49 protein-coding genes and 2 pseudogenes (2 of these 51 cut by a window edge) are annotated in these 56,821 nt (G+C 71.8%); 29 read left to right on the top strand and 22 right to left on the bottom strand.

The features are described 5' to 3' along the window. Both AC07DO_RS35370 and AC07DO_RS35365 read right to left on the bottom strand, forming a co-directional pair. A protein-coding gene (locus AC07DO_RS35370; RefSeq protein WP_479065792.1) for a DUF6801 domain-containing protein crosses the window boundary here: on the bottom strand, nucleotides 1–1,323 show its 5' portion. Its footprint begins 267 nt before the window's first position; the window shows 1,323 of its 1,590 coding nt (coding positions 1–1,323); the start codon lies at nucleotides 1,321–1,323; its stop codon lies off the left edge, out of view. 115 nt (nucleotides 1,324–1,438) lie between these two features. Then, complete coding sequence (locus AC07DO_RS35365; protein WP_479065790.1) at nucleotides 1,439–2,071, bottom strand: hypothetical protein; 633 nt, start codon at nucleotides 2,069–2,071, stop codon at nucleotides 1,439–1,441. Between the two features lie 680 nt (nucleotides 2,072–2,751). Between AC07DO_RS35365 and AC07DO_RS35360 the strand changes: the two genes are divergently transcribed. The 14 genes from AC07DO_RS35360 to AC07DO_RS35295 are packed head-to-tail and all read left to right on the top strand — an operon-like array spanning nucleotide 2,752 to nucleotide 16,399. Next, the gene (locus AC07DO_RS35360; RefSeq protein WP_479065788.1) at nucleotides 2,752–3,825 is read left to right on the top strand and encodes an ABC transporter ATP-binding protein; all 1,074 of its coding nucleotides are present in this window, start codon (nucleotides 2,752–2,754) and stop codon (nucleotides 3,823–3,825) included. Further along, entirely contained in the window at nucleotides 3,822–4,586 is a 765-nt protein-coding gene (locus tag AC07DO_RS35355) for an MlaE family ABC transporter permease (protein ID WP_355806873.1), read from the top strand. The genes AC07DO_RS35360 and AC07DO_RS35355 overlap by 4 nt, the downstream gene beginning before the upstream one ends. A 5-nt stretch (nucleotides 4,587–4,591) precedes the next feature. Next, nucleotides 4,592–5,398: an MlaE family ABC transporter permease gene (locus AC07DO_RS35350; protein WP_479065786.1), complete on the top strand. Its 807-nt coding sequence runs from the start codon at nucleotides 4,592–4,594 to the stop codon at nucleotides 5,396–5,398. Nucleotide 5,399: 1 nt separating this feature from the next. Beyond that, entirely contained in the window at nucleotides 5,400–6,653 is a 1,254-nt protein-coding gene (locus tag AC07DO_RS35345; protein WP_479065784.1) for an MCE family protein, read from the top strand. Beyond that, nucleotides 6,650–7,708, top strand: a complete 1,059-nt coding sequence (locus AC07DO_RS35340; RefSeq protein ID WP_479065782.1) for an MCE family protein — start codon at nucleotides 6,650–6,652, stop codon at nucleotides 7,706–7,708. The genes AC07DO_RS35345 and AC07DO_RS35340 overlap by 4 nt, the downstream gene beginning before the upstream one ends. After that, nucleotides 7,705–8,844: an MCE family protein gene (locus tag AC07DO_RS35335; protein ID WP_479065780.1), complete on the top strand. Its 1,140-nt coding sequence runs from the start codon at nucleotides 7,705–7,707 to the stop codon at nucleotides 8,842–8,844. The genes AC07DO_RS35340 and AC07DO_RS35335 overlap by 4 nt, the downstream gene beginning before the upstream one ends. Next, nucleotides 8,841–9,884, top strand: a complete 1,044-nt coding sequence (locus AC07DO_RS35330) for an MCE family protein (protein WP_479065778.1) — start codon at nucleotides 8,841–8,843, stop codon at nucleotides 9,882–9,884. Before AC07DO_RS35335 ends, AC07DO_RS35330 begins: the two co-directional genes overlap by 4 nt. Then, nucleotides 9,881–11,146, top strand: a complete 1,266-nt coding sequence (locus AC07DO_RS35325; protein ID WP_479065776.1) for an MCE family protein — start codon at nucleotides 9,881–9,883, stop codon at nucleotides 11,144–11,146. Before AC07DO_RS35330 ends, AC07DO_RS35325 begins: the two co-directional genes overlap by 4 nt. Beyond that, a complete protein-coding gene (locus AC07DO_RS35320) occupies nucleotides 11,143–12,438 on the top strand; it encodes an MCE family protein (protein ID WP_479065774.1) in 1,296 nt (431 codons plus the stop codon). Before AC07DO_RS35325 ends, AC07DO_RS35320 begins: the two co-directional genes overlap by 4 nt. Next, nucleotides 12,435–12,953, top strand: coding sequence for a hypothetical protein (locus AC07DO_RS35315; protein WP_479065772.1), 519 nt, complete (start codon nucleotides 12,435–12,437; stop codon nucleotides 12,951–12,953). Before AC07DO_RS35320 ends, AC07DO_RS35315 begins: the two co-directional genes overlap by 4 nt. Next, on the top strand, nucleotides 12,950–13,666 hold the full coding sequence (locus AC07DO_RS35310) for a hypothetical protein (RefSeq protein WP_479065770.1): 717 nt from the start codon (nucleotides 12,950–12,952) through the stop codon (nucleotides 13,664–13,666). The genes AC07DO_RS35315 and AC07DO_RS35310 overlap by 4 nt, the downstream gene beginning before the upstream one ends. A gap of 26 nt (nucleotides 13,667–13,692) precedes the next feature. Further along, the gene (locus AC07DO_RS35305) at nucleotides 13,693–14,241 is read left to right on the top strand and encodes a hypothetical protein (RefSeq protein WP_479065769.1); all 549 of its coding nucleotides are present in this window, start codon (nucleotides 13,693–13,695) and stop codon (nucleotides 14,239–14,241) included. A 26-nt stretch (nucleotides 14,242–14,267) separates the two neighbouring features. Beyond that, nucleotides 14,268–15,125 (top strand): hypothetical protein, encoded by an 858-nt coding sequence (locus tag AC07DO_RS35300; RefSeq protein ID WP_479065767.1) that lies wholly within the window; start codon nucleotides 14,268–14,270, stop codon nucleotides 15,123–15,125. 38 nt (nucleotides 15,126–15,163) lie between these two features. Further along, nucleotides 15,164–16,399, top strand: a complete 1,236-nt coding sequence (locus AC07DO_RS35295) for a lytic transglycosylase domain-containing protein (protein WP_479065765.1) — start codon at nucleotides 15,164–15,166, stop codon at nucleotides 16,397–16,399. A gap of 829 nt (nucleotides 16,400–17,228) precedes the next feature. On the opposite strand, the gene AC07DO_RS35290 is transcribed toward AC07DO_RS35295, so the two are convergent. From AC07DO_RS35290 to AC07DO_RS35255, 8 genes are all read right to left on the bottom strand, one after another. Continuing rightward, complete coding sequence (locus tag AC07DO_RS35290) at nucleotides 17,229–18,062, bottom strand: class II fructose-bisphosphate aldolase (protein ID WP_479065763.1); 834 nt, start codon at nucleotides 18,060–18,062, stop codon at nucleotides 17,229–17,231. Between the two features lie 116 nt (nucleotides 18,063–18,178). Next, nucleotides 18,179–19,057 carry an SIS domain-containing protein gene (locus AC07DO_RS35285; RefSeq protein WP_479065761.1) on the bottom strand — a complete coding sequence of 293 codons (879 nt, stop codon included), beginning with the start codon at nucleotides 19,055–19,057 and terminating at the stop codon, nucleotides 18,179–18,181. Nucleotides 19,058–19,132: 75 nt separating this feature from the next. Further along, nucleotides 19,133–20,446 carry an alpha-galactosidase gene (gene melA, locus AC07DO_RS35280; RefSeq protein WP_479065759.1) on the bottom strand — a complete coding sequence of 438 codons (1,314 nt, stop codon included), beginning with the start codon at nucleotides 20,444–20,446 and terminating at the stop codon, nucleotides 19,133–19,135. Further along, nucleotides 20,443–21,399, bottom strand: a complete 957-nt coding sequence (locus tag AC07DO_RS35275) for a carbohydrate kinase family protein (protein WP_479065757.1) — start codon at nucleotides 21,397–21,399, stop codon at nucleotides 20,443–20,445. The genes melA and AC07DO_RS35275 overlap by 4 nt, the downstream gene beginning before the upstream one ends. Nucleotides 21,400–21,433: 34 nt before the next feature. Then, nucleotides 21,434–22,321: a carbohydrate ABC transporter permease gene (locus tag AC07DO_RS35270; RefSeq protein WP_479065755.1), complete on the bottom strand. Its 888-nt coding sequence runs from the start codon at nucleotides 22,319–22,321 to the stop codon at nucleotides 21,434–21,436. Further along, on the bottom strand, nucleotides 22,318–23,268 hold the full coding sequence (locus AC07DO_RS35265; protein WP_479065753.1) for a carbohydrate ABC transporter permease: 951 nt from the start codon (nucleotides 23,266–23,268) through the stop codon (nucleotides 22,318–22,320). Before AC07DO_RS35265 ends, AC07DO_RS35270 begins: the two co-directional genes overlap by 4 nt. Before the next feature lie 9 nt (nucleotides 23,269–23,277). After that, on the bottom strand, nucleotides 23,278–24,606 hold the full coding sequence (locus tag AC07DO_RS35260; RefSeq protein ID WP_479065751.1) for an ABC transporter substrate-binding protein: 1,329 nt from the start codon (nucleotides 24,604–24,606) through the stop codon (nucleotides 23,278–23,280). A 172-nt stretch (nucleotides 24,607–24,778) separates the two neighbouring features. Next, complete coding sequence (locus tag AC07DO_RS35255; RefSeq protein WP_479065750.1) at nucleotides 24,779–25,567, bottom strand: endo alpha-1,4 polygalactosaminidase; 789 nt, start codon at nucleotides 25,565–25,567, stop codon at nucleotides 24,779–24,781. A 301-nt stretch (nucleotides 25,568–25,868) separates the two neighbouring features. Between AC07DO_RS35255 and AC07DO_RS35250 the strand changes: the two genes are divergently transcribed. Next, nucleotides 25,869–26,630: a DeoR/GlpR family DNA-binding transcription regulator gene (locus AC07DO_RS35250; protein WP_479065748.1), complete on the top strand. Its 762-nt coding sequence runs from the start codon at nucleotides 25,869–25,871 to the stop codon at nucleotides 26,628–26,630. Nucleotides 26,631–27,253: 623 nt separating this feature from the next. Here AC07DO_RS35250 and AC07DO_RS35245 read toward each other — a convergent pair. Next, complete coding sequence (locus AC07DO_RS35245; RefSeq protein WP_479065746.1) at nucleotides 27,254–28,048, bottom strand: hypothetical protein; 795 nt, start codon at nucleotides 28,046–28,048, stop codon at nucleotides 27,254–27,256. 427 nt (nucleotides 28,049–28,475) lie between these two features. Here AC07DO_RS35245 and AC07DO_RS35240 point away from each other — a divergent pair, with 427 nt between their 5' ends. From AC07DO_RS35240 to AC07DO_RS35230, 3 genes are read left to right on the top strand one after another with little or no spacing between them, the layout of a single operon-like run. Further along, nucleotides 28,476–28,694, top strand: coding sequence for a hypothetical protein (locus AC07DO_RS35240; RefSeq protein WP_479065744.1), 219 nt, complete (start codon nucleotides 28,476–28,478; stop codon nucleotides 28,692–28,694). A gap of 1 nt (nucleotide 28,695) precedes the next feature. Continuing rightward, a complete protein-coding gene (locus tag AC07DO_RS35235) occupies nucleotides 28,696–29,037 on the top strand; it encodes a GNAT family N-acetyltransferase (RefSeq protein ID WP_479065742.1) in 342 nt (113 codons plus the stop codon). 29 nt (nucleotides 29,038–29,066) lie between these two features. After that, complete coding sequence (locus AC07DO_RS35230) at nucleotides 29,067–31,967, top strand: AAA family ATPase (protein WP_479065740.1); 2,901 nt, start codon at nucleotides 29,067–29,069, stop codon at nucleotides 31,965–31,967. Here the strand turns inward: AC07DO_RS35230 and AC07DO_RS35225 are convergent. Further along, nucleotides 31,924–34,650 carry an ATP-binding protein gene (locus AC07DO_RS35225; RefSeq protein WP_479065738.1) on the bottom strand — a complete coding sequence of 909 codons (2,727 nt, stop codon included), beginning with the start codon at nucleotides 34,648–34,650 and terminating at the stop codon, nucleotides 31,924–31,926. The two genes, AC07DO_RS35230 and AC07DO_RS35225, sit on opposite strands and share 44 nt — an antisense overlap. A gap of 131 nt (nucleotides 34,651–34,781) precedes the next feature. On the opposite strand from AC07DO_RS35225, the gene AC07DO_RS35220 reads away from it, so the two are divergent. Beyond that, nucleotides 34,782–35,672: a helix-turn-helix domain-containing protein gene (locus AC07DO_RS35220; RefSeq protein ID WP_479065736.1), complete on the top strand. Its 891-nt coding sequence runs from the start codon at nucleotides 34,782–34,784 to the stop codon at nucleotides 35,670–35,672. Between the two features lie 8 nt (nucleotides 35,673–35,680). Here the strand turns inward: AC07DO_RS35220 and AC07DO_RS35215 are convergent, their stop codons facing one another. Then, nucleotides 35,681–36,664: a helix-turn-helix domain-containing protein gene (locus tag AC07DO_RS35215; protein ID WP_479065734.1), complete on the bottom strand. Its 984-nt coding sequence runs from the start codon at nucleotides 36,662–36,664 to the stop codon at nucleotides 35,681–35,683. 294 nt (nucleotides 36,665–36,958) lie between these two features. Here AC07DO_RS35215 and AC07DO_RS35210 point away from each other — a divergent pair, with 294 nt between their 5' ends. After that, nucleotides 36,959–37,957: an alpha/beta hydrolase gene (locus AC07DO_RS35210; protein WP_479065732.1), complete on the top strand. Its 999-nt coding sequence runs from the start codon at nucleotides 36,959–36,961 to the stop codon at nucleotides 37,955–37,957. A gap of 22 nt (nucleotides 37,958–37,979) precedes the next feature. On the opposite strand, the gene AC07DO_RS35205 is transcribed toward AC07DO_RS35210, so the two are convergent. Both AC07DO_RS35205 and AC07DO_RS35200 read right to left on the bottom strand, forming a co-directional pair. After that, nucleotides 37,980–38,957: an AraC-like ligand-binding domain-containing protein gene (locus tag AC07DO_RS35205; RefSeq protein ID WP_479065730.1), complete on the bottom strand. Its 978-nt coding sequence runs from the start codon at nucleotides 38,955–38,957 to the stop codon at nucleotides 37,980–37,982. A gap of 119 nt (nucleotides 38,958–39,076) precedes the next feature. Next, entirely contained in the window at nucleotides 39,077–39,460 is a 384-nt protein-coding gene (locus tag AC07DO_RS35200) for a nuclear transport factor 2 family protein (protein WP_479065728.1), read from the bottom strand. Nucleotides 39,461–39,577: 117 nt separating this feature from the next. Here AC07DO_RS35200 and AC07DO_RS35195 point away from each other — a divergent pair. Beyond that, nucleotides 39,578–39,686, top strand: a pseudogene (locus tag AC07DO_RS35195) (mycothiol transferase); the annotation flags it as partial. 33 nt (nucleotides 39,687–39,719) lie between these two features. On the opposite strand, the gene AC07DO_RS35190 reads toward AC07DO_RS35195, so the two are convergent. Continuing rightward, complete coding sequence (locus tag AC07DO_RS35190; protein ID WP_479065726.1) at nucleotides 39,720–40,418, bottom strand: TetR/AcrR family transcriptional regulator; 699 nt, start codon at nucleotides 40,416–40,418, stop codon at nucleotides 39,720–39,722. 53 nt (nucleotides 40,419–40,471) lie between these two features. On the opposite strand from AC07DO_RS35190, the gene AC07DO_RS35185 reads away from it, so the two are divergent. The 3 genes and pseudogenes from AC07DO_RS35185 to AC07DO_RS35175 all read left to right on the top strand — a co-directional run. Beyond that, a complete protein-coding gene (locus AC07DO_RS35185) occupies nucleotides 40,472–41,596 on the top strand; it encodes an FAD-dependent oxidoreductase (RefSeq protein ID WP_479065724.1) in 1,125 nt (374 codons plus the stop codon). Between the two features lie 90 nt (nucleotides 41,597–41,686). Then, on the top strand, nucleotides 41,687–41,905 hold the full coding sequence (locus AC07DO_RS35180) for a hypothetical protein (RefSeq protein WP_479065722.1): 219 nt from the start codon (nucleotides 41,687–41,689) through the stop codon (nucleotides 41,903–41,905). Nucleotides 41,906–42,211: 306 nt separating this feature from the next. Then, nucleotides 42,212–42,370, top strand: a pseudogene (locus AC07DO_RS35175) (winged helix-turn-helix transcriptional regulator); the annotation flags it as partial. A gap of 4 nt (nucleotides 42,371–42,374) precedes the next feature. On the opposite strand, the gene AC07DO_RS35170 reads toward AC07DO_RS35175, so the two are convergent. Then, nucleotides 42,375–42,740: a DoxX family protein gene (locus AC07DO_RS35170; protein WP_479065720.1), complete on the bottom strand. Its 366-nt coding sequence runs from the start codon at nucleotides 42,738–42,740 to the stop codon at nucleotides 42,375–42,377. A gap of 60 nt (nucleotides 42,741–42,800) precedes the next feature. Here AC07DO_RS35170 and AC07DO_RS35165 point away from each other — a divergent pair, with 60 nt between their 5' ends. Together AC07DO_RS35165 and AC07DO_RS35160 are read left to right on the top strand one after the other, a co-directional pair. Beyond that, nucleotides 42,801–43,793, top strand: coding sequence for a LysR family transcriptional regulator (locus AC07DO_RS35165; RefSeq protein WP_479065718.1), 993 nt, complete (start codon nucleotides 42,801–42,803; stop codon nucleotides 43,791–43,793). Between the two features lie 113 nt (nucleotides 43,794–43,906). Further along, entirely contained in the window at nucleotides 43,907–44,857 is a 951-nt protein-coding gene (locus AC07DO_RS35160; protein WP_479065716.1) for an endo-beta-N-acetylglucosaminidase H, read from the top strand. Nucleotides 44,858–45,048: 191 nt separating this feature from the next. On the opposite strand, the gene AC07DO_RS35155 is transcribed toward AC07DO_RS35160, so the two are convergent. Beyond that, nucleotides 45,049–47,049: an acyl-CoA dehydrogenase family protein gene (locus AC07DO_RS35155; protein ID WP_479065714.1), complete on the bottom strand. Its 2,001-nt coding sequence runs from the start codon at nucleotides 47,047–47,049 to the stop codon at nucleotides 45,049–45,051. A gap of 298 nt (nucleotides 47,050–47,347) precedes the next feature. Here AC07DO_RS35155 and AC07DO_RS35150 point away from each other — a divergent pair, with 298 nt between their 5' ends. Next, nucleotides 47,348–47,908 (top strand): hypothetical protein, encoded by a 561-nt coding sequence (locus AC07DO_RS35150; RefSeq protein WP_479065712.1) that lies wholly within the window; start codon nucleotides 47,348–47,350, stop codon nucleotides 47,906–47,908. A gap of 341 nt (nucleotides 47,909–48,249) precedes the next feature. On the opposite strand, the gene AC07DO_RS35145 is transcribed toward AC07DO_RS35150, so the two are convergent. The 3 genes from AC07DO_RS35145 to AC07DO_RS35135 all read right to left on the bottom strand — a co-directional run bounded on the left by AC07DO_RS35145 (nucleotide 48,250) and on the right by AC07DO_RS35135 (nucleotide 54,265). Beyond that, complete coding sequence (locus AC07DO_RS35145) at nucleotides 48,250–51,279, bottom strand: hypothetical protein (protein ID WP_479065710.1); 3,030 nt, start codon at nucleotides 51,277–51,279, stop codon at nucleotides 48,250–48,252. A 2-nt stretch (nucleotides 51,280–51,281) separates the two neighbouring features. Further along, entirely contained in the window at nucleotides 51,282–53,129 is a 1,848-nt protein-coding gene (locus AC07DO_RS35140; protein WP_479065708.1) for an HSP90 family protein, read from the bottom strand. A 146-nt stretch (nucleotides 53,130–53,275) separates the two neighbouring features. Beyond that, on the bottom strand, nucleotides 53,276–54,265 hold the full coding sequence (locus AC07DO_RS35135; protein WP_479065706.1) for a hypothetical protein: 990 nt from the start codon (nucleotides 54,263–54,265) through the stop codon (nucleotides 53,276–53,278). A 266-nt stretch (nucleotides 54,266–54,531) separates the two neighbouring features. On the opposite strand from AC07DO_RS35135, the gene AC07DO_RS35130 reads away from it, so the two are divergent. Then, complete coding sequence (locus AC07DO_RS35130; protein ID WP_479065704.1) at nucleotides 54,532–55,227, top strand: L,D-transpeptidase; 696 nt, start codon at nucleotides 54,532–54,534, stop codon at nucleotides 55,225–55,227. A gap of 114 nt (nucleotides 55,228–55,341) precedes the next feature. Here AC07DO_RS35130 and AC07DO_RS35125 read toward each other — a convergent pair whose 3' ends face one another. Continuing rightward, on the bottom strand, nucleotides 55,342–55,851 hold the full coding sequence (locus AC07DO_RS35125) for a hypothetical protein (protein ID WP_479065702.1): 510 nt from the start codon (nucleotides 55,849–55,851) through the stop codon (nucleotides 55,342–55,344). Nucleotides 55,852–56,159: 308 nt separating this feature from the next. Between AC07DO_RS35125 and AC07DO_RS35120 the strand changes: the two genes are divergently transcribed. Continuing rightward, on the top strand, nucleotides 56,160–56,821 hold the 5' portion of the coding sequence (locus AC07DO_RS35120) for a DUF3500 domain-containing protein (protein WP_479065700.1). Its footprint extends 310 nt past the window's final position; only the first 662 of its 972 coding nucleotides appear in the window; its start codon is at nucleotides 56,160–56,162; its stop codon lies off the right edge, out of view.

The raw sequence follows: 56,821 nt of genomic DNA, 5'->3' as shown, positions 1-56,821 counted from the left end.
GCCCCGGCCGTGCAGCACCAGGTGGTCGCCGGGGTGCTTCGCCGGTTCCGGGTCCGGGGAGGCCAGGGACGTCTTGGTGCGGCACTTCTTCCCGACGTTCAGCGGGGTGCCGTTGACCTTCAGCGACGTCACCCGGAGCACGAGCGGAGCCCGGACGTAGGTGTCCGTGCTGGTGAACACGAAGTCGGTGGTGCCGTGCGAGTCGATGGTCATCGGACCCGCCTGCTCCAGCACCATCGTGGCCGTCGTCGGGGTGAAGTCGAACGTCAGGAAGGTGGCCTCGAAGGGCGGAGTCCGTTGGCGTTGCTGGTGGTAGAGGTCGGCGGTGGAGCTCTGGGTGATGGTGGCACCGGTGCCGTCGGGGAAGAACACGAACTCGGGCTCCCCCTGGGTGATGAGCGTGCAGAACGGCGGGATCAACGCGGCGCCGTCGAGCTTGTTCACGTTGGAGTAGCCGGTGATGTAGGCGTTCAGCGACATCGGTCCGGCCGGGTGCTTCTCGTCGTACTTGCAGCTCGGCGCGGAGCGGTCGGTGGTGCCGCCGCCCGGCCCCGGCTCGGTGACCTGCGGGGCGCGCTCACCTTGTCGGCCCGCGGGGTCCTTCTCCGACTGCCCCGGTGTGGCGGAGGCGGAAGGGGCGCCGGAGGACGGCCCGGTCGGCGATCCGCTCGGACCGTCCGTTCCGCCGTCCTCGTCCGTGCCGACCAGGACGCCGGCCAGTCTGCCTCCGTCCGGGGCCCCGTCGGCGAGGGTGCAGTCGACGGTGACCGTGGCGGGGTCGGTGGCGCCGCCGTCCGCGGTGGTGAGGGCCAGGTCCAGGGCGACGTCACGTGCCTTCATGGTGAGTTCACCCGTGCCCTGTCCGGTCACCGAGGGGACGTCGCCCGTGGCGGTCAGGGTCAGCGGCCCGGTCGGGGGCAGAGGCGTGGGTTCGGTGCCGCCGCGCCAGGTCGCCTCGGCCGTGGCCTCGCCCTGGGTGATGCCGACCCCGAGCCGGGACGCCGCACGGACACCGGCCGCGTCCAGCGCCGCGAGATCCGCCACGGCCGGCTCCGGCAGGTCGACGGTCGTGGTCACGTCCTCGGGTTCGATCGGCTCGCCGACCGCCACCCGTCCGGGAAGGGCGGCCGAGATCCGTACCGTCACGGGGTGCTTGCCGGAGGGGAACAGGCATACGTAGGGGAGGTCGGTGTCGACCTTCTGTGTGCCGGACGCCCCGGCCGCCGCGGGCACGGTGGCGGCCAGCACAACGAACGCGGCGATGGCCGCGCTCCTGGCGCGGCTGCGGACCGTCCGTCGGACGGCGGTGCGGGGGCCTGTCATCTGTCACTCCGCTCGGGTTGTCCCACCTCCGGCCGGCCGACGGCCGCCGCGGCGCGCGGGCGGCCCGCACGTCCGGCCGGAGGCACCGGCCGGACGGCGGCGAGCCCTGCGCTGCTTACGGGGTGGAGCCGACGATCGTCGGGATGGTGCTCGAGCCGGTGACCTTCACCGCGTACTTGCCCTTGAACGTGGGCTTGGTGGAGGTGGTGACCACGCTGCCGCAGCCGGAGGCCGAGGTGACGGCCAGGTCACCGCTGACGCTGGTGACCGCGAGGATGCCGGTTGAGTTGGTGTAGGTGCTGGTGGCCTTGCCCTGCACGGTGAACACGCAGGCGCCGGCGGTCACCTTGGCCTTGACGTTGCCGATGTGGCCCTTGGTGACACCGGTCGAGGCGGTGTAGTCCTCGGCGACGACGGTCCAGGGAGTGGTCGCGATGGTCGTGACATTGCCCAGGACGCTGGTGCACGGCGAGGAACTGGTGCCGAAGTTGATGGCGTTGATGTTGCCCACGGTCGCCGGGTTGCCGGTGGCGCTGGCCATGGTGCCGGATGCGCTGGACGTCGTACACGTCATCGGGATGTTGGCGGTCAGCACGATGTTCCCGCTGTTGCCCGCCGAGAAGTTGGCCGGCGAAGGAGTGACGGTCCAGACCGTGGAGGGGACGGCCGAGGCGGGGGCGACGGCGATGACGAAGGCGGCGGCGCCCGCGCCCGCCACGACGGCGATTCTTGCCAAAGAGTTCTTCATGATGTGGGGACTCCCTTGTGGATTGACCGGCAGAGGGGGACCGCGTCCGTACTCGTGGAGCGGAAGAACGGGCGGTCCGCGGCTCGGAAATCCTCGACCGCGAGCCACGACGTTACTTGCGGGAAACTTAGCCGAACAATGGTATCGGCCATGATTCTTTAGGGGAGCTGAAATGCCTGTTCCCCAGGTGAGCAGTCCGAGGCTCCGCTTAGTCATCCGCTGCTAAAAATATCGCAGTTGGACTACCGATGGGTCATCCCGGGGCAGGTCGCATATTGCTTCCCGCAGTCCCTGGGGGTCGTATTGCTCACAGGGTGACAAGGGGAACGCGAATACTTGTCACCGCGATGACAAAGGCGCGGGAGATGAACTCAAACCTTCGGGAAATTCGGATCCTGCTCTTGCCCGCTCAGGTTACTCAGTCGTAGCGTGCCGGACACGGCGCTGATCTCCTGGTGGCCCCCCGCCGAGGAGGCGTGACGGATGGTTTGCTCCCAGCGTTGCCCTCCTTCGGGGGGTTGACCTCCGTCGGCAGGACCGCGCGACGCCCCGCCCCCGGGGTCGCGCGGCCCTGCCCCGCATCCCGCTCACAAAGTCCACGACGTGATTGACGTGCGCTCCGCGGCGCACGCTGCCCTCGCCCGTTGGCGCACGCCGCCCTCGCCCGTTTTGGAGGTGATATGGGAATAGAAGTGGTGGTCGAAGGTCTCACCAAATCCTTCGGCACGCAGAAGATCTGGCAGGACGTGAGCCTCACTCTGCCGGCCGGAGAGGTGAGCGTCATGCTCGGTCCTTCCGGTACAGGAAAGACCGTTTTCCTGAAGTCGCTCATCGGTTTGCTGAAACCGGAGCGCGGCCGTGTCCTCATCGATGGCGTCGACATGGCGAACAGTCCCGAACGGGATATCTATGAGACGCGCAAGAAGTTTGGGCTCATGTTCCAGGACGGTGCCCTTTTCGGTTCCATGTCCCTCTTCGACAACATCGCCTTTCCGCTGCGCGAGCACACGCGGAAGAAGGAGTCGGAGATCCGGCGCATCGTCATGGAGCGGATCGACGTGGTCGGACTGCTGGGGGCCGAGGGCAAGCTGCCGGGGGAGATCAGTGGCGGCATGCGCAAGCGGGCTGGACTCGCCCGCGCGCTCGTGCTCGACCCGCAGATCATCCTGTGCGACGAACCCGACTCCGGCCTCGACCCCGTCCGCACCGCCTACCTCTCGCAGTTGCTGATCGACCTGAACGCGCAGATCGACGCGACGATGCTGATCGTCACCCACAACCTCGACATCGCCGCCACGGTCCCCGACAACATGGGCATGCTCTTCCGGCGCGAACTGGTCACCTTCGGGCCGCGCGAAGTGCTCCTCACCAGCGAGGAACCGGTCGTCGCGCAGTTCCTGTCGGGCCGCCGCGAGGGCCCGATCGGGATGTCGGAGGAGAAGGACGCGGCCACCCTCGCCGCCGAGGCCGCGGCATCACAGGGCGCCGACGGTCCGCGGGAGATCATTCCGCAGCTGGAGCCGTCTCCCGGACTTCCGCCGCGCCAGGCCGTCGCCCGCCGCAGGGAACGGGTGCTCGGCATGCTCGACCGGCTGCCGCCCGCCGCGCGCACCGCCATCGAGCGCACCTACGCCGCCGCCCCCGTCACCGGCGCTCCTGACGCTCCCGGCACCCACGGTGTTCCCGGCGCGACCGGTGCCCACGGCACCACCACGGCGACGCTGCCGATACCGGCCACCGGGAGCGGCGCGTGATCGCCGGTGGCCTGCGGCAGACCGGCCGGCTCTTCGCCCTCGCCGCCGAGGTGGCCCGTGCGATCTTCCGACGCCCCTTCCAGTTCCGGGAGTTCGTCGAGCAGTTCTGGTTCATCGCCAGTGTCACGCTGCTGCCCGCGGCCCTGGTCTCGATTCCGTTCGGCGCCGTGATCGCCCTCCAGGTCGGCTCGCTCACCCAACAGCTCGGCGCCCAGTCCTTCACCGGCGGCGCCAGCGTGCTGGCCGTGGTGCAGCAGGCCAGCCCGCTGATCGTGGCCCTGCTGATCGCGGGCGCGGCCGGCTCCGCCATCTGCGCCGACCTCGGCTCGCGCACCATCCGCGAGGAGCTGGACGCGATGGAGGTCATGGGCGTCTCACCGGTGCAACGCCTCGTGGTGCCCCGCGTCCTGGCCACCATGGGCGTCGCCGTCCTGCTCAACGGCCTGGTCTCCGTGGTCGGCATCCTCGGCGGCTACGCCTTCAACGTCTACCTCCAGGACGGCACCCCCGGCGCCTACCTCTCCAGCTTCTCCGCCCTCGCCCAGCTCTCCGACCTCTACATCAGCGAACTCAAGGCCCTGGTCTTCGGGTTCATCGCGGGCGTCGTAGCCGCGTATCGGGGCCTGAACCCGCGCGGAGGCCCCAAAGGCGTCGGCGACGCCGTCAACCAGTCCGTCGTCATCACCTTCATGCTGCTCTTCTTCGTCAACATGGTGATGACGGGCGTCTACCTCCAACTCGTACCGCCGAAGGGAGGCTGACGCCCGTGGCTGCCCCGCTCGCCTGGCTCGACCGCTCCGGCGACCAACTCCTCTTCTACGTAAGGTCCCTGCTCTGGATCCCGCGCACCCTGCACCGCTACCTCAGAGAGGTGCAGCGCCTCCTCGCCGAGGTCGCCTTCGGCACCGGCGGCCTCGGGGTCATCGGCGGCACCATCGGCGTGATGATCGCGATGACCCTGTTCACGGGGACCGTCGTGGGACTCCAGGGGTACGCGGCCCTCGACCAGATCGGCACCGCGGCCTTCACCGGGTTCGTCTCCGCGTACTTCAACACCCGTGAGATCGCCCCGCTCGTCGCCGGACTCGCCCTCTCCGCGACCGTCGGCGCCGGCTTCACCGCCCAGCTCGGCGCCATGCGCATCAACGAGGAGGTCGATGCCCTCGAAGGCATGGGCATCCGCTCGCTGCCGTACCTGGTCACCACCCGCATCATCGCCGGCGTCGTCGCCATCATCCCCCTCTACGCGATCGGGCTGCTCTCCTCCTACCTGGCCTCCCGCTACGTCACGGTCCTCTTCAACGGCCAGTCCCGGGGTACCTACGACCACTACTTCAACCTGTTCCTCTCACCCACGGACGTGCTGCTCTCCGTCCTGAAGGTGCTGATCTTCAGCGTGATGGTGATCGTCGCCCACTGCTACTACGGCTACCGCGCCTCCGGTGGCCCGGCGGGTGTCGGCGTCGCCGTCGGCCGGTCGGTGCGCAACGCCATCGTGCTGATCAGCGTCACCGACTTCTTCCTCTCGCTGGCCCTGTGGGGCGCCACCACGACCGTGAAGGTGGCGGGCTGACATGAGCGGTGCACTGGGCGCGACGGTGCGCCGCCGACTCGCCGGCGTGGTCTTCCTGGTGATCCCCGCCCTGCTGGTGTGGCTCGCGATCGCCGTCTACGACAAGCAGTTCACCGACTCCGACCCGGTGATCGTGGAGACCGGCAGCGTCGGAAACGAGATGCACCGGGGCGCCGAGGTCAAACTGCGCGGCGTCGTCGTCGGCGAGGTCCGCGAGATCGACGCCACCGACGACGGAGCCCGGCTCACCCTCGCCCTGCGCCCCGGCAGCCTCGCCCGCATACCGGCCGACGTGCGCGCCCAGATGCTGCCGACCACCCTCTTCGGCGAACGCTTCGTCGCCCTCGTACCCCCCGCGTCGACCGCCGCGCGGCCGCTGGCCGCCGGCGCCGTCATCCCGCAGGACCGCTCCGCGAGCGCAGTCGAACTCCAGCAGGTCCTCGACAACGTGCTGCCCACGCTCACCGCCGTCCAGCCGCAGAAGCTCTCCGCCACCCTCTCCGCCGTCTCCCGGGCGCTGGAGGGGCGCGGCGACCGGCTCGGTGAGACCCTCACCGTCCTCGACTCCCACCTGCGGAAGTTCAACCCCCAACTGCCCACGCTCAACCGGGATCTGAAAGAGCTCGTGAAGGTCAGCCACGTCTACGCCGACGCCGCCCCCGACATCCTCACGGCCCTCACCGACTTCACCACCACCACCGGGACCCTGGCCGAGAAGGAGAGCGAACTGTCCGGCACGCTCGGCGCCACCACCACGACGGCCGAGGACCTGACCGCCTTCCTGCGGCAGAACCAGGACAACATCATCCGGCTCTCCGCCGCCTCCCGGCCCACCCTGGAACTGCTCGCCGAATACTCCTCGGCCTTCCCCTGCACCCTGCGCACCCTCGCCGACTTCGTCCCCGCCATGGACGAGGCGCTGGGCAAGGGCACGGACCGTCCCGGCCTGCGCGTCGACGTCACCACCGTGCCCTCCCGCGGCGCCTACCGGCCCGGCCGCGACACCCCCTCGTACGGCGCCGGCGGAGGCCCCCGCTGTTACCCCGTGCCCTACCTCGGCGTCACCGCGAAACCCGCCGTACAGGCCTCCGCTGCGGCCGAACAGGACCTCGGTCCCGCCAACTCCCCGCAGGAGAACGACCTCGTCAACGAACTGCTCGCCCCCGCCACCGGCAAGGCCCCCACCTCCCTGCCCGAGTGGAGCAGCCTCCTCGCGGGCCCGGCGCTACGCGGCACGGAGGTGACCCTGCGATGATGGCCCGCCCCACCGCCCACACCGGTCGCCGTCCGCTGACCGGCCCGGCGCTGAAGTCCCTCGTCTTCCTCGTCGTCACCGCGCTGGCCACGACCGTCCTCGGGCTGAGCGTCTCCGGCACCGGCGTCGGCGACGACAGCCTCTCCTACAAGGCGCTGTTCACCGACGCCACCGGCGTCATCGACGGCGACAGCGTACGGATCTCCGGGGTCGAGGTCGGCGAGGTCACCGACGTCCGCGTCGTCGACCGGCGCACCGCCCAGGTCACCTTCACCGTCCGCGACGACCGGTCCCTGCCCACCTCGACCACCGCCGCCGTGAAGTACCTCAACATGGTCGGGCAGCGCTACATCGCCCTGGGCCGGGGCAGCGGCGACGTCGGCGGCGCCCTCGGCGCCGGCGACACCATCCCGCTCGACCGGACCGTTCCCGCACTCGACCTGACCCTGCTCTTCAACGGTTTCAAGCCGCTCTTCGAGGGCCTCTCCCCGAAGGACGTCAACGAACTCGCCGGCTCCATCGTGCAGATCCTCCAGGGCGAGGGCGGCACCGTCGACAGCCTCCTGAAGCACATCGGCTCCGTCAGCACGACGGTCGCCGCCAAGGACAAGGTGATCGGCCAGGTGGTGAAGAACCTCAACACGATCCTGACCACCCTCAACGAACGCGAGGCCGGCTTCGACGACCTGGTGGACACCCTCCAGAAGCTCGTCAGCGGGTTCAACGCGGACCGCAAGCCGCTGGGCAAGGCCGTCACGGCCATGGGCGACCTGACCACCGTGACCGCCGACCTCCTCGACGAAGGGCGCGCGCCCCTGAAGAAGGACATCCGCGAACTGGGCCGGCTCTCGGGCAACCTCGGCGACGCCACCCCGCAGATCGAGGACTTCCTCGACCGGACCCCCGCCAAGCTGACCGCCCTGGGCCGGCTGTCCTCCTACGGCTCCTGGTTCAACCTCTACCTCTGCGAGGCCCGGGTGGACGGCGTGACCACCTCCACCGGCGCGAAGCCACCGACCGGCATCGCGGTCACCGAAGCGAGGTGCGGCGCATGACGCTGCTGCTGCGGCCCGCGGGCCCCGCCGCGCCCGCCCCCGCGCCCCGGCGCTCCCGCCGACCGCGACTGAAGCCCGTCAGGGAGCGCAACCCGATCACGGTGGCCCTCGTCGGCCTGCTCCTGCTCGCGCTGCTCACCGTCCTCGCCTACAACGCCGACCGGCTGTCCCTCACCGGCGGCGGCACCACCTACAGCGCCGACTTCACCGAGGCGGCCGGGCTCGACGAGGGGGACGAGGTGCGCGTCGCCGGCGTCAAGGTCGGCGAGGTCACCGGCGTGGCCCTCGACGGCGGCCGGGTGAAGGTCACCTTCGAGGTGGAGAAGGTCTGGATCGGCGACCGGACCACAGCCGCCATCGCCATCAAGACCCTGCTCGGCGACAAGTACCTGGCCCTCGACCCGCTCGGCACCGGGAAGCAGGACGCGGGCGATCGCATCCCGCGCAACCGGACCACCTCGCCGTACGACGTGACCCAGGCGTTCCAGGACCTCGGCTCCACCGTCGACGCCATCGACACCAAGCAGCTCGCCAAGAGCTTCGAGACGATCTCGGAGACCTTCGAGAACTCGCCGCAGCACGTCCGCAAGGCGGCCACCGGACTCTCCGACCTGTCGCGCTCCGTATCCAAGCGCGACCGCGAACTGTCCGAACTCCTCAAGGGCAGCGCCCGGTTCACCAAGACGCTGAAGGAGAAGAAGTCCAGCTTCGAGACCCTCATCGAGGACGCCGGACCACTCCTCGGCGAACTGCAGGACCGGCGCACGGCCATCACCGCCCTGCTGAAAGGGAGCCGCGCCCTCGGCACCGAACTGAGCGGCCTGGTGAAGGACAACGCGGAACAGCTCGGTCCCACGCTGAAGGCGCTCGGCCGCGTCACCACCGTTCTGAAGGCCAACAACACCCAGCTGGACCGGACGCTCGCCCTCGTCGGCCCCTACTACCGGCTCGTCGGCAACACCCTCGGCAACGGCCACTGGTTCGACAGCTATCTGTGCGGCGTGGTGCCCCGCGACTACCTGCCCGCGCATTCCCAGCCCAATACGCCCAATACGCCCAATACGCCTGGTACGCCCAAGGCGACGTGCATGCCGCCCAAACAGCCGACGGCGGCCCGGGGGAGCGGTGAGCGATGAGCAAGCGCAGAAAACTCCTCGCGGCCGCGATCGCCCTCGCCGTCGTCGCCGCCGGACTGGTCACGGTGCGCGTCCTGGACTCTCCCGGCACCCGCGTCACCGCCTACTTCGACCGGGCCGTCGGCATCTACGCCGGTTCCGATCTGCGGGTGCTCGGTGTCCGGGTCGGCGAGGTGAAGTCGGTGAGGCCCCAGGGCACGCGAGTGCGGGTCGAGCTGGCGCTGGACGACGGCGTACGCGTACCGAGATCGGCGCGGGCCCTGGTGGTCGCGCCCAGCGTCGTCTCCGACCGCTACGTCCAGCTCACCCCGGCCTACCGCTCCGGACCCGCCCTCGCCGACGGCGCCGTACTGTCCGCCTCCCGGAACCGCACCCCCGTCGAGATCGACCAGCTCTACGCCTCGCTCACCGACCTCGGCAAGGCGCTCGGCCCGGACGGGGCCAACTCCGCCGGCGCGCTGTCCGGGCTGCTGAAGACCGGTGCCGCCAACCTCGACGGCAACGGCGAGGACATCGGCGAGACCATCGAGGAGTTCGGCAAGGCCACCAAGACCCTCGACGGGGCAGACGACGATCTGTTCGCCACCGTCCGCGGCCTCCAGAGCTTCACCTCCATGCTGAAGAAGAAGGACAGCGGTGTGCGCACGGCACAGGAGCGACTGGACACCGTCGTCGGCTACTTCGCCGACAACAAGGACGACCTCGCGGGCGCGCTCAAGGAACTCGGCACCGCCCTCGGCCAGGTGAAGACCTTCATCAAGGACAACCGGGGCGAGCTGAAGAAGAACGTCGAACGGCTCGTCCCCATCACGCAGACCCTGGTCCGCCAGCGCGCGTCCTTGGCCGAGGCCCTGGACGTCGCACCGCTCGCCGCGGGCAACCTCGTCGGCGCCTACAACACCGACCGCGGCAGGATCGACGGCCGCGCCAACCTCAACGAGATCAGCATGGGCGGCCCACTGCTGCCCCTGCCGGCGACCGGCGGCACGACACCCACACCCACATCCCCGTCCTCGGCGTCGAGGGAGGGCCAGCGGTGAAGCGCGTCGTACGGCGGCGGGTGCTCACCACCTCGGCCGTCACCGGTGCCGGCCTCGGCGGGCTCCTCGCCCTCGGCCTCGGCTTCGCGCTGGCCCTCGGCGCGTTCTCCGTCACCGTCCCCCGCTTCGACGGGCTGGAGGACCTGCCCCTGCCGGGCGGCGCCGACCTCGGCTCCCACCCCTACACCGTCACCGCCGAACTCGACGACGCCCTCAGCCTGGTGCCGCACGCGGCGGTCAAGGTCAACGATGTCGCCGTCGGCCGCGTCGACTCCATCCGACTGGACGGCGACGCGTGGTCGGCCCGCGTCACCATGGAGATCAACGGCGACGTCCGGTTGCCCCGCGACGCCGGCGCCCGCCTGGAACAGTCCAGCCTGCTCGGTGAGAAGTACGTCAGCCTCATCGCGCCGGCCAAGTCCAACGCCGGAGGCAGGCTCGGCGACGGCGGTGTCATCCCGCTCTCCCGCACCGGCCGCAACACCGAGGTCGAGGAGGTGTTCGGCGCGCTGTCCATGCTGCTCAACGGCGGCGGCGTCAACCAGCTCAAGACCATCACGCGGGAACTCAACAAGGCGCTCGGCGGACGCGAACCCGAGGTCCGCTCCGTACTGAAGCGGGTCGAGGAACTCGTGGGAAACCTCGACGACCACCGCGGTGACATCGCCGACGCCCTGGACGGCGTCAACCGGCTCGCGACGACCCTCGCCGGGCGCAAGGACGACGTACGCACCGTCCTGACCGATCTCTCACCCGGTCTGAAGACCCTGGAAGAACAGCGCGGCTCACTGCTGACCATGCTGCGCTCCCTGGACAGGCTGTCCGGTGTCGCCGTCGAAACCGTCGAAGCGAGCAAGGACGACATGGTCGCCGACCTCAAGGCCATCGCCCCCACCCTCAAGGCCCTCGCCGACGCGGGGGGCGACCTGCCCGACTCCCTCCAGGTGCTGCTCACCTATCCGTTCACCGACGAGGTGCTGAACGGGGTCAAGGGCGACTACCTCAACGTGTACCTGCACATGACGGCCGTTCCCGGCACCCAGGTGATCCCACCCCTGGTGCCGCAGAGCAGGCCCTCGCCCACCGCCACACCCACCGCCCCCACGGGGCAGCGCGACCGGGGCGCAGCAGCCGGAAAGCGGCGACCCGGCACCGGCGCCACGGCTTCCCCCTCCGCGCCGCTGCCCCTGCCCTCCGTCCCGACGCCCACGTCCGTGCCGACACCCAGCGGGAACTCCGGGGACGGGGACACAGAGCGATGATCACTCTCGCCGTACGCCTGAAGAACCTCGCCTTCCTCGTCATCGCCGTCCTCGTCCTCGGCTTCCTCGGCATCCGTTACGCGGACCTCGGCCGGTACGTGGGCGTCGCCGACTACTACACCGTGAAGGTCGAACTCGCCCGCACCGGAGGGCTCTTCACCCACTCCGACGTCACCTACCGGGGCGTTTCGGTGGGCAGGGTCGGGCCGATCGAGCTCACCGCCGACGGGGTGGTCGCGGAGCTGCGCATCAAGAAGTCCGCCCCCCGCATCCCCTCCGACACCCGGGCCGTGGTGGCCGGACTCTCCGCCGTCGGCGAGCAGTACATCGACCTGCGGCCCGAGAGCGACACCGGCCCCCACCTCACCGACGGCACCCGGATCGAACAGCCCGAGACCGAGGTGCCCGCGCCCGTCACCGACGTGCTCACCAGCGTGAACGACCTCGTCCGATCCGTGCCGTTGAAGGATTTGCGCACGGTCGTCGACGAGTTCGGCAAGACCTTCGAGGGGCACGGCGACGACCTCGAGGTGCTGCTGGACAGCGGCAGCTCCTTCATCGAGGCCGCCGACCGGAACCTGCCCTCGACCACCCGTCTGCTCGACGACGGCGAAACCGTGCTGCGCACCCAGGCCGAAGAAGCGAAGGCCATCCGCGGCTTCGCCGACGGTGCCACGGAACTCGCCCGCACCCTCAAGGGTTCCGACGCCGACCTGCGCCGGCTCCTCGCCGTCACGCCGGACGCGGCCACGCAGGTCAGCGGGGTGCTGCGGGACCTCGACCCCAGTTTGGGCGTTGTCCTCGCCAACCTGCTCACCACCTCCGAGGTCGCCGTCACCCGGCAGCGCGGCATCGAGGAACTCCTCGTGAAGTACCCGGCGGCCGTCTCGGCCGGCGCCACCGCCGTCGACGGAGGAACCATGAAGCTCGGCCTGGCCGTGACCTTCTTCAAGCCCCTTCCCTGCACCGACGGCTACGGCGGCACCCGGTACCGCACCGGCCTGGACCTCGGGACGGCCCCCGCCCTCAACACCGGCGCCTCCTGCACGGCACCGGCCGCCGGCGGGGTCAACGTACGAGGGTCCGCCCATGCCCCCCGGGGCGGCGCGGTACCGGATCCGGCCAAGCCCGGCTCCCTGCCGTCGGGCAGTACGGGCAGTACGGGTGCCTCGTCGGCTCCGTCGAAGTCCGCCGCACCGCTGCCGGGCGCGCTGGCCCTGCCGGACACGGGCACCACCGGAGCGGCCGGGCTGCCGCGGCTGCTCGGGGCGGACGCGGAGGCGGGCCGATGAGGCGGGCGCGCGTCCTCACCGGGGCGGGACTGGCACTGGCGCTGGCGTTCTGCGGCACCGGGGTGTGGACGTACGCGCAGGCACGGGGCGACGACTCCCTCTCGTACGGCCGTGAACGCGACGAGGCGCTGTCCGACGGGCGCGATCGGCTCACCGTCCTCAACACCCTCGACGCCTCGTCCCGGCAGCGGGCCCGGGCGGGCATCCAGGACTGGCGTGCCGCGTCGACCGGTCCGCTGCGGGACGAACTGGGGAACACCGCTCCCCGGAAGGGGGCTTCGGCGCGGGGCACGGTCACCGAGGCGGCACTGACCGGCCTCGACACCCGCGCGGGCACAGCCAAGATCCTCGCCACCGTACGCGTCGAGGTCACGCCCGCCGGAACGAAGAAGCCGACCACGGACCGCAAACGCCTGGAGGCGGTGCTGGTCCGCACCGGCGAGAGCGAGTGGAAGGTGAAGGCACTGAGCGCGGTTCCCCTCGCGCGGACGGCGAAGGAGGACGAGAGCCGATGACACGGCTGCTGCACATCGGACAGTCCCGGGACGCCGCCGCTGCGGGCGCCGTGGCACCCGGCGCCGGGCCCGGAAGCAAGCCCGGCGCGGAGGACGAGCGGTCCGGCACCAGCGCGGATGATCACAGGCCCCGCACCGGCGCGGAGCCCGAGCTCGACGGGGACGCCTCGCAGGAGGAGCCGTCGGAGACCCGCGGCGACGGCCGGCGACCGCGCGGTCTCGTCAGGCGCCTCGTCCCCGCCGCGTGCGCCGCACTCCTCGTCGCCGTCGGCTCCGGATTCTTCTACGAGGCCCATCAGTTGAGGTCCACCCCGTCCGCCGAGAACCACGCGCTGACCGACGTCGAGGCGACCACCCGTGTCGCCGGTGACGTCGGCAACGCCCTCGCCCGCGTCTTCTCGTACACCCCGAACGGTCTGGAGACCACCGAGCGTGCTGCGCGGTCGGTCCTCGCGGGGCGGGCGGAACGCCAGTACACGGAATTGATGGGCCGGATCCGCGAGGACCTCGCCGCGCGGCACATCACCCTGAGCACCCAGGCCGTACGCACCGGAGTGATCGAACTCGACGCCGACAGCGCACGGTTGCTGGTCTTCCTCGACCAGATCTCGCACCGGGGCAAGGCCCGCACCACCTCCGCGGCGGCCCAGCTGACGGTGACCGCGCGGTGGGAGGACGACCGGTGGCGAATCGTCGACATCACGCCCCGCTGAGCGGGCGCGGGGAGAGGGGAACGCAGATGAGGCGTGGGACCAGAGGACCGGCACGGCTCGGGGCGGTGCCGGTCACGGCCCTCGCCCTCGTACTCGCCCTGATCGCGGGCGGCTTCGCCACGTGGGCGGGTTGGGGCTGGTACCACGCGGCGCACGACGACACCGCGGGCTACGCCGAGCAGCGCGATGCGGCCCTCGCCGCCGGTGAACAGGCCGTCCAGAACCTCAACACGCTCGACCACCGCGGCATCGGCCGGGGCCTGGATCTCTGGGAGTCCTCCACCACCGGTGAGCTGCACGAGCAACTGGTGTCGGGGCGGGACGAGTTCGCCACGCAGGTGAAGACCGCCAAGACCGTGACCACGGCCAAAGTGCTGTCCGGCGCGCTCACCGAACTCGACACCCGGGCCGGCCGGGCCCGCGTCCTGGTCGCCCTGCGGGTGACGGTGAAGGCGCCCGGCGACGCGACCACCGACAAGGACAGCCGCATGCTCGGCGAACTGACCCGCACCGACGGCGACTGGAAGCTCAGCGCGCTGGGCCAGGCCCCGGTCGGCGGCACGTCGGCCGGCTGACCGGCCGCAGGAGAGGACCACACACGATGCCGACGACCCGCCACCACCTGAACAATCTCCGCCGCCGCCAGGCCCGCGAGGCCCTGCGCCCCCCGGCCACGACCGAGACTGCCCGGTCCCGCGCAGCACTCCGCGAGCCACACACGACCAACGCGCCCCGGTCCCGCGAAGACGTGCGCACCTCGGTCACCACCAACGCCGCCGATGGGGGCGGGGGACCGGGCGGCCGACCACAACGCACCCGCACTCTGGACCCGACACGCGGTACGACGGAGAGTTCGCGAAAGGCCTCACCCGCGCCCGCAAGCCACGCAAGCGAGGACACCGACCCACCGCACAAGTCACCGCCGCGCCGACCCGCGCTCCGCCGCCCGCTCGTGGCCCTCTGCCTCCTGACTCTCCTCCTCGGCGGTTTCGCCGGCTGGGCACACGCCCGCGCGGAGGCCCTCCGCGATGGCCCCGCCGCACTCAACACCGCCCTCTCCGACACCGCCAGGACCAGCGAGATCAAGGGACAGTCGACCAAGGCCGTCGGCGCGCTCTTCTCGTACGACCACGCCGATCCCCGTGCCCTCGACAAGGCCGCGAAGGAATGGCTGACGGGACGCGCCGTCGCCCAGCACCGGAAGCTGCTCGGCGACATCCGCACACGGGCCGACAAGCAGAAGGCGGTGATCACCACCACGGTCACCGACAGCGCGGTCGAGCGCATCGACGGCGACCGGGCCCGTGTCCTGGTCTACGCCGACCAGAGCAGCGTCAGTACGGCCGGCGACAGGAAAGCCGAAGACGACGGCACCTACGCCGGAGCGATGTTCGCCGTCGACGTCGAGCGGCACGACGGCCGTTGGCTCGTCTCGCGCATCGACACCTTCAGCCGCTGACCCCCGCCGCACCCGCACGACGCCATCAGGGAGTGATCATGCCCGAACACCGCGCACGACGCTTGCCCGTCCGGACCCGGCGGGGTCTACGGGCCACCGCCATCGCCGTGACCGCGGTGGCGGCGCTCACCGCCTCCCAGGCCCCCGGGTTCCCGCACGTGGAGAGCGCCCGTGCGGCCGCTGACGACGGCCCCGCCGCCCCGGCCGCGGACCTCCCGCACTCCGAACTCGCCCCGCCGGACGACGGCTCGTACCACACCGAGCTACCGCCACTGGACGCCCTCAGCACCCCGCCGCGCAGTGAGCGAGTCACCCAGGAGCGTGCCGCGTCCGGCATTCCGGGAACCGTATTGCGTGCCTATCGCGCCGCGCAGCGCTCCGTCAGCCGGACGGACCCCGGCTGTGCGTTGCCCTGGGAGCTGCTCGCCGCCATCGGCAAGGTGGAGTCCGGGCAGGCGCGCGGCGGTGCGGTCGACCGACAGGGCACGACCCTGGGCCGGATCACGGGCCCGGCACTCGACGGCCGGAACTTCGCCCTGATCCTGGACAGCGACGGCGGCGCCCACGACGGCGACACGGTGTACGACCGGGCGGTGGGGCCGATGCAGTTCCTGCCGTCGACCTGGGCGCGTTGGGGCGCGGACGGCAACGGGGACGGCCGCGACGACCCCAACAACATCTTTGACGCGGCCCTGGCCGCCGGCCGCTACCTGTGCGCCGGGGAGCGCGACCTGAGCCGGGCCGCCGACCTCGACCAAGCGGTCCTCAGCTACAACAACTCGCGTTCCTACCTCGAACTGGTCCGCTCCTGGCTGGAGTTCTACCGCAGGGGCGTGCACACCGTGCCCGACGGCAAGGGTGTCATCCCGAAGTCTCCCGGAGCCGGCGGCGACACCCCGGCCACGGCGCCGGTCGACAAGGGCGGTCGCGGGGGCACCGGCGGTAAGGGCGGTGACGGTGGCGTCATCATCGGCCCCGACCCCAGCAAGCCCACCCCCACCCCCGCCCCCTCGTCCTCGGCGCCTTCCTCGCCGTCACCTCGGCCGACTCCGTCCACGCCGGAACCCGACCCCACCCAGCCACCGGAGCCGTCCCCGACCGACTCCGCGACGCCCACTCCCTCGCCCACACCGACTCCGAGCCCGTCCACTCCGCAGGACTGCCCCTCCGACTCGACGAGCCCCTCACCGGGCACCGGGACAGGACCCACCCCCGACCCGCCCGCTCCGGGAGAGGAACCGCCCTGCCCGGACCCGACGGCGTCCGACACCTGACGGGCAAAGGACCGCCGCTCTCGAAGCAGCTGACGTCCCCGTCGCACCGCAACAGGGCGTTTCCGTGCCGGGGGCCGTTGCTGCTACGGACGGTGTCGGTCTCGCGTAGCTGCGGCGATTCCGGCAACCACCACGACGGCAGCGCCCCCGGCCCAGGCGAGATCAGTACCCCACAGCGGACCGATCGAATAAGCATTCTGGTCGTTTGCCAGACGGGAGGACGGCACCGTCGCAGCAATCCTGTCGACAAGCCCCTGGATCTCATCCATCTCGGACGGCGACAGCTCTCCGGCTTCCCTCGCGAGGGTCGCCACCTGCGAGTTCTGCGCGTCGGTGAACCCGGGACATTCAACATCCCCGTTCAGGATCGTGCTCCCGGGGGCCCGCAGGACAAGGCCTCCCCATCTTCGAAGCTGAAGACGGGCCCGTCGGCGGAGTCGCATGAAGATCCAGGTGAGCCGAACTTGACGTGGTAGTCGGAAGGGCTGACAGCACTGGCGTCCAAGAGGCCGACAAGGATCGCTATGCAGCCATACACACCGACGACGAAAAGGCCCAAGGCGCCAAAAGCTCTGAGAGCGCTGAGAGCGCTGAGCATGTCCGGGGACACGATCTGCTGTGCCACTCCGGCATCTTCGCGCACTCCACGGCCTGACGTTCAGCATCCGAGCTGATTCGTCCTGTGAGGGCTCGCTTGCCTCAACGGCGCGCACATGCAGCCGAGCGAGGCCCGCACCGCCCACATTGGTGCGCGCCTCGCGCAAGGGCCCCACGGCACCCGCGCGCGGGGACTGTTCGTCGTGCTGCGCACGGGCACCACGAAGCCCGGCTAGGACGGAACCGCGGAGGCGAAGAGCCCCAGCAGCCGGGCGACCTCGGTGGCCATCGCCTCGCGGCCGCGGCTCACATAGCGCCGGGGGTCGACGACAGGACCGGCGTCGAGGACGCCGCGCACGGCCTCGGTGAAGACCGCGTTGAGATGCGTCGAGATGTTGATTTTGCGGATCCCGGCGGCCGCCGCCGCGGCCAGCGTCGCGTCGTCGGCCCCCGACGAACCGTGCAGGACGAGCGGCACCGGCACCGCGGCGCGCAGCTCCCGTACGAGTTCCAGGTCGATGCGGGCGGTGCGTTCCGTCATGTGGTGCGAGGTGCCGACCGCCACCGCGAGGGCGTCCACGCCGGTGTCCGTCACGAACCGGGCGGCCTCGGCGGGGTCCGTGCGCACCCCGGGCGCGTGCGCGCCGTCCTTGCCGCCGATCTCGCCGAGCTCCGCCTCCAGGAACACGCCGTGCTCCCGGCAGTGCCGCGCGATCCGGCGGGTGTGGGCGACGTTCTCCTGCCAGGGCAGGGCGGCGCCGTCGTACATCACGGACGTGAAGCCGAGGGCCACCGCCTCCTCGATCAGCTCGGGGCGGGTGGCGTGGTCCAGGTGGAGGGCCGCGGGGACGCACGAGGCCGCGAGAGCGGTACGGGCCGCTGCCGCGAGGGGGGCCAGGGAGCCGTGATGGGCGACGGCGTTCTCGCTGATCTGCGCGATCACCGGAAGCCGCGCGCGCTCGGCTCCGATGAGGATGGCCTCCAGCTGCTCGATGAGGGCGACATTGAAGGCGCCCACCGCCGCGGAGGTGGTGTGGAGCATGTCGTACGGGGTGACCAGAGGCATGGCTGAGTTCCAGGGTCGGTGGCCGCCCGGACGGGCCGGGCGGCCGGGAGGGGAAGGAGGCGGGGACCGCCGAGTCGGGGGAGAGAGGGCGGGCCCCGCCGGTCATGGGGTGCGCCTCAGGCGAGGACGACGGACCGGGTCAGGTGGGCGGGGCTGTCGGGGTCGCGCCCCGCGTCCTCGGCGAGCCGCACGGCCACGCGCTGGGCGAGCACGAGTTCGGCGAGCGGGTCGAGGCTCGGCCGGCGCAGATGGGCACCCGTGGCCTCGATCCGCTGGGCCAGTTCCTCGGGCAGCGGGGAGAGGCTCCACACGGCCCGCCCGGGACCCGCCACGGCGATGGGCCCGTGCCGGTACTCCGGGACCAGGTAGGACTCCGTCCAGTGGGCGGCGGCCTCGCGCACCTTCAGGGCGGCCTCGTGGGCGAGCCCCGCGTGCCAGCCCTCGCCGAGGAACGTGATCTGCTCGGCGCCGAGCATTCCCGGATCGAGCGGGGCTTCGAGCGCGGTGACGACATCGGCCCGTGCCTGCTCGACGGAGTGGCCCAAGTGGGCCAGGAGCAGGATCAGTTGCGTGGTCGGGTAGCGGGTCTGGACGACGGAACGCTCGTCGGCCTCCGCCAGCGCGATCACGTCGTGGGCGACGCGGGCGGCCGCAGAGCCGGGCACCGCGGTGATGGTGGTGACGCGGGCGGCCGGGTCGGCGGCGGCGAGCGCGGTGAGGATCTCGGTGGTGGTGCCGGAACGGGTCAGGGCGATGATCCGGTCGTAGCGCCGGTGCAGCCGGGCCGCCGACGCGGGGAAGGCGTCGGTGGGCCCGTGCCCGGCTTCCTCGCGCAGGTGGGCATAGGCCTGGGCCATGAACAGCGAGGTGCCGCAGCCGATCACGGCGACGTGTTCGCCCTTCGCGGGCAGCGCCGCGGCGACGTCGGGGAGCAGGCCGAGCACGCTCTCCCAGCACTGCGGCTGCGTGGCGATCTCTTGGCTGGTGAGGGACATGTGCGGTGGTTCCTGTTCTCGGTCGGGGTGCGGGGCGGTCGGAGTGCGGGGCGGCCGGGTGATGGGGCAGCCGGGTCAGTCGTCGGCCGGCGCGACCCGGAGCGAGGGCTGGAGGAGGTCGGCGTGGGCGCGGGCCATGTCGTCGCAGAGGCGCCAGATCTGATCCACGGTCAGGGCGGCGGCGGTGGCCGGGTCGGTCATGGCCGCGTGCCGGATGTGCCGCGGCTCGTCGTCGACGGCGGCGCGTACGACGAGGTCGTTCATGCTCAGATACGTGCGGTTGAGGGCGGCCAGCTGCGGCGGCAGGGTCCCGGCGCGGGTCGGCTGGACGCCCGCCGCGTCGACCAGGCAGGGCACCTCGACCACGCCGTGGGCCGGGAGGTTGTCGATCAGGCCGCGGTTGGGGACGTTGCCGTAGACCGTGCGCGGGGTGCCGGTGACCATGCTGTGGATGATCTGCGGGGCGTACTCCATGGTGCCCTCGACGGTGAGCGGGTCCCCGGCGGCGAGGGCGTCGCGGGTGTGGCGGTACTCGGCGACGTTCTCGTCGACGATGCCGAGGTAGGCGCCGACCGGGAGGCGCAGCCGGTCGATCTCGCTGTCGTGGTGCAGGTACCAGGGCACGTACTCCGAGGAGTGCTCACTGGTCTCGGTCGGGTAGAAGCCGAGCCGCCGGTACATGTCGACCCGCACCCGGCGCCGCAACTGCTCGTCCCGCGCGATGAGTTCGTCGAGACGGGGGTAGAGGTCGGTGCCCCGGTGCTCGAAACGCAGCACCCAGGCCTGGTGGTTGACTCCGGCGGCCCGGTAGGTGATCTCCTCGTAGGGGACGCCCACGAGCTTGGCCAGGTCCTGCATGGTCCAGTACACCGAGTGGCACAGGCCGACCACCTTGGTCAGCCCGGTGGCCTCGGTGAGGTACTGGACGTTCATGGCCATCGGGTTGGTGTAGTTGAGCAGCCAGGCGTCGGGGCAGAGTTCGGCGATGTCCTCGCCGAGCAGCTTGAGGAACGGGAAGGTGCGCAGGGCGCGGAAGATGCCGCCGATGCCGAGGGTGTCGCCGATGGTCTGGCGCAGCCCGTGGCGGGCGGGGACGTCGAAGTCGGTACGGGTGGACTCGCCCATGCCGATCTGCACGATGTTGATGACGAAGTCGGCGCCCGTCAGGGATGCGCGGCGGTCGGCGTGGGCGGTGATGCGCGCGTCGGCGCCCCGCTCGCGCGCTATGTAGTGGGCCGCGGCCTCGGCGGTGGCCAGCCGCTCGGCGTCGATGTCGTGCAGGGCGATGTGCGCGTTCCTCAGCTCGGGGAAGGCGAAGAGGTCGGCGAGCAGCCCCTGGGTGAAGACGACGCTTCCGGCGCCGATGAAGACGATCTTGGGCTGGGTCATGATGCGTGCACTCCGGTGCGAGAGAGGGTGTGGGTGAGGGCTTCGTCCCAGGTGGGCTGGGCTGCGGTGCCTCCGTGGGCCCGCGTGGACAGGGCTCCGCACACGGCCGCGAACCGCAGCGCCTGGGGCGGGGGTTGGTGCCGGAGCGTGGCGGCGATGAATCCGGCGTCGAAGCTGTCCCCGGCGCCGACCGCGTCGACGGCCGTCACCGCGATGCTGTCCGCGCTGGTCAGCGTGCGGCCGTCGTGGCACAGGGCGCCCTGGGGGCCGTTCTTGACGACCACCAGGGGGACGCGCTCGGCGAGGCGTGCGGCGGCCGCCTCGGGGGAGTCCTCGCACCCCGCGAGGTGCATCGCTTCCCGGGCGTTGGGCAGCAGGATGTCGGTCTCCGCGAGGACCGCGTCGAGGGCGGCCCCGGCCCAGCGCCCCGACGGGTCGTCCTGCGTGTCGAGGGACGTCGTGGCGCCGTGCGCGCGGGCGGTGCGCAGCAGCTCCGGCAGGTCCTCGGCGAGCCTGGGCTGCAGGAAGTACGAGGCCGCGTGGACGTGCCGGCTGGCGGCCAGCAGGTCGGCGGGGACGTCACTGCCGCAGGTCGCGGTGAGGGTGCCGGGCGCGGTGAGGACGGCCCGGTCGTCGCCCCGGGTGAGGACGACGGTCAGCGGCGTCGCACGGTCGGGGTCGAGGGACAGGGCGCGGGTGTCGACGCCGTGGGCGGTGAGGGCGTCGCGTATGTAGCGGCCGGCGTCGTCGTCGCCGACGCGCCCGGCGAAGGCCACGCGCAGGCCGAGGCGCGCGGCGCCGCAGGCCATGATCGCGGCGGAGCCGCCGACGACGAGGGCGCCGGATTCGGTGAGCTGTTCGCGCTGGCCGAAGGCGAGCGGTTCAGTGAGCGGGCCGAGGACGACATCGGGGTTGGCGTCCCCGATGACGAGCAGGTCGTACGCGGTGGGCATCGCGGTCCTTTGAACGGGTGCGGGCGGCGGGTGGTCAGCCCTTGAGGCCGCTGGAGGTGACGGAGCGGATGAAGGCCTTCTGGGCGAAGAGGAACGCGACGAGCACTGGAAGGACGGTGAGGACGTTCCCCGCCATCACCGCGGACCAGCGGGTGTGGTGCTGGCCCTGGAAGGTGGTCAGGCCGAGTTGCAGCGTGTACTGGGTGTCGTGGTTGATGGCGATCAGCGGCCAGGTCAGGTCGTTCCACGTGGTCAGGAAGGTCAGCACGGCGACCGTGGCGAGCGCGGGCCGGGCGAGGGGCAGGACGATGGAGACGATGACCCGCAGCCGGGAGCAGCCGTCGATCCAGGCGGCCTCCTCCAGCTCCCTGGGCAGGGCCAGGAAGAACTGCCGCAGCAGGAACACCGCGAACGGCGTGACGAGCGCGGGCACGATGAGCGCGCCGAGCGTGTCGATGAGCCCGAGCTTCTTCATGACCAGGAAGGTCGGGATCATCGTGAGCTGGAACGGGATCGCCATCGTCGCCAGCATCAGTACGAGCAGCAGCCGCGACCCGGCGAACCGCATCCGGGCGAACGCGTAGCCGCCGAGCACGCCGAACACCAGGTTGGAGGTGACGGCGACCGCGGAGACGATCACCGAGTTCAGCAGCCAGCGGGGGAACATGGCGTTGCCGAGGACGTAGCCGTACCCGCCGAGATCGATCCTGGAGGGCCAGAGCGCCGGCGGGAAGCGGTTGATCTCGGCGTTGCTCATCAGCGAACTGAGCACCAGCCACACCAGCGGCACCGCGAACAGCGCGGCCAGCGGCGCGAGCAGCAGGTGCCAGGCGCTGAACGGGAGCCGGAAGTGGCGCCGGGCGGCCGGCACCGCCGTTGGGCGGGAGGTGACCCGGGACGGCTCGGTCGTGGTCGCGGTCATGAGGCGGCTGCTTTCGTACGAGGGGTGCGCTCGCGTCGGACCACGCGCAGCAGCACGGCCACGACCATCAGCGCCAGGGCGAGGACGTAGGCGGCGGCCGCTCCGTACCCGGCGGTGAACTCCTTGAAGGCCTGCTCCCAGATGAAGTAGACGATCACGGTGGTCGACCCGAGGGGCCCGCCCTTGGTGGTCACGTAGACGAGGTCGAAGACCTGCAGGGACTGGATGGTCTGCCAGAGCAGCAGGAACACGCTGACCGGTGTGAGCGCGGGCAGCGTCACGTGCCGCAGAATCTGCGTCCGGCCCGCGCCGTCCAGTCGCGCAGCCTCCACCAGGGAGTGGTCGACGTCCTGCAGCGCGGCGAGGTAGATGACGGTGCACAGCCCCGTACCGCTCCACAGGGTGATGACGACCAGGACACCCAGGGCCTGCGAGGGATCGGTGAGGAAGCCCTGTGGCGAGATGCCCAGGCGGTGCAGGAGGGAGTTGGCCGCGCCGAACTCCGGGTCGAGGATGAAGGAGAACAGCACGCCCTGCGCGGTGGCGGAGATGACGAAAGGGATGAAGAACAGCGTCCGGTAGAGCCCGACGAAGCGGATGCGCCGGTTGAGCACGAGGGCCAGGGCGAGCCCGATGGCGATGCTCGACGGCACGTACAGGACCGTGTAGAGGACGGTGTTCCGCACGGCCTGGTGGAAGTTCGGGTCCTGGCGCAGGGCGTGGTAGTTGTCGAGGCCCACCCAACGGCTGGGGGTGACGAGGTCGTTGGCCTGGAAGGACAGCAGCAGCGACCAGATCACCGGCAGCACGCTCAGGCCGAGGATGACGAGCACGGCGGGCGAGACGAACGCCCAGGCGGTGGCCGCCTCCCTGCGGCGTCGGCGGCGCAGTGCGCGCGGCTCCGGCGGTTTCTGCGGCAGGGTCAGCGGTGTGGGAAGTCGGGGCATGTCAGGTCCTCAACGCGGTATCAGCAGGGCGGCGTTGGACTCCTCGGCACAGGAGCGCACCGCGTCGGCGGGGCTCTTGCGGCCGAGCAGCACGGCGACGATGGCTTGTCCCAAAGCGCGCGAGACGCGCGGGTAGGCGGGGTGCACGGGGCGTACGCGCGCCGAGGTGACCGCGTCGGTGAACACGGACAGGCCGCGCGTACGGGTCGCGTGCTCGCGCCAGGCCGGGCGGTCCTCGCTGCGGCGGCTGAGCGGCAGGCTGCCCGCCTCCACGTCCCACCGGCTGTCCTGGGCGGGCTGGGCCAGCCACGTGACGAAGGTGCGGGCGGCCCGTACGCGGGCCTCGCCGTTGTCGAACAGCGTCCAGGTGTCGGGCCCGGAGATGGTGACGGGCCGGCGGCTGAAGCTCGGCAGGGGTACGACGTGGTAGTCGACCTTCGCCTGTCTGATGTCCGGGAGCTGCCAGGGGGCGGTCGGCACCATGCCCATCCGGCCGGAGAGGAAGACCTGGTACATCTGCTCGCTGCCCGGCTTGGGGTCGACGTAGACGCTTCTGTCGCGCACCAGGTCCTGGACGACCTCCAGGGCGCGCACGCCCTGCTTCTCGAAGCCGATGCTCCGCCCGTCCCCGGCGATGACGTCGCCGCCCAGGTCCCAGATCAGCGGCCACAGCCGCCACACGGTGTCCTCGTCGCCGGTACCGGGCCAGCCGGTGCCGAACCGCCCCTCGGCCGGGTCGGTGAGGCGGCGCGCGGTGTCCGTGAACTCCTGCCAGGTCCAGCCCGCCTCGGGGAGGTCGACCCCGGCCTCGGCGAACACCTTCTTGTTGCAGACCACGGCGAGGGCGTCCAGGAGGGCGGGCATCGCACGGACCCGGCCGTTGACGGTGACGGCGTCGCGGGCCGGCGCGTGGTAGGTGCGCCACGGCGTCGGCCCCTGTCGCACGTGCTCGGTCAGGTCGACCACCTGCGGGCTGCGGGCCACGCTCGCGAGGTCGGAGCCGAAGACGTACGCGATGTCGGGGTAGGTGCCGGAGGCGAGCGCGGCGGTGACCTTCTGCAACATGGCGTCGGCCAGCACGCCGCCGCCCATGTCCACGCGGATGTCCGGGTGGGTGCGCTCGAACTCGGCGGCCAGACTCTTGATGACCTTCGCGGCGGTGTCGTTCTGGCCGTGCCACATCTGGATCGTGACGCGGCCGTCGGAGCCGACCCCATCGGCGGTGCCCGTACCGCAGCCGGTCAGGGCGCCACCGGCCACCGCGAGCGCACCGGCACCACCGGCGCGCAGCACACCGCGCCGCGACGGTGGGCCCGGCGCTCGGGGGACTGCTGTCATCACTACCTCCAGGGGTGGGGCGCGCTGCGTCGGGCCCGAGGCGGGGAACAGATGAGGCCGGGCCCGAGGCGGGGGACAGGTGAGATCGGGCGGGAGCGGGAAGAGGGGGCGCGGGCGTGGAGCGCCGGGTTCCGGGCGTCCGGAGCCCGGCGTCTGGAACCCGGCGTCCCGCTCAGCAGGTCCTGCGGAGGTATCCGCTGCTGCCGACGGGCGATACCCCGACGTCACGCCGGACGATGCTCAGCCGGTCACCCCAGCCGGCACAGGCTTTGCGCAGGCCGTCCGCCGAGTACTCGACGACCAGGACACGATCGCCGAACGCCGCCGTGTACTTTCCGCACTCGTCCCACTGTCCGCACTCCTCGGCGACGGCGAAGTCCAGTCCGGTCTCCTTGCGGTCGGCGGCCAGCTCCGGCGTGTTCTTCTGCGCGATGGCCAGCCCCTTGTCGTGGGCGTGCGCGGAAAGGAGCGAGACGAAGGCCTTGGCCTGGCTCGCCTTCAGGTGGTCGGGGAAGCGGGTGTAGGTGTCGTAGTTGTCGGGCTCGACGGCCTGGAAGCCCTTGGCGGCGCAGGAGTCGATCCACCCGTTGACCTTGGCGGCGATCCGCTTGCGCTTCCCCGCGGTACGGATGTCGAGGACGGCCTCGCCCCAGTCGCCGTCGTACACGACGTCACCGTTCGCGTCCCGCAGCAGCAGGTCGGCGTCCCACTCCTTCTCCGCGCCCGGCTGCGCCTGGAAGGCGTTGACGTAGCAGAGGTTGTACAGGCCTCGGGCGGGGGTGGCGCCGCGGTCGCGGCTGACGGTCCGCACCCCGGCGGGCGGGGTGTAGGCGCCGCCTATCTGGTAGTCGAACCCGGCGTGCGGCGACGGCAGTTCGACGGCGGACGGTCCCGCCGAGGCGGTGGAGGGAGCGAGCAGGCAGGCCGCCGCGGTGGCCGAGAGGACCGCGGCCGCCGTCATACACCTGCGCACAACGTGATTGAGGCTCATCGGTGAGCTCCAGCTGTGGAGGGCACGACCCCGCCTCGGAACCCGCGAAGGGCCCTGGCGACTCAGTCCGGGCTTGTGGCGGGGGCCACCTACCGGCTGGGCGTACCTCTGCGCCGAGTGCTCGACACCGGCGTTGCCAGGGAGTAAATCGAGCGTGTTCAGCCATGTCAAGAGATCGGTTTTGACTGAACTGCCGTTGATCCGCGCATCGATGAGCTCAGTATGCGCGCGAACCGTGAGCGAACGCGCTCGTCAGGGCTATGCTCACCGCGTGCTCAGAAGCGACCGCCACGCGCGGATACTCGACCACGTCGCCGTGCACGGCAGCGCAGACGTGACGCAGCTCGCGCGGCTGCTCGACGTCTCACAGGCCACTGTGCGGCGCGATCTGCGGCACCTGAGCGAGCAACGGCTGCTGGACCGTACGCACGGCGGTGCGCTCCCCAGCGGGCTGAGCATCGAAGTGCCGCTCCAGCACCGCGCGGACCAGCGCTCCCCGCAGAAGCGGGCCATCGCGAGAGCCGCCGCCGCTCTCGTGCCCGAGGGAGCCGTGGTCGGTCTGACCGGCGGCACCACCACCACAGAAGTGGCCCGCATCCTCGCCGACCGGGGCCCGGTCACGATCGTCACCAACGCCGTCAACATCGCGGCGAACCTGGTGCTCCGCCCCACCGTCACCCTCATCGTGATCGGCGGCACCGCCCGCAGCCAGAGCTACGAACTGGTGGGCCCCATCGCCGAGAAGACCCTCGCCGACCACCACACGGACATCGCCTTCCTCGGCGTGGACGGCATCAGCGCCGCCCACGGCTGCACCACGCACGACCAGTTGGAGGCGGCCACCGACCGCGCCTTCGCCTTCCACGGCAGCCGTACCGTCGTGGTCGCCGACCACTCCAAGATCGGCAGGACCACCTTCGCCAAGATCTGCCCGACGAGCGACGTGCACACTCTGATCACCGACTCGGAGGCGCCCGCGGGGGAGTTGTCGGCCATGGACGCCCTCGGGGTACGGGTCACCGTGGTCGGCTGAGGCGCGGCCGACCGAGCCAGAGCATCGCCGCTCTGGCGGCGGCCCGGCCGGGGCGGGCCGCCGGGGGAGCGTGCGCAGCCTCGGCGGCGAGTTCGGCATCGGTATCCGCGCGAGTGCCTGTCGGTCCACGGCTTCAACGTCCGGGTGTTCGAGGTGCCGGACAGCGGCCACTGCGTGGCGGAGGAGCTGCCGGAGTTCGGCGTCGCGCGGTTGACCGGGTTCTGGCCCCAGGCTGAAGCAGGGCCAGCCGGAGGCTGTGCGTGCTTCAGCGTCGGCGTCGAGTGGCCTTGCGGCCGGTCCCCTCCTGACGTCGCCCTTGATGGTTCTCAGAAGTGGACCGGCTCGAAGGTGTCAGGGTGTTCGCCGTCTGCTCACGTATCGGGCGACGCGTTGGGCGCCCAGGACTACGGGCACTACGGCGATCCCTCCGACCAGTCCCCACAACATGCAAGCTGCCCAGGACTGATCGCTCACAGTAAGGCCGAGGAACAACCCCATGCCGGCCAACACCGCAAGCGAAGCGGTCCGTTCGGCTCGGGTGTGACGGTTCTTCAAGTCATCTGTCATCGCAGTGCTCCTCACGAGTCATGTCGTCGGCGCGGGAAGGGCGACAGCGTCGCCTGTCAGTCGAACAGACCGCCGACGACTCCGGCGACGGCTCCGCCCAGACCTCCTGCGACAGCCCCGGGGATGCATCCAGCTCCTCCCCCGGCTACGGCGCCCCCCACGCACCCGCTGACAAGTCCCATGGCGGTGCCCTTGGCCGCGTCGTGCACCCACTTGGGGTCGGCGACGACGGGAAAGGCTGTGGAGCCCGTGGTCTGTACCGACTGAATGAGGGTGTTGCCGTCGATGCGGTAGCTGGTGGGTATGGGCTTTCCGGTAGCGTCCTTGGCCCAGGGGGTGGCGAAACCGCCGAGGAATGTGCCGTTCTTGGCGACCGCGGCGACGGCGCCGGAGTTGAGCTTGACCAGGCGGGCGCCGTCGGGCAGGCCGATGTCGTACCGCTGTTCGCGCGGGGCGGTGGCGTTCTTGAGGACGGCCAGGGCGCGGATGCCGCCGTCAGTGGTGGGCTGGATCGCGAGGTCGGTGGCCTTGGCAGCCCCGGGGTAGACGGTGGTGTTCTTGCCGGCCTTGGTGCCGATGACGTTGTTGCTGCTGGGAAGTGCGATGGAAACGGCGGCGCCGTTTGCGGCGACAGCCTTCGCGTCCCCCGTGGAACGCTGGGGGATCGTGGTGCCTGAGGTCGGGGCCGGGGCGATGCCGGCGGTGCCGGTGGCCTTCTCGATCACGGCCGCGGTGCCTTCGACTTTGGAGGGGGTTTCGCCGGCTAAGGCGACGGAGGCGGTTCCGAGGGTGAGTGCGGCCGTGCTGATGGCGGCGACGACGCCGCTCACTACGCGCTGGCGGTGGTTCATGGAAAACCCTTCGTGGATGTGCGCGGGCCCCGGCGCGGCCGGTGGAGGGAGGTGGCCGGCGCCGGGGTGGTGATGACCTTGGCATGCGCAAACGATCACGGGAAGGGTGTTCAGCTGGGCTCGGTGACGTTGGGGCCTTTGGTCCTCGCGTTTGCCTGCTTATCGGGACCTTGGTCCTCGCACTTTCGAACCCAATAGGTGTTTGGCCTTGGCTTTTGCGGGCCCTGCCGGCCTGCTGGGCCGTCGCCCGAGCCGAATCGAAGGAACCGCCGCTGGGCCGCCCCTGAACGGCGGTGGGGGATCCGGCTCGACCACGGTCTTCTTGTTCGCCGTCGATCGCCGACTCCCAAGGTCCCATGCCGACGGTTTGCTGACCGCCCGTGGGCCGAGGCGCCTCTGACCTGCGGGAAGCCGCCGAGTACTCTCTGTGTGGTGGAATTTCATCGGCCGCAGCCACGGGGACGTCGTCGAGGCCGGACAGGCGGGGAAAGCGGTGTCCGACCGGTTCGGCGAGGTCGAGGGCTGCGGCTACCCCGGCGCCCGCCTCCCCGTGCCCGCCCGCCCCAACGCCACCATCGCACCGCGCAAGAACCCTGCGCGTACCCGACGCTTTCCCGAGAGGCAGTACGACGATGACGCACCCTGAGATGACGCACCCCGAAACGACCCCGACCGTCCGGCGCGTGGACGCCAGGCACCGATACGGGATCCTCGTCGACGGCGAGAGCGCGGGATTCACCGCCTACCGCGACCGTGACGACCGGCGCGTGTTCTTCCACACCGAGATCGACGACGCCCACGCCGGCCAGGGCCTGGCCTCGATCCTCGTACGAGAGGCGCTGGAGGACGTGCGAAGCGCGGGCCTGCGCGCCGTGCCCGTCTGCCCCCACGTGGCGAAGTTCCTGAAGAAGCACGAGGAGTTCGCCGACCTCACCGACCCGGTGACGCCCGAGGTCCTGGAGTGGCTGGACGGCGTCCTGAAGCGCTGAGTGCTGACGGCAGAGGGCGAGGCCGGGCCATGAGCGAAAGGAGCACGACCGGGGTCGGGCCCGGCGCACCGGAGCTGACGGGACGCGACGCGCAACGCGCGGTCATCGACGCGGCCCTGGCCGGCATCGCCACCACCGGGGCGTCCGTCATCCTGCGCGGCGATCCCGGCACGGGGCGGACGGCCCTGCTGGGAGCGGCCGAGGCGACGGCCCGCCGGGCCGGCCTGCGGGTGCTGCGGATGACGGGCGCCGAGGCCGAGGCGGAGCTGCCGTTCGCCGCCCTGCACCAGGTCCTCTGGCCCCTCCTCGACGACTCCGACGGTCTCTTTGACCACCAGCGGAACGCCCTGGAAAGTGCGTTGGGCATCCGCGAGGGCGCCCCACCCGAAGGGTTCGCGGTGGCGGGCGCCGCCCTCGCCCTGCTCGCCCACGCCGCCGGCCGCCGCCCCCTCGTCGTACTCCTGGACGATGTGCAGTGGGCCGACCCGTCCAGCGTCGCCGTGTTCGGCTACGTACAACGACACTTGGCCCCGCTGCCCGTGGTCGCCGTCGCGGCGACCCGGCGCACCGGGACTGGCCGCGACCGGGCCGCCGACCGCGAGGAGTACGACGCCAGCGCCTGCCTGGCGGGACAGGTGGTCGACCTGCCTCCACTGGACGCGGCACAGGCCGAACTGCTGCTGCGCACCCTCCACCCGTCCCTGCCCGAGGGGGTGCGCCGCAGAGTACTGCGGGCGGCCGCGGGCAACCCGCTCGCCCTGCACGAACTCCCGGAGCAGGTAAGGCGTCTGGCCGCCGACCGTGCCGAATCCCTCGCGAGCCCCGCACCACCGGAGATGCCCGAGCTGTTCGACGCCGCCCTGCCCCTGGGGAAACGCCTCGGGCGGCTGTACGAGGACAGGCTGCGCGCCCTACCCGACGCCGCCCGCAACCTCCTGCTCGTCGCCGCCCTCGGCGACGCCTCCACCCGACACCGCACGGCGCTGCGGACCGTGGCGGAGCACGCAGCGGGCCCGCCCTGGCACCGGATCGAGGAACACATCGAACGCTCCGGGCTCGCGCACCTGGACCCGGAGCGGGAACTCCTGGAGTTCCACCACCCCCTGGTACGCGCCTCCGTGGCGCACCTCGCCACCCCGTCCGAGCTCCGCGCCGCCCACCGACTGCTCGCCGACGCCCTGCCCGCCGAAGGCCCGCGGCGAACCCTGCACCTCGCGGCCGCCGCTCTCGGTACCGACGCCGAACTGGCCGCACGCCTGCACGCCGAGGCCGACAGCATGTCCGCCCACGGCGGAGACACCGAGGCGGCGGTCCTGATGGCGCGAGCGGCCGCACTCAGCCCCGACCGGACGAGCAGGACCGCCCGTCTCGTCGCCGCCGCGGCCCTGGCCGTACGCGCCGGCCGGCCGCACCTGGCGGCGGAACACATCGCCGAAGCCGAGGCCGCAGCACGGCCGGGCAGGCCGGAACCCGCCGTCCCGTACGCCTTCGCCGTCGCCTGCACCCGGCTCCAGCTGGACGCCGACCCGCGTCCCGCCATCGAGCTGCTGCCCGCCGTCCTGGACGCACCGGCCCCGCCGGACGCCGTGGACCAGCACACCGCACTCCTCGGACCGATCCTCTACCTCCTGCTCGTCGCGGCCGCCCTCACCAGGGACGAGCGGGCGTGGGACGCCATCGACCGGCACACGGCGCACCCCGCGGCCCCCGCCGGGGCGGAGCTCTGCCGACAGGCCTGGTCCGGCCCCCGCCCGGACGCGCACGAGGTGCCGCGGCGGCTGCGCGAGACGGTCGCGGCCCTGCCCGCGGACCGCGAGACCACCGAGGCCTGGCTGCTGCTCTGGACGGCCGCGGCCGTCGACTCCCTCGGCGAGCACTGCGCGCTCTGGAGCGCGTTCGCCCGCGGCCACGCGTACGCCACCCAGACGTTCACGGACAGCCTGCGGGCCCACGACGACTTCCTGCACGGGAACTGGGACACCGCTCTGGCCGCCGCCCGCGACGGCGCGCGCACCTCCGCGGAACACGGCTACGCGCTGGCCGAGACGCTGTTCCTGCAGACCGCGGGACAGATCCTCGCCGCCCGCGGGGACCGGGCGGCGCTCGCCGCACTGGAACCGGTGCTCGGCGGCCGGGCGGGAGAACGCCGGCTGCGCATGGTCACCGATCTGCTGCACGGGATGCGGACGCTGTGCGCGCTCGGCCACGGGGACGCCGAGGAGGCATGGCGCCATGCCTGTGCCCTCACTCCGCCCGGTGCGGTCGCGGACCGCAGCCCGTGGATGCATCTCTCGCTCGTCGACCGGGTGCAGGCCGCGGTCGACAGCGGGCGGACCGAGGAGGCCCGGCGCCATCTGCGGGCGGTCCGCTCGTCCGGCCTCGCCCGCATCTCGGCGCACCACACCCTTCTGGTGAGCGTCGCAGAGGCCATCGCCGCCGCCGACGACGAGGCGGAGGAACGGTACGCGGCCGTGTACGCCCAGCGGGACGCGGAGAACTGGCCTTTCCCGCTCGCCAGGACCCACCTGGCGCACGGCGTGTGGCTGCGCCGGCAGCACCGGCCCGAGGAGGCGAGCACGCACTGCCGTGCCGCGCTCACCACCTTCACCCGCTTGGACGCCGCGCCCTGGACCGCGCGGGCCTCCCGCGAACTCGCCGCGGCCGAGACGGACATCGAGGCGGCAGAAAGGGCAGCCGGGAACCACCCGCTGCTCACCGCGCAGGAGACACGGATAGCCCGGCTCGCGGCCCAAGGCCTCACCAACCGGCAGATCGGCGCACGGCTCTCGCTCTCCCCGCGGACGATCGGCGCGCACCTCTACCGCATCTTTCCCAAGCTCGGCATCACCACCAGAGCCGGCATCGCGCGGGCCCTGGAAGCCTCTCTCAGCAATCCGGCAGCGCCCGCGCGACAGCCGCCCGCGAAGTGACCCCCAACTTCGGGAAGATGCGGTAGAGATGGGCCCCGACCGTGCGGGGCGACAGCTGGAGCGCGGCGCCGATCTCCTTGTTCGTGAGCCCGGTGGACACGAGGCGGGCGACGCGCAACTCCTGCGCGGTCAGCCCGTCGGCCGAGACGGTCGAGCCGTTCGACGGGCGGTCCGCGGCCCGCAGTTCGACCCGGCACTGCTCCACCCACGGATCCGCTCGCAGCTCCTGAAAGGCACGGACTGCGGCGTGCAGCGTTTCGACCGCCTCGGCACGGTATCCCCGACGGCGCAGCCCCGCCCCGTGCAGCAGCCGCAGGCGCGCCATGTCGAAGACCCACTCACCGGCCCCCGGCACCGCACAGGCCGCCGCGTACGCCGCGTCCGACTCGACGTCGTCCGCCGTGACCGCGGCCGCGGCCGCCAGCAGGAAGGCGTGGTGCGCGGAGACGGAGTCCATCCGCGCGGCCCGCCCCGCCGCGACGTGGGCGAGCGCCTCCGCCCGGCGGCCGCAGCGCAGGCTCGCCACGACGAAGTCGAAGAACGGAAGGTGGAACCACGCGAGGCCACGCGGCAGCAGGCCCGGGGCCATCACGCGGCGCAGCAGCAGGTACGCCTCCTCGTGCCGCCCGTGCGCCAGCGCGGCCAGGGCGTCGAGACGGTCCAGGTGGTCCGTGACGAACCGCATCCGTGCCGACGCCGCCACCGGCCCGATCCGCGCCCGCACTTCGCGCAGGCCCCGCTCGTCGCCCCGGCCCGCCAAAAAATGCGCGTAATAGTGCCGGAAGAGAAGGGCGTTGCAGTGGTAGCCGAGCTCCTGCGCTGTGTCGGCCTCGCGCAGACACTCGTCGGCGGCGTCCCAACGGCCCCGCAGGAACGCCTGATGGCACCGCGCCTTCGCGACGGAACCCTGAGTGGCGTAGGTGTGCTCGTCGTCGAAGAGCCGCCGCAGCTCCTCGTCGGCCGCGTCCACCGCCGACGCCGCCCAGAGCAGCAGCCAGGCGGCCGCGGTCTCCCGCCGGGCCGCGACGCGCGCCACCAGGGACCGCAGTTCCGTCTCCGCGCCGTGCGCCGTGCGCGGCGGGTCCGCCCACGCACGGTGGCACAGGCGTACGGCGGGGGAGAGGTGCTCGCGATGCCGCTCGAGGACGTCCCAGCCGCGCGGGTCACCCGTGTAGGCCGAGGCGAGCAGCAGTTTGAACGCCATCTGCTCGACGAGATCGTCGAAGGCCGGCGCGCCGGGCGCCGTCAGCGCCTCCAACGCCCCCGGCAGCAACTCGAAGGACGAGGCGAAGTCCACGTGGTGGCTCTGGTCGACGTACACGACCGCGTAGGCGAAGAGCGGGGCGATGTCCTCCGGCACAGGGCCGCGCCGGATCTCCCTCAGGAGTTCCGCCGCGTACGCGAGCCGCCCGCCCCGCGCCGACATCACCGCGGCCCACGTCAGACGGCGGGCCCGGTCACCGGGACCGGTGCCGAGAGCGGCCGCGCGGTCCAGGAGCATGGCCCCCTCCGCGTCGCCGCCGCGCAGCGCGATGCGGGCACCCGCATCCTGCAGCCGGGCGGCGAGCCGTTCGTCCGGGCCTTCGGCGGCGGACGCCTCGTGCAGGAGCCGACGCGGGTCGTCCTCCCGCAGCCGTTCCGCCAACAACCGGTGTGCGGACCGCCGTTCGGCGTCCGATGCGGCGGCGATGACAGCGCTCCGCACCAGGGGATGCCGGAAGACCAGCCGCCCCGCGGCGTCCCAGTGGGCGAGCCCGCTCGTCTCGATCGGGCCCAGCACCCGTTCGGCGCCGCCCGGTTCTCCCCGGTGCACGGCATCGCCTCCGACGGCCGCCGCGTCGTCCAGCGCGGCGAGCAGCAGGACGCGCGCCGCGCTCCCGGGCAGCGACCGCAGCCGCCGCACGAAAACCGCCTCCAGACGGCTGCCCAACGGCAGCCGGTCCGGCAGCGGTACGACACCCCTGCGATGCTCGTCCGCCAGCCGGCCGGGCAACTCGGCCAGGGCGAGGGGGTTGCCCGCGGCCTCCGCAAGCACCCGCCGGGCGGCACCGGCGGCGAGCCCCGGGTGCCGGCGCCGCAGCAGCGTCCGTGCGTCGTCGCCCGACAGCGCCTCGACATCCACCGGGTGGGCGGGCCAGCCCTCCAGCGCGGAACCGTCGGACCGGCTCGCGCACACCATGACGACGGGCAGTCCGACGATCCGCTGGTGGAGGAAGACGAAGACGGCGGCACTGGAGGGGTCCACCCACTGGAGGTCGTCGACGACGATCAGCACCGGGCCGCGGCGCGCCTGCTCGGCGAGCAGCGCGAGCGCGGCCGCGCCCACCATGAACCCCTTCGGCGGCAGTCCGTCGCGCAGCCCCAGGGCCCGTTCCAGAGCGAGCCGCTGGTGCGGGGGCAGCGCGCGCGAGTTCTCCCGCAGCGGCAGCAGCACATGGTGCAGCGCGCCGAAGGCGATGCCCGACTCCGACTCGCTGCCCACCACGCGCAGGACGGTGAACCCCTCCCGCGCCGCGCGCGTGGCCGCCCACTCCAGCAGCGCCGTCTTGCCGATGCCCGCGTCGCCGCGCAGCACCGCCGCCGAACCGCGGGCCCCGCTGCGCGCGTTCTCGAGGGACCGCTCCAGAAGCGCCTGTTCGCGCCGACGGCCGACGAGCGTCCTGTCACCCTGCCCGCTGCCCATGTCTCTCCCCTGGTCGCCCTCCGACCACCGTGGCATCGCCGCGATGCCTGTACGTGCACGGCTCGTGCCCCTGCCCGCAGGGAAGGCCGCACGCTGTCGTCAGCCGGGCCCGACCGCAGCAGGCTGATCACGTGACGACGACCACGCCCACCCCTACCACCGGGGACATCTTCGCAGCCCGCACGCTCGGCTTCCTCCGTATCCGCACGTACCGGGGAGCGGCGCGCCCGGTCCGGCACGTTCCCGATGCCGACGCCATCGCAGACCCGTACGTCCTGCTGGGCCTCCACACCGAGGGGCGGGCCACGCTCGTCGGGCCGGGCAGCACCGAGGTCTGCCTGCCCGGAGACGTCTTCCTCCGCGAAGGGGCGCGCCCCTTCACCCTGGAGGAGACGGACGATTTTGAACTCCACCTGGTGCGGGTCCCGCGCCGCGCCCTGGCCCTCACCGACCGGCAGGCAAGCGATCTGACCGGACGGCCGCCGTTCGCCGACGGAACCGTCGCGCCGCTGCTCGGCCCGCTCCTGAGCGAGATCGCCGCAGCGGAACCCGGGCCCCCGTCACGGAGCGCGCTCCGCTCGGCCGGGGCGGTCGCCGACCTCGTGGCACTGCTCGCCGTCGAGGACGCAGGACCCGGCTCCCCGGAGGACGGACAGGACCGCGAGGCCCTGGTCCGCAGACTGCGCGCGTACGTCGACGCGAACCTGCGGGACCGGAACCTCACACCGGCCACCGTCGCCGAGGCCCAGCACATCTCGATCCGCTATCTGCACAAGCTCTTCGAGGGGCGGGGCAGCACGGTCGGCCGGTGGATCCAGCACCGCCGCCTGGAGGAGGCCCGCCGCGAGCTGGCCCGGCCGGCACGCGACGACATCACGGTGGCGGCGGTCGCCAGACGCTGGGGATTCGCCAGCGCCACCCACTTCAGCCGCAGTTTCCGCACGGCGTACGGCATGTCGCCGAGCGACTGGCGCGACGGCCGGACCAGACCCGCCGAAGGGCCCGGAACCGGCCGCCACTGACGGCACCGTCAGACACGCGCCCCCGGAGCGTCGGCCGTCCCGGACATCGCCATCCGCCGCCACTGCTGCGGCGGACTGCCGTAGACGGACTTGAAGGCGCGGCTGAAGTGCGCCGGACTGCGAAAGCCCCAGCGGGCGGCGACCACGGCGATGGACGGACTGCTCCGGCCGCGCCGCGCGAGCTCCCCGGCGCACCGCTCGACGCGCCGACGCTGGATCAGCCTGCCGACGGTGACCCCCTCGGCCTCGAAGAGGCGGTGCAGATAGCGGACCGAGATGAGGTGCGCCGCGGCGATGCGTTCCGCGGACAGTTCCGGGTCGCCGAGGTGACCGTCGATGTACTGGCGGATCGTGACGACCAAGGGGTGCCTTTCGTCCTCGGGCGGCCCTTCCGTGTCCTCCGCGAGGTCCTCGACGAGCCCGGCGACCAGATCCGTGACGAGGCCGCCGAGTCGTTCGCCCAGCGGGGCGGGCACCCGCCGGGCCGGGGTCTCCAAGTGCCGGAGCAGGGCGGGGAGAACCGGCGCGGAGCCCGCGGGCGGCGCGATCGCGCGGGCCGTGAGGGAGCGCAGGGGGACCGCGGGAACGTGCAGCGCGTGCAGGGGCAATCGCAGGAAGACGGTCCGGGCTGTGCCCCCGTGCTCGATGGAGAAGCCGCGGCGGAGGTCGACGAGGACCGACTCACCCGGCACCACGGACACGCCCCGCCCGTCCTGGACCAGCCGCACCGTCCCCTCGCGGGGGACGAGCAGCGCGACCGCTTCCTCCGTGCCGGGCGCGGTCGGGCGGGGGCCGCGGACCAGCCGTAGCGGACCTGACGCGCAGGTGAGCATGCCGACGTAGCCGAACTGCCGGAACGTCACGGACCCGTCGGCGCGGGTGTCGGGGTCGTCCGGTGCCACGAGGGGAGTGAGCCAGCGCGCGAAGGCTGACTCCACGTCGGTCGACGTCTCGGTGCCCTGCGACACGGCCGTTCCGGATCGAGCGCTCACGGAGGGGCTCCCTTCAACCGTCCCCGGGCCGGTGCCCTGTGCGTGGCAGAGGGGGACGGTCACCCCTGGTCCACGGCCCATGACCGTGAGTCTGGGCCGACAACCGCGAGAGGCGTTAGGTCATATGACTGCCTTTCGCGTCCGCGTCGTGAGCACCGCCCGAAGTGTGCACGCAGCGGCATGGATCAGAGGAACTGCCGGCCCCCTTTCCGGCCGACGGCGTCCTAGGGTGAGTACTCCGAGTCGGCGGAGCCGCGAACGGCCCCGCGATCCGCCCCCTGCGCAGGAGTTCCCGTGGAAGCAGACGTTCCAGCCTCGGGGGAGACACCTGTTCTCGAACGGCGCACCAGGGCCTTCGCCGAGACGTACGCCTGTCCCTCCTGGCCCGAGTCCGAGATCGAGTCCGAGTCCGACGACCCCGCCTCGTCCAGAACCCGCATGGCCGCCCTGTGGGACGGCGGCGGCGCGGACGATCCGGACGTCGAGGAGGAGTGGCTCGCGTTGCCGGGGCCTGACGGAAACCGCATCAGGGTACGGATCCTGCGCCCGGCCGGTACCGACGAACCGCTGCCGGTCGTGCTGTATCTGCACGGCCTCGGCTGGATGCTGACCGACGCGTACGCGCACCGGCGGCTGCTGGCCGACCTCGTGCTCGGCGCCGATGCCGCCGTGGTCGTCCCCGAGTACGACACCCCGCGGGACGCCCGCCATCCGCACGCCGTGGAGCGCGCCTACACGGTGGCCCGCTGGGTCGCCGGGCACGGCGCGGAGTGCCGCCTGGACGGGGCGAGGATGGCGGTCGTCGGGGCCAGCGCGGGCGCCCAGCTGGCGGCGGCCCTCACGCTCGTGGCGCGCGAACGCGGCGGGCCGGACTTCCGGCACCAGGTGCTGGTCTGCCCGGTGACGGACGCGGCGATGGACACCCCCTCCTACCGGCGGTTCACGGACGGGTACTTCCTCAGCCGCGCCGCCATGCACGGCTACTGGCAGCAGTACGCGCCGGACCGCGAGAGCCGCGCGCACGGCGCCGTCTCGCCGCTGCGCGCACCCGTGAGCGGGCTGCGCGGGTTGCCTTCGGCGCTGGTCCTGACGGCGGAGGCCGATGTGCTCCGCGACGAGGGCGAGGCGTACGCGGCCCGGCTGAGGGAGGCGGACGTGCCCGTCGTGTCGATCCGCTATCAGGGCACGATTCACGGCTTCGTGCTCTTCGACCTGCTCCGCGGGACCGAGGCGTCCCGGGCGGCCCGCATCCAGGTGACGGACACGCTGCACGCCGCCCTGCACATGGCCTGAGCGCGCTCCGTACCCGCGCTCCTCAACCGCCGTCGGAGGTCGCGGCGTCGCGGTGCCGGCGCCACTCGCTGGGGGACGTTCCGTACGCCGACTGGAAGCGGCGGCTGAAGTGACTCGGGCTGGTGAACCCGCACCGGGCGGCCACCGCCGCGACGGTGAGCCGGTCGTAGCGGGGCGCGGTCAGCATCTCGCGCGCCTTGGCGAGGCGTTCGGTGATGAGCCACTGCTCCAGGCTGATGTCCGCGTCGTTGAGCAGGGTGTAGAGCTTGCGCACCGATACGGCGTGCTCCCGCGCGATCCGCTCCGGCGTCAGGTCACGGTCGGCGAGGTGGCGGCGGGCGTACGCCAGAATCCGCGTGAGCAGCGTCTCGTCCATCGCCGAGCGGACGGTGGGGGACTCCTCGGCGTGCGCGGCGGAGACGAGCAACGCGCGGACGAGCTCGGTGGTGGCCGTGGCGAGGGCTCCGGCGCCCGGGTCGCCCTCAAGCCGCGCCGGCTCGCGCCAGACCCCGCGCAGATGGTTCAGGACCAGGTCGTACATGGGGCTGGCGCGCAGTTGCAGCGAGGCTTTCACCACGGCGTCCACCGGTACGTCCAGGCGATCCATGTCGAACATGATGGACTGGGAGGCGCCGTCGCCCGACCAGCCGTAGACCCGGGGCGACAGCTCGTGGAACACGCAGATGTCGTCCGGCCCGAGGACCTGCCGCCGGCCCGCGACTTCGGCCCGGTGGACGCCTTCAGGCTGGAGCGACACCGAGATCACGGGCCGGCTGCGGTGGTGGCGCACGTGCCGGTCGTTGCGGCGCACCTCGAAGCCCGAGTTGCGGGTGGAGAAGAGCCCCAGCCCACCCACCTGCCACAGCTCCATACGCGCGTGGATGCCCGACTCCGGTTCCTCGTGAACCACTTCATTGGGCACCAGCGAGTCGGTCAACGCGTGATGGAACGCGTCCGCCCGCTCGCGCGGCTCCACCGTGGACAGATCGACGAGCAGCACACAACCCCCAACACGACTACCCCCATGAAGCAGACATTCTGCCTCATGGGGGAGCGGTACTCCGCCGGCCGCCGCGGCGCGCGGCCCGACGCCGGCAGGCAGACGAGTCGCGCTTACGTTCAGGCCGTGGGCACGCGGTCCAGGAATCCGTGCACGGTACGGATGCGGCCGTCGTCCGCCAGCGTGATGACGTCGAACCCGGCGACGGGTGCGGTCCCGTCCGCGGTCGACACGAGCTCCCAGGTGAAGCGGGCGATGTCGTGGTGTCCGTCGACGGTGCCGGTCCGGCGGAACTCGAAGCCGGGGAACTGCTCCTGGGCCCCGTTGATCACGGCGGCGACGCCCTCGTGCCCGGTGACGTCGGCCAGCGGGTCCGTGTAGCTGCCGTCCTCGGTCCAGGCGGCGACCACGGCCTTGTCGATGTTCTCGGTGCCTGCCGCGTTCCAGGCCTCGAAGTAGCGGGCGACGGCGGTCTCGTACGCGGCGGTGTCGTGTGCGGTCATGGCGGGTCAGCCTCCTGTGAGGTGGTTGTCGTCCTGCGGGGTGATGACCCAAGACTGCCGCTCGGTCGCAGGGGGGTCGATTACCTCTCAGGTCATGAGGGGGCGACGCCTTCACGTACGACAGCGACCGGGACCAACCTCCTCGGCCTGGTAGCACATGGCCACCGTCGAGGCCGGATACTTCGGCGAGGTCTGCGACCGCCCTTCCCCGGAACCGCTGTGTCGGTGACAGGAGTACAACGGCGACGTCCCGTTTGCGTCAGGCCGGGGCCGGTGGCGTGGCCAGTCTGACGGCCACGGCGTCGATGACCCAGTCCAGGCCGGTCGCGAAGGATGTCTCGGCGTCCACGTCCGTGCCGTCGTACACGGCTCTGGTCAGCGCCGGGTAGCGGCCCGTGGCCAACATTCTCGTCAGGTACGGGCCGGAGGCGCGCTGCCACTCGTGCTTGGACAGACCCGTGGCGCGCTCGGCCCGCACGTTCGCGATCTCACGCCTGATCGCGCCGGTGAAGTAGGAGCCGACGGTCTCCACGGCGCGCATGACCGTATCGATGTCGGCGAGGCCGTCGAGGGCGGCCAGCGTGGCTTCGGCCACGGCGAGACCGTTCGGGCCCAGGGTCGGGCGGCCGCCGAGCAGGTCGGCCAGCCATTCGTGCCGGAGAGCGGTCTGCCTGGTGCCGTTGGCCAGGTTGCGCAGCGCCTCCTGCCAGTCACCGGGCTCCTCCTCGGGGAGGATCTCGGCCTGGACCTCGTCCACCATGAGGTCGAGCAGCTCTTCCTTGGTGGAGATGTATCCGTACAGCCGCATCGGACCGGCGTTGAGCCGGGCGGCGACCTTGCGCAACGACACCGCTTCCAGCCCGCCCTCGTCGGCCAGCGCGATGGCGGCGGCGACGATCCGCTCCCGGTCGAGCGGCACGGGGCGAGGCGGTGGCTCCGGCCGGTCCCAGACAGTCATGCCGACATCGTACTGTTGCGATACATCGTAACGAGTCAATACAGTGTATCGACATGAGACGACGCATCGCAGTGGTCGGGGGCGGCCCCGGCGGCCTCACCTTCGCCCGTGTCCTGCACCGCCACGGCCATCCCGTCACTGTCCTCGAACGCGATCCCGGTCCCGACGCGCGCCCTCCGGGCGGCACGCTGGACCTGCACGACGGGCTGGGTCAGCTCGCGCTGGACAAAGCGGGGCTGATGGCGGAGTTCGAGACGCTGTCCCGCCCCGAGGGGCAGGCGATGCGCATCCTGGATACGGACGGGACCGTCCTGCGCGACTGGCGCCCCCGTCCGGACGACCTGGCCAACCCCGAGATCGACCGCGGGCAACTCCGTGACCTGCTGCTCGGCCCCCTCGACGTCCGGTGGGGCCGAAGCGTGACGCGGGTGGTGCCGGAGGCCGGGGACGGCGTACTGGTCCATTTCGCAGACGGGCGACAGGAGACGTTCGACCTGGTGATCGGCGCGGACGGTGCCTGGTCCCGGGTCCGCGCGGCGCTCTCGTCGGTGACTCCGTGCTACACCGGCGTCACCTCGGTCGAGACGTCCCTCGACGACGCCGACACCCGCCACCCCGATCTCGCCCGACTGGTCGGCGACGGATCCGTGGCTGTGTACGGCGCGAACCGCTCCCTCGTCGCCCAGCGCAACAGCGGCGGCCACATCAAGGTGTACGCCAAGTTCCGTACACCGCTGGACTGGCGCACGAACCTGGACCCGGCCGACGCGGAGGCTGTGCGATCGAGTCTGCTTGCCCTGTTCGACGGCTGGGCCCCTCCCGTCCTCGACCTCCTCCGCCACGGCGCCGCGTTCGTCCACCGCCCCTTCTACGCCCTGCCCGTGGCCCACACCTGGACCCACATTCCCGGGCTGACGCTCCTGGGCGACGCCGCCCACCTGATGCCCCCGTTGGGAGCGGGCGCGAACCTGGCGATGCTGGAAGGCGCCGAACTCGCCGAGTCCGTCGCCACCGCCACCGGCCCCGGGGAGCTGGACGACGCCGTCCGCGCTTTCGAGGAACGGATGTGGGCGCGGGCCGGCAGATGGGCGGAGATCACGACGGCCGGTCTGGAACGCCTCGTGAGCCCGGACCCCGCCGAAGCCCTCGCCCTCTTCGACCAAGTCCAGCCGTCCTGAGGGCGGCCGGCCGGGCGCTGCCCGCGGCCCGCAACCTCGTCCGGCGCTCGCCGAGTCGCGCCGTGCCGCCGGGGCCCATAGACCGGACACATGAGCAACAGCAAGAGCAACAGCAATGGCAGCCACGGCGACGGGCAGGGCACCACGATCTTCATGCCTGGGGAAATCGTCCCCGAGTCCGGGATCTACGAGTGTGAGTGCGGGCAACACCACCGGTACAGCACCGACGTGCGAGGCCACCGGTTCCCGCCCCCGCACCAGGGATGCACCGGGCCCGGGTGGAAGCTCGTCACCCGAGCGCACGACTGACCACGACGGGCCATTTCGTAGGTCACGCGATCACCGCCTCGTTCAGCGGCTCGCTGACGACCGCGTTCAAGACGACGGAAGGCGTACGTCACCGACCGGTACTCAGGACGACCTCGGCAGGCTGTACGAGGTCGTCGTGGCCGACAGCGAGGCCAAGCGCCGTCAGCGCGTGGTGGCCGACGGCCCGGACAACGTCAGTGCCGCCGTGGCGAGGCACGGCACCCGCGGCCCCCCTTCCTCAGCCGAAAGCGGCGATGTTGCGGGCGTCCCAGCTGCTGAAGGAGTGCGGGGTGCGGCCGATGACTCGCGCTGGTCCAGGACGGTCTGGTCTGGCGGAAGGCCGCGCCGACGACGCCGCCCCAAGTGGCCTACGGGCTGACCGAGTTCGGTCAGTATCTCGGTGAGCCACTGACGGACTTGTTGGACCGGATCACCCAGCGGCTGCCGTCGCGCGGCGAGGAATAGTGCCTCAAGAGACCACGGTCAGGACCAGTGAGGCGCCGGCGGTGACCAAGTAGGCAGCGGGAAACGCGACGTTGTAGAGCACCCGCGCGCGCAGATGGAAGGCGAGCGCGCCCAGATAGAGCAGGACGAGACCGCAGGCCGCGGCGACGGCGAGAGGGCGCAGTGCCGCGTCGAGGAGGCCGAGGACGAGACCCGCCGCACCGGCCAACTTGAGGGCCGCCAGGCGCGGCAGCCACGACCGGGGGACACCCACCTCGGCCGCGTTGGCAAGCACGAAGCGCGCCCCGGCGAGGTCGGCGGCGGCCATACCTGCGTTCATGGCGGCGGTGAGCAGGGCGACCACGAGGAGCGCGGACTGAATACCGGTCATGCCCTCAGGATCTGTGGCCCGCTGGAAACCGTCCAATACCTGCGTCTATAACCTGATGGCATGGACGTGGACACGCGCCTGCTCCGGTACTTCGCCGCGGTGGCGGAGGAGGGCAGCCTGACCGGGGCGGCGGAGAGGCTCTTCGTATCGCAGCCCGCGCTGACCAAGCAGATCCGGCGCCTGGAGGAGGGCCTCGGGGTACGGCTCTTCGCGCGCTCACGGTCGGGGATGGAGCTGACCGAGGCCGGCCGTGAGCTCGCCTCACGAGTGCCCGCTCTGCTGGACGGCTGGGACGAGGCGGTCAAGGCGGCCGGCAGGCCCATGCGTGTGCTGCGCCTCGGGTTCCTGGACTCGGGCGCGGTCGCTGATGTCCCCGAAGCCATCGCCGAGTTCCGCCGGGCGCGGCCGGAGTGGCGGGTGGAACTGCGGCAGTTCGACTGGTCGGACCCGAGCGCGGGCCTGGCTCGGGGCGAGGTGGACGCGGCAGTGGTGCGTTTGCCGTTTCCGGGCCAGGAGCGTTGGGTGGTGCGGGAGTTGTTCGTCGAGGAGCGTGGAGTGCTGCTTCCGGCCCGGCATCCGCTGGCGCACAGGGGAACGGTGGAGTTCCGGGAGCTGTGGGACGAGCCGTTCGTCTCGGTCGGGGCCGGGAGCGAGGCCGGGGCCGGAGTCGGGACACGAGCCGAAGTCGGAACCCGAGCAGGAGTCGGGAGCCGCACCGGGACCGGAGTCGAGGCCGGAGCGTGGAGGGAGCACTGGCTGGCGGTCGCGGAGCGGGACGGGCACCCCGTCCGGGTCGGCGCCGTCACCAGCCGCCCCGACGAATGGCTCGGAGCGGTGGCCGGCGGCTGCGTGGCGCTGGCCCCGGCGTCGGCGGCCCGTTTCTACTCCCGCCCGGACGTGGTGTTCCGCCCGGTCCGCGGAGTCGCGCCGAGCCGGGTGGGGCTGGCCCGGCCTCGGGGGCCGGGGCGCAACGCGGCGCTGGACGAGCTGCTGGCAGCCGTCGCGCGGGGAAGCCTGAGGCGTAAGGGGCGTGAGAGTGCGGAGGAGTCGTGAAGAAATCGCGCACGAAACTCCGGATTCGGTCACAGGAGAGGAAAACTCGGAGGGCTCACTCGGCGTTTCGAACAGGTCGGGCGCCGACCCGCGCGATGGGAGACCGATCAACGATGTTCACTCTGGCACGGAGCAAGGCACGGAGCAGAGTGCGGACCGCCGCACTCGCGCTCTCGGCCGTCGCCGCCCTCACCCTCGGTACGACCGCCATGACCTCCACGACCGACGCGGCAGCGTCCCCCGCCCCCGCCCCGGCGCCCAAGAAGCAGGGGCCGACCTCGGTGGCGTACGTCGAGGTGAACAACAACAGCATGCTGAACGTCGGCAAGTACCGCCTCGCCAACGGCGGCGGCAACGCCTTCGACGTCGCCGTGATCTTCGCGGCGAACATCAACTACGACACGAGCAAGAAGGCGGCGTACCTGCACTTCAACGAGAACGTGCAGCGTGTCCTCGACAACGCCGCCACGGAGATACGGCCGCTCCAGGAGAAGGGCATCAAGGTCGTCCTGTCGGTGCTCGGCAACCACCAGGGCGCCGGGTTCGCCAACTTCCCCTCCCAGCAGGCGGCTTCGACGTTCGCGAAGCAGCTCTCGGACACCGTGAGCAAGTACCGCCTCGACGGCATCGACTTCGACGACGAGTACGCCGAGTACGGCAACAACGGCACCGGGCAGCCCAACGCGAGCTCGTTCGTGCACCTGGTGACGGCGTTGCGCGCGAACATGCCGGACAAGATCATCAGCCTCTACAACATCGGACCGGCCGCGTCGCGCCTGTCCTACGGGGGCGTCAACATCTCATCCAAGTTCAACTACGCCTGGAACCCGTACTACGGCACCTGGCAGGTCCCCGGCATCTCCCTGCCCAAGTCGAAGCTGTCGCCGGCGGCCGTCGAGATCGGCGGGACCTCGCGGAGCACGGTCGCCAGTCTCGCCCGCCGTACCGTGAGCGAGGGGTACGGCGTCTATCTCACGTACAACCTCGACGGCAACGATCGCAGCGCGGACGTCTCCGCGTTCACGAAGGAGCTGTACGGCAGTGACGCCGTCTACACGCGGTAGGACTACGGCGTCCCTACGCGGTTGGGCGACGGCGCGGCGTTCCGCGACCGTGCGCCCCGTGCGTCCCGGTGGGGGCGTGCCGCGTCACCCGGTGCGCTGAATCCGCGTACGAGCCGCGCCTCCGACAACGATGTCAGGGGCGCGGCTCGGCCGTGGCCGCGAGCGAGGCGGGACCACGGGCGCGGGCGCGCTCATCCCACGAGATCGGGGGAGCGGAGCATCTCCGGCGGGATGTTCCACGCGTCGACGAGGTCACCCGCGATCGGCCTGACCTTCCGGCACAGCTCGTTCACCTCGCGATGGATCGCCTTGGAACGCTGGACCGTCAGCCGGCCGTGCTCCATGAACCAGGCGCGGTCCGCCTCGATGGTGGAGAGGGCGAAGAGGTCGCACAGCAGGGCCAGCGCGGCCTTGTTCCCCCCTGCGCCGATGCCTCCGCAGCCCCCGACGTCCCCGCCGTCGCCGTCCGGAAGCTGCCGCACCTTCTCCACGAACGCCTCGAGCACCAGCCGCTCGACATGGGCGTGGGCCACCGCGATGACGTGGTCCTGCACCTGCGAGAAGACGACGCCCGGATGCTTCTCCTGCTCCATCCCGCGCTTGAGCCGACGCGCCAGCCCGGCGAGCATGTGCTCCTCACGGAAGCGGAACATGGCGAGCTGGTACTCCGAGTCGAAGAGGCCCGCTTCCTGGTCCCACGCGTCGCCGCCGGGCAGCAGGTCACGTACGCGTTCGAGAAGCTTGTGCGCGGAGGTCTTCTCGATGACCGTGTCGACGGCGAGGCCCGTGACGTACCGGACCATGCCGAGCTGGTCCAGGTTCTCGAACTCGCCGGCGTAGTGCGTCAGCAGCCCCTTCGCCACCATCTGCAACAGCACGTGATTGTCGCCCTCGAACGTCGCGAAGACGTCGCTGTCGGCCTTCAGGGCGGCGAACCGGTTGACGGCGAGATAACCGGCGCCGCCGCACGCCTCGCGGCACTCCTGGATCGTGCGCGTGGCGTGCCAGGTGCCGAGGGCCTTGGTGCCCGCGGCCCGTGCCTCCAGTTCGCGCCGCGCGCGCTCGTCGTCGTCGATGCCCGAGAACACCTCGTGCAGCTGCGTGCGCACGACGTCCTGGGCGAAGTGCAGCGCGTACGTGCGCGCGATGAGCGGCAGCAGGCGGCGCTGGTGCATGCCGTAGTCGAGGAGCACCTGTTCCTCGCCGTCCGAGGCCGCCTCGAACTGACGGCGGCGGTTGGCGTACTTGGTGGCGATCGCCAGCGCGACCTTGCTCGCGTTGATGGCGCCGCCCGCGACGCTGACCCGCCCCTGCACGAGCGTGCCGAGCATGGTGAAGAAGCGGCGGTCCGGGTTGTCGATCGGGCTCTCGTAGACGCCCTCCGGAGTGACGTCGGCGAACCGGTTGAGCAGTGCCTCGCGGGGCACGCGCACCCCGTCGAACCAGATCCGGCCGTTGTCGACGCCGTTGAGACCCATCTTGCGACCGTCGTCCTCGATCCGGACGCCGGGGGCCACCGCGCCGTCCACGCGGACCGGCACGACGAAGGCGTGCACGCCCTTGTGCTCCCCGCCCACCTCCAGCTGGGCGAAGACGACCGCGAGTTCCGCGTGGCGGGCCGCGTTGCCGATGTAGTCCTTGCGCGCCGCGTCGCCGTCGGTGGTGATGACGAACTGCCCGCTGTCGGCGTCGTACCGGGCGACGGTGCCGAGGGCCTGGACGTTGGAGCCGTGGCCGGTCTCGGTCATCGCGAAGCAGCCCATCAGCTCCCCGGTGACCAGACGCGGCAGGTACGCCTCGTGGTGGCGCTCCGTGCCGAGCTGCAGGATCGCGCCGCCGAACAGCCCGAACTGCACACCGACCTTCACCAGCACCGAGAGATCGCCAAAGGCGAGCGTCTCGAACGCGGCGATCGACGCGCCGATGTCACCGCCCCCGCCGTACTTCTTGGGGAAGCCCATGCCGGTCTGCCCCGTTGCCGCCATCTCGACGACGACGTCACGCACACGCTCCCGGAACTCGTCGAAGCCGAGCTCTTCCGCTTCGTCCAGCACGCCCGCGTACGTCGCCAAATTCGCCCGCACCAGAGTGCGGACCTCGGAGTACTCGCCGTCCAGCAGCTCCGCGAGAGCCCGGACGTCGACGGCGGGCGGCACGTAGCCCCCCGGGGAAACGGCGCTGTCGGTGACCATGACGCCCTGCTACCCGACCGTGCGGTGATCAAATCGGCCAGTTGGTCCGTTCAGGGGGAGGGTGCTCCCGGGAGTGGCTGGAGGCGAGGCGATCAGTTCGTGCCGTGGGTGTTCCCACTGCCTACGGGGCTTGTGGGCCCGCTGAGTACAGTGATCGAACAGTCGTCGGTCGTGTTTGCGGCCGACGGGCCGTCGTAGCCACACCTCTGGAGAACCCGTGACACCGCACCAGCCCCTCGACCACGCCGCGGCCCGGGCCGCCACGACGACAGGTCGGTCGGCGGGGAGGGGCACAGCGGTGCGTGCTGTGGTCCTGCCGGTGGCGCTCCTGGCCCTGCAACTCGGCGTGGGAACCGCGGCCCACGCCCACGCCCAGACGCAGGCCGCGGAAGCCGTCGGAGCGGGACCGCGCGTGGCGAGCCCGCTCGTGATCCCCGACCGCGCGACGATCACGGAAGGCCAGGTCAAGGAGGTGGCGCAGGGCGGTGCGATCACGTACCCGAGCGTCACCAGCTGCCTCACGGTGACCGTGCGGCTGAAGGACGGTGGCCTTGTCGGGGCGCACGCCAGCCTGTTCCAAGTGCCGGGCGAACTGCGTTCGGACCGGATCCTGGCCGCGCTCAAGGACCGCGTCGGTGACCGCTCCGTGACTGCGATCGAAGTCAGAGGCGCAGTGGGTGCCTGGCACCCCAGCTACTTCGTCAAGGCGATCGAAAGCTACGGCGACACCGAGCAGCCCCCGGTCCCGACCGGCCAGGACCTGGACGGGATCGCCCGGGCGGTGTCGCAGGGACTCGACCTGCCCCGCGGCATGGTCACGGTCGACGACGTGCCGGACGGCGACCAGACCGTCACCTGACGGCGGGAGCCGGGTTGCTCGAACGCAACACGCAACACGCAACACGCAAAACGCACCAACGGCGTCGGCTGCCTGAGGGAGGACGAGGATCTGTGGGACGGCCGGTTCGTCAGTTGCCTGTACGACGACCCGAGTGAACGAGGCACGGTGTGGCTGCGTCTGACGCCCGTCTCGTTCACGGCCCGGGACCTCAGTTCTGCCGTCGGGCCGTCCTGAGTCCGGGTCCGGCAGCCCGGCAGCCGCAGGTTGCGCCCACGCATCCTCACGGCTCCGTTCCTGCCCGGGCAGAACCACGACGCCTTGCTCGCCGCCCAGGCACCGAGCCTCCGAGCCGGAGCCGCTCACTCCTCGTCGCGCAACTGTGCCGCCAAGGAGACGAGCTGCTCCTGGAGCTCCGTGTGGCCCAGGAGGGTGAGGCGGGCGATCGCCGTGTCCAGGCGGGCCAGGGCGGCCGCGGGGCGTTCCAGGTAGAGGCCTTCCACGACGGCCGAGAGACGGACACACTCCGCCCACTCCGCGGAACGGCCCTCGTCCTCGTCCTTGTTTCCGTCCGCGCCCGGCTCGCCGAGCAGGCCGGCCGCCTCGTCCAAGGAGGCCAGAGCCTCCTCGTACCGCTCGGCGTAGGTGTAGACCCGGCCGTACTCGTAGGCCAGGGCGGTCTCCAGGGGGCGGCCCTGGGGTTCGAACGCGGCCGCGCGGGCCTCCTCGGCGATGCGGCCAGCGGTGGCGAGGTGGGCGAGGGCCTGGTCCAGGCCGGCGGGGCCCTGCGCCTTGACCTGCAGGCGGGCGAGTTCGCGGAAGCTGTTGCTGAGCGGCTCGGGGCGCGCGGCCCGGGCGTGCGCCGCGAGCGCCCTGTCCGCGGCCTCCCGCGCCCGGCCGAACTCACCCGATTCGGCGAGGAGCACGGCCGTCTCCGCCGCGATCATGGCGTGGCTCCCCGGGGCGTCGTCCCAGCCGGCCGACTCGGCCGCGAGGGCGACGAACTCCGCCGTGGCCGCCTTGAGGTCCTCCCCGGCGTGCAGCGCGCGGGCCCGGGTCAGACGCAGCTGAGCGGAGAGCCGGTCGTCCAACTCCCCGGATGCGACGTCGGGTTCGGCGAGTACGGAATCGAGCAGCGCGATGCAGTCCTCGACGCGGCCCAGATCGAGGCTGAGCCGGGCGGCATTGCTGTACGTGCAGAACGCGTCGAACCGGTGGCCGCGGCGCAGGTCGAGCTCCGCGGAGCGTGTCAGATGCCGCAGTGCCTCGTCGGGGCGGCCCAGCCGCATGCACGCCTCGGCCAGGTCTCCGTGCATGCGGGAGGTGTCGCGGGCGTCGGCCGCCCAGTCGGCTGCCCGGCGGAGTCCTTCCGTCAGGTCGGAGTGGGCGGCCTCCGGGTCCTGCAGACCGAGTCGGAGCCGGCCGCGCAGGCCGAGCGTCCGCGGCACGTGCCAGGCCGGGCCGTGGGCCGTCAGCCGCTGGAGAAGGGCGTCGGCCTCGGTCAGCGCGGCGGGCAGGTCACCGGCGAGGGCGTGCGTGCTGACGCGCAGCAGCAGTGCGGCGGAGAGGTGCCCGGCGAGGTCGTGCCGGGCGGCGAACGCGCGCAGCAGCTCCACCTCGGCGAAGACCGGTGCGACGTGTTCCTCGCTCCTCGACGCCTCCAGACGCAGACCGAGAGCGGTCGCCCGCAGCCTCAGCACGCGTCCTTCCTGGTGCGGGGTGAGGCCGGGCGTCTCCTCGTGCAACCGGACGAGGGAAGCGTGGGCAGCGGTGAGCGAACTCACCCGCCCTCCGAACGCGTGGGGGACATCTCCAGCCCCAGCCCCAGCCGCGTCCCCCGAGTCCTCCGCGTGCTCCGCACCCGCGGCGATCTCGGCGGCGGCAAGCAGCACGTAGGCGCGGACGACCGCAGCGTCCCCGGGCGCGTCGGCATCGTCGTACAGCCCTGCCGCCTCCTCGTAGAGCGGCACGGCGACGGCATGGTCGTCCCTCCGGTCCGCGCGGATGGCCTCGTCCGCGAGCAGGTCCGCGCGCAGCCGTACGAGCGGGCCCACCTCGGAGTGGTCCGGGTGGACGTAGTCGTCGGCGGCGACGAGCGTGCGCAGCCGCGCCCAGCAGGCGTCCTCGTCCGGGTGGCCCCGATCGCGCAGCGCCCTTGCGTGGAGGATCAGGTCGGGCAAGGACTCGGCGGCGTGCTCCGAGGGGTGCTCGGCCGGGTGGGCGGCGGGAGCGGCCACAGGGGCGATCGGAGCGGCCGGTGCCACGTCGTCCAGGGTGCGGGGGCGCAGGGTCAGTTCCAGCGCGTCCAGGAGCGGTGCCCGGTCCAGGCGCGCCCGGCGGCGATCCGTGTGGGCAGCCGTGCCGTTGCGGGCGTCGAAGCGGGCGGCGAGGTCGTCGGCGCGGGCCCGCACCTCGGCGCGGAGGGCGGCCGCCGTCCACGCGCGGCCGGTGAACCCGGCGGCGGGTACCTCGCCGTGGCCGAGCAGCTCCACGCGGCGCAGGAGGACCTCCACGCCGGTGAGGAAGTCCAGCAGTTCCAGCGGTGAGTCCACCTCGTCGAACAGGCCGCGGTTCTCGGCGAGCAGTTCCAGGCCGCGGGCCTCGTTGCCGGTGAGCGCGCAGAACTCCAGGTGCCGGCCGACCTCCCCGGACATCGAGGGGTTGCGGCGGCAGCCCCGGTAGCCGGCGAGGTGCAGTTCGCGGGCCCGGTCGACGCGGCCGGTGCGCAGCAGGGGCAGCAGCGCGTACGACACCGAGCGGGCCGGTTCCTCCTGGCAGGACTCCTGCCCGGACAGGACGGTCTCCCAGGTCGTCAGCGCCCGCTCGTCGTCACCCGCCGCGACGTGGTGGCGGGCCCGCCGGCAGATCTCGCAGGCCTCGCAGTCACTGAGCGGGGTCCGGGTGCGGCCCGCCCACAACTCGTAGGCGAGCGCGGCGTCCTCACCCGTGTGCAAGGCGAGCTGGTACGCCTGGTCGTAGTACGGCTGAAGGCCGTGACCGGCCTTCTCGTACCGGTCGCGCATCTCCTGCTGCCACTGGCGGAGACTGGCCAGCGGTATCTCGGGCAGCGCTCGCAGGGCACCCGCCACCCACTTGAACCGCCAGAACAGCTGCGTGCGCGTGCGCTCGTCGAAGGCGTCGGGCTGTTCGTCGAAGAGGGTGAGCAGCCGGGCGAAGACGACGGGGGACTTACGGGGCTCGGAGCCGTAGGTGTACGCCTCCTGGAGTTCCATGAGCGCGTCGATGAGCGGGCCCGGCTCCGCGAACTGCTCGGCCGCCTCGACGAGTTCCTCGGCGACGACGGTGCGGGAACGGCCGTAGGGACGCCGGTCGTTCTCCTGGAGCGCCTGGTACAGCTCGTCGGTGTTCTGCGGGCGGGGTGCGGTCGGCATCGTCAGCTGTCCTTGCGGAGGGCGTGGGCGAGAAGGTCGAGGAAGGAGCGGTTGATGAGGCTCGACTCGGCGGGCCGGAGCGGACGCCGGGACAGCAGCACGGCCTGCCCGTAGAGGGCCTCGGCGCTGGTGCGGGCCAGTTCGGGCTCGTCGATGGCGACGGCGGTGCGGACCAGAGGGTTGAGCTGGTTGAGGATCAGCTGCGCGCGCGGTGCCTCCTGGCGCAGCGCGCCCAGGATGTCGCCCCACAGGCTGCCCTCCTGCTCACGGGCGAGCTGGGAGCGGGACCGCTCGTGCCGCGCCTCGCGGCTGTCGACGAGCAGCGCGGGCGCGGATGCGGGCTGGAAGGTGCGCAGCGCCACGTCGCAGTCGAAGACGGCGAGGGCGTCACGGGCTCGGGCGAGGTAGGCGGTGGCGGCCAGCTCCGTCTCGCGGTCGACGGGGTCGAGGTGGGCCGTGAGGGTCGCCGGATCGAGGTCGGCGACGTTGACCTCGGGCCGGATCTCGGGCAGTCGGTGGACCAGTTCGCGGTCGTACGTGTAGCCGCCGTTGACGACGCCGAGCCCGGCGGCGGAGGCGATCGCCGCGACCTGCCGGAACTCCTCGACGCTCGACGTCACGAGCACCGTGCGGTGGGTGCGCGCGAACTCGTCGAGGGTGGTGTGCCCGTCGGTGGTCTCGAACGGCAGCCAGGGCAGCAGCATCCGCAGGATCTCGTCGTCGTACACCGCGAGCGACTTCACGGCCAGGTGGTGGGCCCGGAGGAAGCGGCCGAGCAGCTCCGGGTCGCTCGCGGCGGCCCGCGCGATCCACGCGCGCAGCCGCTCGGCGAGGGCGTCACGGACGGCGGCGAGGGTGTCGTCCTCGTACAGTGCCTCGCGGGACGCCGTCGGCCGCAGGCTCTCCGCGTCGACGACACAACGGACGAAGAACGCCCACTCGGGCAGGATCTCCGCGGCCTGCTCGGACAGCAGCATTCCCTTGACGTGTACGCGGTGGCCGTGTCGGCGCCCGGCCGGTACCGCCTCCGGCAGCACACACGCGATCCCCTTCAGGCCCACCGCGGACAGGTCCAGCTCGATGGTGTCCAGCGGGGTGAACCCGAAGACGTCCTGGCCGTAAGCGGCGAGCGCCCGCGCCCGTGCCCCCGGCGTCGGATACGTACACGTCCAGGGGGCCGGCTCGGGGTTGACCGGCACTCCCGGATCGCCGGAGCCGTCGTCGAAGGACACCGGGTGGCGCAGCAGGGACCCGAAGTGCCGGGCCAGCGCCAGCACGTGCCCCGGCTTGGTCCACTCGCCCGCGTCGGTGCGCGGTGTGAGCGTGACGGTGGTGCCGGGCCGGGGGCGGGCCGAGGCGGGCAGGGCGCGGACGACGTAGCTGCCGTCACCGCGACCCCGCCACTCGACCGCGGGCGCGTCGGGCGTACGCGCGGAGCGGCTCAGGACGTGGATCTCGTCCGCGACCAGGAAACAGGAGAGCAGTCCGATGCCGAACTGGCCGATGAAGTCCGCGCGCTGCTCGGCCACCCGCTCGGCGCGCTTGCTGCTGCGGCCGATCGTGGCGAGGAAGGTGTGCACGTCGGCCTCGGTGAGGCCGACGCCGTCGTCCTCGACGCGGACCACCGCCCCGTCGGCGTACAGGCGGATGCCGAACGCGTCGGCGGCGGCGTCCGGTTCGAGGCTGTGGCGAGCGGTGAGCGCGTCCACCGCGTTCTGCAGGAGTTCACGCAGATAGACGCGGGGGCTGGAGTAGAGGTGGTGGGAGAGGAGGTCGACGAGGCCGCGCAGATCCACCTGGAAGGTGCGGTCGGCTCCGGCCGGGGTCGATGTGGTGTCGGGCAGTGTCATCGGGCAGTCCGGTGGTGTGAGTGACGAAGGGTGGCGGGAGGGGGGCGGGGCTGCCCGAACCGGGCGAGGGTGAGGCCGGGGGAGGAGGGCAGAGCCGAGGGGGAGGAAGGCAGAGCTGGGGGGGAGGAGGGCAAGGCCGGCAAGGCTCAGGCGGCCCGGCGGTGCAGATCGGCGAACTGCTTCTCCGGCTCCGCGAAGTACTCCCAGGGCCAACTGCTGTACGCCCCGTCGAGCGTCTGGAGGACGCGCCGGACCGTGTGCCGCTCATCGGCCAGCGACAGGGCCATGGCGAAGATGTGGAAGTCCTGCTGCCACCCCAGCCGGCGCTCGTAGGCGGGGTGGAGAATGCTGTGATCGACGGCCTTGCGCAACTCGGTCTGGATCTGCGGTGTCTGGAGGCAGTCACCGCGGTCGGACTCGACCCACTCCTCGATGTGCGCCATGGCGATCACACAGCCGAGCCGGTGCCCCTGCGGGGTGTGGGCGAGCGCGTCACGGGCGAACGCCAGGGCCTGGCCCGGCTCGCCCGCCCACCGCGGCTGCAACTGCGACAGCCATTCGAGGTGGCTCTCCAGGTCCAGCGGGTCGCGACGCAGGGCCGCGTGGAGCCGGGCCACGCTGACGTCGGCTCCCACCGACATGCCGCGGCCCGAGGTGAGGAGGCGTCGCCACGGCGTCACCCACTCCGGCCGCAACTCGGCGGCCTCCAGCAGCTGTTCCTCGGCGATGCGCAACCGGTCGTAGAAGATCTGCCACTGCTCCCGCGTGACGTGCGCGGCACGGGCCGCGGTGCGGGCTTCCCAGCCCCAGACGATGTGCCGCGCCCCGGAGATCAGGAGCGCTGTCGCCCGGTGCTCCTCGTCCTCCCGGACGGCCCGCCCGATCCACTCCTGTACGCCGTCCACGTCGGCGAGTTCACCCAGGACGGCGTGGTCCCGGCCGAGGTCGAAGGGGGCCAGCGCCGCCTTGACCGACTCCCAGTCACCCGAGCCGGCCGCCTCCACCAGCGCGAACACCCGCGTGTCCCCGAGCGCGCGCAACGTGTACGTCCCGTTCCTCCGCCTGCGCGGAACGGGAAGGGCGCAGGGATCCGCCCCGGGTCTCGCCCCACCCTTGCCGAACAACTTACCGAGCATGTCGCGCCCTCCCCTGAGCCACGTGATCGTCCGGTGCAGCATAGGGGGCTTCAGGGGTGTCTCTTCCACAGGGTATTCACGAGTACTTCACGTATCCGTCGCGGTGGACGGGCCGGCGCGGGAACGAGAAAGAAGGCGCCGCCGCCGAGGAAATCGTCCTCTGTTACACACCTGTGCCGATTCGCCCTACAACGAACCCCGCGGTCGCGTCGTCTAGCAGAGGGGATTCACCCCGCAGACGAATGACGAACGAGGAGTAGGCAGCGATGGGGGACATACGCAGACGAGGGGCCGCGGCTCTGGGGATCACCATGCTGGTGGCCCCGCTCACGGTGGCGCTCGGTTCCGGCAGTGCTCAGGCAGCGTCGTGCTCGACACAGACCGGCCCGTACCAGAAGCAGGTCGAGAAGTTCCTCGGCCGCCCGGTGGACGGAAAGCAGTCGACGGCTGACTGCAAGGCCATCAAGGCCTTCCAGACCAAGCACAAGATCACCCCGAACGCCGGGTACGCGGGCGGTGTCACCTGGGGTGTCATGAACCTCATGAACAAGCAGAAGGCGGTGGGCGACAACCCCAACAAGGCGGGCAAGTGCCCGACCGACAAGGGGCGCATCGCCTGCGTCGATCTGACGCTTCAGCTCAGCTGGATCCAGGACGGCAAGAACCTCAAGTACGGCCCGGTCCCGGTGCGCACCGGCCGCAACGGGCACGAGACCCGCACGGGCCTGAAGAAGGTCTACTGGCGGGACATCGACCACGTGTCGAGCATCTACCACGTGCCGATGCCGTACAGCCAGTTCTTCGACGGCGGCCAGGCGTTCCACTCGGTCGGCATCAGCGTCTGGGCACCGCCGGGCTCTCACGGGTGCGTCAACATGACGAAGAAGGACGCCACGAAGTACTGGAGCATGCTGCGCAAGGGAGACGACGTCTTCGTCTACGGCCGCAAGCCGGGCACCTGATTTGATTCCGGGCGGCCGCCCGCGAACGGTGTGGCGCTTCCGGTGCCTGATCAGCCGTACAGCTGATCCGGACAGGCGGCCTCGGCGCGCGGTACCCGCACGCCGGGGCCCGCGTCACGCCGAGAGGCCGCCCGTACTGCGGCGCTCCCCGACACCCTCTCGACGGCCCGACCTGGCGCGGTACTCGTCCAGGAATCCCACCGCGATGAGCGCAAGCACCGCCGCGAGGGCAAAGGCGGCTGCCGCGGTGTTCAGCAAGGCGTAGGGGCCGCTTCCCGCGACGACGCTCCCGTCGTCCAGCAGGCAGTCGAAACCCAGCGGAACGTAGGACGGCTCATGCCCGGCGAGGCGGTCGAGCACGTCGGGCGGGAGCGAGCGGCAGGGGACGGCCGGCGACGACCCCGCGCCGGACTCGGCCTCGCTCGCGTCCCACTGGACCGCACCGAGCCCGATCAGGTACGTGATGACGGCGCCGACTGCCGCCATGCCCGCGCTCCAGCGGAGCAGGTCGCGGGCCCAGTCCGGTCGACGCCCGGGGAGGGCCACCGACACCAACTTGACCGCGACCGCGATGGCCCAAACGGGCGCGGCGAGCAGGGCGCCGTACATGAGCAGGACGAACACACCGGCCGCCTCTCGGACGTTCCTCGACCGAGGCGACGGATCGCCGCCCTGTGCCGGACATCATGCCTGGCCCGCCAGTTCCCACTGGAGTGGGGCCCCGGGTCCCGAGGGAGCGGGGTAGCCGGGTCCGGCTCCGACGGGAGCGACAGGAGCGGAGCCTGCCGGCCGAGAACGGGGCTCGCCGACCGAGGACCAAGCCCCCCCGGCGGCCGAGAACGAGGCTCCTGGCGGCCGGATGACGCACCATGGGTCACAGGGGCGACATCGTCCCGTGTACGGCGCGCGTCGGGTGAGGCGGAGGAGACACGGTGGACGGGGAATCCTGGGCGGCGACGGCCGCGGACATGCGGGAGGCTGCGCACGCGTTCCTGTCCGTCCTGGAACCGGAGCAGGTACGGGAGTTGCGTAGGGGCCCCGGCCGGCTGGACGCGCCCGAACTGCGCGAGTGGACGTATCTGCCGGGATCACGTCCGGGGCTGTCCACCGAAGGACTCGACGACAGCCAGCGCGCCGCGGTGGACCGCCTGCTCGTCGCGGCGCACAGTGCGACGGGAGCGGAGCTGGCGCGCGGCGCGATCGAGGTGGAGCGGCACCGCCGCGCCAGGGCCGGTGCCGCGGGAGCCCCCGACCGCTACTGGCTGCGGCTGCTCGGCGACCCCGACGGCGACGCCCCTTGGGCGTGGCGGATGAACGGTCACCACCTCGCCGTACACGTACTGATCACGGCCGCGGGCGTCCGCGTGACGCCGCACTTCATCGGTGCGGAGCCTGCGCGCATCACCCACGGCACGCAGGCGGGCCGCCGACTGCTGGGCCCCGAGGAGGACCTGGCCAGGGAACTGGTCACGGACCTCGACCCCGACCGGTGTGCGACCGCGGTGTTCGACACCGTGCCGCCGGACGACATCCTGACCCGCGACGACCCGTTCGCGGACCCCGGCAGGCTCCCGGCAGGACTCACCCACGACGA

The organism is Streptomyces sp. NPDC045678 (genome assembly GCF_056432085.1).
This window is presented reverse-complemented; position numbering and strand designations above follow the sequence as displayed.

Coding starts and splice junctions, on each gene's coding strand:
- AC07DO_RS35345 (WP_479065784.1), top strand. CDS start 5,400: ATGAGCGGTGCACTGGGCGCGACGGTGCGCCGCCGACTCGCCGGCGTG.
- AC07DO_RS35170 (WP_479065720.1), bottom strand. CDS start 42,740: ATGACCGGTATTCAGTCCGCGCTCCTCGTGGTCGCCCTGCTCACCGCC.
- AC07DO_RS35190 (WP_479065726.1), bottom strand. CDS start 40,418: ATGACTGTCTGGGACCGGCCGGAGCCACCGCCTCGCCCCGTGCCGCTC.
- AC07DO_RS35160 (WP_479065716.1), top strand. CDS start 43,907: ATGTTCACTCTGGCACGGAGCAAGGCACGGAGCAGAGTGCGGACCGCC.
- AC07DO_RS35330 (WP_479065778.1), top strand. CDS start 8,841: ATGAGCAAGCGCAGAAAACTCCTCGCGGCCGCGATCGCCCTCGCCGTC.
- AC07DO_RS35245 (WP_479065746.1), bottom strand. CDS start 28,048: ATGAACCACCGCCAGCGCGTAGTGAGCGGCGTCGTCGCCGCCATCAGC.
- AC07DO_RS35295 (WP_479065765.1), top strand. CDS start 15,164: ATGCCCGAACACCGCGCACGACGCTTGCCCGTCCGGACCCGGCGGGGT.
- AC07DO_RS35310 (WP_479065770.1), top strand. CDS start 12,950: ATGACACGGCTGCTGCACATCGGACAGTCCCGGGACGCCGCCGCTGCG.
- AC07DO_RS35285 (WP_479065761.1), bottom strand. CDS start 19,057: ATGTCCCTCACCAGCCAAGAGATCGCCACGCAGCCGCAGTGCTGGGAG.
- AC07DO_RS35145 (WP_479065710.1), bottom strand. CDS start 51,279: ATGCCGACCGCACCCCGCCCGCAGAACACCGACGAGCTGTACCAGGCG.
- AC07DO_RS35270 (WP_479065755.1), bottom strand. CDS start 22,321: ATGACCGCGACCACGACCGAGCCGTCCCGGGTCACCTCCCGCCCAACG.
- AC07DO_RS35275 (WP_479065757.1), bottom strand. CDS start 21,399: ATGCCCACCGCGTACGACCTGCTCGTCATCGGGGACGCCAACCCCGAT.
- AC07DO_RS35155 (WP_479065714.1), bottom strand. CDS start 47,049: ATGGTCACCGACAGCGCCGTTTCCCCGGGGGGCTACGTGCCGCCCGCC.
- AC07DO_RS35140 (WP_479065708.1), bottom strand. CDS start 53,129: ATGACACTGCCCGACACCACATCGACCCCGGCCGGAGCCGACCGCACC.
- AC07DO_RS35230 (WP_479065740.1), top strand. CDS start 29,067: ATGAGCGAAAGGAGCACGACCGGGGTCGGGCCCGGCGCACCGGAGCTG.
- AC07DO_RS35225 (WP_479065738.1), bottom strand. CDS start 34,650: ATGGGCAGCGGGCAGGGTGACAGGACGCTCGTCGGCCGTCGGCGCGAA.
- AC07DO_RS35165 (WP_479065718.1), top strand. CDS start 42,801: ATGGACGTGGACACGCGCCTGCTCCGGTACTTCGCCGCGGTGGCGGAG.
- AC07DO_RS35200 (WP_479065728.1), bottom strand. CDS start 39,460: ATGACCGCACACGACACCGCCGCGTACGAGACCGCCGTCGCCCGCTAC.
- AC07DO_RS35290 (WP_479065763.1), bottom strand. CDS start 18,062: ATGCCTCTGGTCACCCCGTACGACATGCTCCACACCACCTCCGCGGCG.
- AC07DO_RS35180 (WP_479065722.1), top strand. CDS start 41,687: ATGAGCAACAGCAAGAGCAACAGCAATGGCAGCCACGGCGACGGGCAG.
- AC07DO_RS35265 (WP_479065753.1), bottom strand. CDS start 23,268: ATGCCCCGACTTCCCACACCGCTGACCCTGCCGCAGAAACCGCCGGAG.
- AC07DO_RS35300 (WP_479065767.1), top strand. CDS start 14,268: ATGCCGACGACCCGCCACCACCTGAACAATCTCCGCCGCCGCCAGGCC.
- AC07DO_RS35360 (WP_479065788.1), top strand. CDS start 2,752: ATGGGAATAGAAGTGGTGGTCGAAGGTCTCACCAAATCCTTCGGCACG.
- AC07DO_RS35185 (WP_479065724.1), top strand. CDS start 40,472: ATGAGACGACGCATCGCAGTGGTCGGGGGCGGCCCCGGCGGCCTCACC.
- AC07DO_RS35335 (WP_479065780.1), top strand. CDS start 7,705: ATGACGCTGCTGCTGCGGCCCGCGGGCCCCGCCGCGCCCGCCCCCGCG.
- AC07DO_RS35260 (WP_479065751.1), bottom strand. CDS start 24,606: ATGACAGCAGTCCCCCGAGCGCCGGGCCCACCGTCGCGGCGCGGTGTG.
- AC07DO_RS35255 (WP_479065750.1), bottom strand. CDS start 25,567: ATGACGGCGGCCGCGGTCCTCTCGGCCACCGCGGCGGCCTGCCTGCTC.
- AC07DO_RS35315 (WP_479065772.1), top strand. CDS start 12,435: ATGAGGCGGGCGCGCGTCCTCACCGGGGCGGGACTGGCACTGGCGCTG.
- AC07DO_RS35135 (WP_479065706.1), bottom strand. CDS start 54,265: ATGCTCGGTAAGTTGTTCGGCAAGGGTGGGGCGAGACCCGGGGCGGAT.
- melA (WP_479065759.1), bottom strand. CDS start 20,446: ATGACCCAGCCCAAGATCGTCTTCATCGGCGCCGGAAGCGTCGTCTTC.
- AC07DO_RS35320 (WP_479065774.1), top strand. CDS start 11,143: ATGATCACTCTCGCCGTACGCCTGAAGAACCTCGCCTTCCTCGTCATC.
- AC07DO_RS35130 (WP_479065704.1), top strand. CDS start 54,532: ATGGGGGACATACGCAGACGAGGGGCCGCGGCTCTGGGGATCACCATG.
- AC07DO_RS35365 (WP_479065790.1), bottom strand. CDS start 2,071: ATGAAGAACTCTTTGGCAAGAATCGCCGTCGTGGCGGGCGCGGGCGCC.
- AC07DO_RS35340 (WP_479065782.1), top strand. CDS start 6,650: ATGATGGCCCGCCCCACCGCCCACACCGGTCGCCGTCCGCTGACCGGC.
- AC07DO_RS35235 (WP_479065742.1), top strand. CDS start 28,696: ATGACGCACCCCGAAACGACCCCGACCGTCCGGCGCGTGGACGCCAGG.
- AC07DO_RS35305 (WP_479065769.1), top strand. CDS start 13,693: ATGAGGCGTGGGACCAGAGGACCGGCACGGCTCGGGGCGGTGCCGGTC.